Annotated in this window: 48 protein-coding genes and 3 pseudogenes (2 of these 51 running past the window's edge); 29 read left to right on the top strand and 22 right to left on the bottom strand. The window is 66.4% G+C overall.

What is annotated here, in order from left to right; translation table 11 throughout:
• The 3 genes from VARPA_RS07895 to VARPA_RS07905 form a co-directional block, all read left to right on the top strand.
• Positions 1–682, top strand: the 3' portion of a protein-coding gene (locus VARPA_RS07895; protein WP_013540030.1) for an HpcH/HpaI aldolase/citrate lyase family protein. The gene continues 401 nt to the left of window position 1, outside the view; the window shows 682 of its 1083 coding nt (coding positions 402–1083); its start codon lies beyond the left edge, outside the window; the stop codon is at positions 680–682.
• A gap of 38 nt (positions 683–720) precedes the next feature.
• Complete coding sequence (locus VARPA_RS07900) at positions 721–1281, top strand: hypothetical protein (RefSeq protein ID WP_013540031.1); 561 nt, start codon at positions 721–723, stop codon at positions 1279–1281.
• 75 nt (positions 1282–1356) lie between these two features.
• On the top strand, positions 1357–3939 hold the full coding sequence (locus tag VARPA_RS07905) for a bifunctional aconitate hydratase 2/2-methylisocitrate dehydratase (protein ID WP_013540032.1): 2583 nt from the start codon (positions 1357–1359) through the stop codon (positions 3937–3939).
• 69 nt (positions 3940–4008) lie between these two features.
• Here VARPA_RS07905 and VARPA_RS07910 read toward each other — a convergent pair whose 3' ends face one another.
• Together VARPA_RS07910 and VARPA_RS07915 are read right to left on the bottom strand one after the other, a co-directional pair.
• Positions 4009–4866 carry a hypothetical protein gene (locus VARPA_RS07910; RefSeq protein WP_013540033.1) on the bottom strand — a complete coding sequence of 286 codons (858 nt, stop codon included), beginning with the start codon at positions 4864–4866 and terminating at the stop codon, positions 4009–4011.
• A 15-nt stretch (positions 4867–4881) separates the two neighbouring features.
• Positions 4882–6018 carry a DUF2827 domain-containing protein gene (locus VARPA_RS07915; protein ID WP_013540034.1) on the bottom strand — a complete coding sequence of 379 codons (1137 nt, stop codon included), beginning with the start codon at positions 6016–6018 and terminating at the stop codon, positions 4882–4884.
• A 348-nt stretch (positions 6019–6366) separates the two neighbouring features.
• Between VARPA_RS07915 and VARPA_RS31940 the strand changes: the two are divergent.
• Positions 6367–8022: pseudogene (locus VARPA_RS31940) on the top strand (ESPR-type extended signal peptide-containing protein); the annotation flags it as partial.
• Positions 8023–8076: 54 nt separating this feature from the next.
• Positions 8077–16587: pseudogene (locus tag VARPA_RS31945) on the top strand (hypothetical protein); the annotation flags it as partial.
• On the opposite strand, the gene VARPA_RS31950 reads toward VARPA_RS31945, so the two are convergent.
• On the bottom strand, positions 16539–16772 hold the full coding sequence (locus tag VARPA_RS31950; protein WP_416367502.1) for a hypothetical protein: 234 nt from the start codon (positions 16770–16772) through the stop codon (positions 16539–16541). The pseudogene VARPA_RS31945 and the gene VARPA_RS31950 sit on opposite strands and share 49 nt — an antisense overlap.
• On the opposite strand from VARPA_RS31950, the pseudogene VARPA_RS31955 reads away from it, so the two are divergent.
• The 5 genes and pseudogenes from VARPA_RS31955 to VARPA_RS07965 form a co-directional block, all read left to right on the top strand.
• Positions 16657–17148: pseudogene (locus VARPA_RS31955) on the top strand (YadA-like family protein); the annotation flags it as partial. The gene VARPA_RS31950 and the pseudogene VARPA_RS31955 sit on opposite strands and share 116 nt — an antisense overlap.
• An 83-nt stretch (positions 17149–17231) precedes the next feature.
• Positions 17232–18380, top strand: coding sequence for a DUF2827 domain-containing protein (locus VARPA_RS07950; RefSeq protein WP_013540038.1), 1149 nt, complete (start codon positions 17232–17234; stop codon positions 18378–18380).
• Complete coding sequence (locus tag VARPA_RS07955; protein WP_013540039.1) at positions 18377–19540, top strand: DUF2827 domain-containing protein; 1164 nt, start codon at positions 18377–18379, stop codon at positions 19538–19540. The genes VARPA_RS07950 and VARPA_RS07955 overlap by 4 nt, the downstream gene beginning before the upstream one ends.
• 23 nt (positions 19541–19563) lie before the next feature.
• Positions 19564–20199: a hypothetical protein gene (locus VARPA_RS07960; RefSeq protein ID WP_013540040.1), complete on the top strand. Its 636-nt coding sequence runs from the start codon at positions 19564–19566 to the stop codon at positions 20197–20199.
• Positions 20200–20332: 133 nt separating this feature from the next.
• Entirely contained in the window at positions 20333–22621 is a 2289-nt protein-coding gene (locus VARPA_RS07965) for an acyl-CoA dehydrogenase (protein ID WP_013540041.1), read from the top strand.
• Here the strand turns inward: VARPA_RS07965 and VARPA_RS07970 are convergent.
• Positions 22524–23375 (bottom strand): helix-turn-helix domain-containing protein, encoded by an 852-nt coding sequence (locus VARPA_RS07970; protein WP_013540042.1) that lies wholly within the window; start codon positions 23373–23375, stop codon positions 22524–22526. The two genes, VARPA_RS07965 and VARPA_RS07970, sit on opposite strands and share 98 nt — an antisense overlap.
• Before the next feature lie 142 nt (positions 23376–23517).
• On the opposite strand from VARPA_RS07970, the gene VARPA_RS07975 reads away from it, so the two are divergent.
• The 7 genes from VARPA_RS07975 to VARPA_RS08005 all read left to right on the top strand — a co-directional run bounded on the left by VARPA_RS07975 (position 23518) and on the right by VARPA_RS08005 (position 31252).
• Positions 23518–23931, top strand: coding sequence for a hypothetical protein (locus VARPA_RS07975; RefSeq protein WP_013540043.1), 414 nt, complete (start codon positions 23518–23520; stop codon positions 23929–23931).
• A gap of 163 nt (positions 23932–24094) precedes the next feature.
• Complete coding sequence (locus tag VARPA_RS07980; RefSeq protein ID WP_013540044.1) at positions 24095–26962, top strand: aconitate hydratase; 2868 nt, start codon at positions 24095–24097, stop codon at positions 26960–26962.
• A 2-nt stretch (positions 26963–26964) separates the two neighbouring features.
• Positions 26965–27423, top strand: a complete 459-nt coding sequence (locus tag VARPA_RS07985; RefSeq protein ID WP_013540045.1) for a metallophosphoesterase family protein — start codon at positions 26965–26967, stop codon at positions 27421–27423.
• 126 nt (positions 27424–27549) lie between these two features.
• Complete coding sequence (locus tag VARPA_RS07990) at positions 27550–27858, top strand: FeoA family protein (protein ID WP_041942817.1); 309 nt, start codon at positions 27550–27552, stop codon at positions 27856–27858.
• The gene (feoB, locus tag VARPA_RS07995; RefSeq protein WP_013540047.1) at positions 27851–29746 is read left to right on the top strand and encodes a ferrous iron transporter B; all 1896 of its coding nucleotides are present in this window, start codon (positions 27851–27853) and stop codon (positions 29744–29746) included. The genes VARPA_RS07990 and feoB overlap by 8 nt, the downstream gene beginning before the upstream one ends.
• A 34-nt stretch (positions 29747–29780) precedes the next feature.
• Complete coding sequence (locus VARPA_RS08000) at positions 29781–30062, top strand: DUF6587 family protein (RefSeq protein ID WP_013540048.1); 282 nt, start codon at positions 29781–29783, stop codon at positions 30060–30062.
• A gap of 5 nt (positions 30063–30067) precedes the next feature.
• Positions 30068–31252 carry an FAD-dependent monooxygenase gene (locus tag VARPA_RS08005; protein WP_013540049.1) on the top strand — a complete coding sequence of 395 codons (1185 nt, stop codon included), beginning with the start codon at positions 30068–30070 and terminating at the stop codon, positions 31250–31252.
• A 16-nt stretch (positions 31253–31268) separates the two neighbouring features.
• Here the strand turns inward: VARPA_RS08005 and VARPA_RS08010 are convergent, their stop codons facing one another.
• The 9 genes from VARPA_RS08010 to VARPA_RS08050 all read right to left on the bottom strand — a co-directional run bounded on the left by VARPA_RS08010 (position 31269) and on the right by VARPA_RS08050 (position 40063).
• Positions 31269–32519, bottom strand: coding sequence for a hypothetical protein (locus VARPA_RS08010; RefSeq protein ID WP_013540050.1), 1251 nt, complete (start codon positions 32517–32519; stop codon positions 31269–31271).
• Positions 32520–32592: 73 nt separating this feature from the next.
• On the bottom strand, positions 32593–33981 hold the full coding sequence (locus tag VARPA_RS08015) for a reverse transcriptase family protein (protein ID WP_013540051.1): 1389 nt from the start codon (positions 33979–33981) through the stop codon (positions 32593–32595).
• Positions 33982–34202: 221 nt separating this feature from the next.
• Positions 34203–35051 carry a tryptophan 2,3-dioxygenase gene (kynA, locus tag VARPA_RS08020; RefSeq protein WP_013540052.1) on the bottom strand — a complete coding sequence of 283 codons (849 nt, stop codon included), beginning with the start codon at positions 35049–35051 and terminating at the stop codon, positions 34203–34205.
• 16 nt (positions 35052–35067) lie between these two features.
• On the bottom strand, positions 35068–35553 hold the full coding sequence (locus VARPA_RS08025; RefSeq protein WP_013540053.1) for a hypothetical protein: 486 nt from the start codon (positions 35551–35553) through the stop codon (positions 35068–35070).
• A gap of 13 nt (positions 35554–35566) precedes the next feature.
• Entirely contained in the window at positions 35567–36844 is a 1278-nt protein-coding gene (gene kynU, locus VARPA_RS08030) for a kynureninase (RefSeq protein ID WP_013540054.1), read from the bottom strand.
• Between the two features lie 11 nt (positions 36845–36855).
• Positions 36856–37509, bottom strand: coding sequence for an arylformamidase (kynB, locus tag VARPA_RS08035; protein ID WP_013540055.1), 654 nt, complete (start codon positions 37507–37509; stop codon positions 36856–36858).
• A 75-nt stretch (positions 37510–37584) separates the two neighbouring features.
• Positions 37585–37893 (bottom strand): YkgJ family cysteine cluster protein, encoded by a 309-nt coding sequence (locus tag VARPA_RS08040; protein WP_013540056.1) that lies wholly within the window; start codon positions 37891–37893, stop codon positions 37585–37587.
• Between the two features lie 29 nt (positions 37894–37922).
• On the bottom strand, positions 37923–38858 hold the full coding sequence (gene argF, locus VARPA_RS08045; RefSeq protein ID WP_013540057.1) for an ornithine carbamoyltransferase: 936 nt from the start codon (positions 38856–38858) through the stop codon (positions 37923–37925).
• Entirely contained in the window at positions 38855–40063 is a 1209-nt protein-coding gene (locus tag VARPA_RS08050) for an aspartate aminotransferase family protein (RefSeq protein WP_013540058.1), read from the bottom strand. Before VARPA_RS08050 ends, argF begins: the two co-directional genes overlap by 4 nt.
• Before the next feature lie 160 nt (positions 40064–40223).
• Between VARPA_RS08050 and VARPA_RS08055 the strand changes: the two genes are divergently transcribed.
• Positions 40224–40625 carry a DUF3579 domain-containing protein gene (locus tag VARPA_RS08055; RefSeq protein ID WP_013540059.1) on the top strand — a complete coding sequence of 134 codons (402 nt, stop codon included), beginning with the start codon at positions 40224–40226 and terminating at the stop codon, positions 40623–40625.
• A 105-nt stretch (positions 40626–40730) separates the two neighbouring features.
• Here the strand turns inward: VARPA_RS08055 and rpsT are convergent, their stop codons facing one another.
• Positions 40731–41045: a 30S ribosomal protein S20 gene (gene rpsT / locus VARPA_RS08060; protein ID WP_007831346.1), complete on the bottom strand. Its 315-nt coding sequence runs from the start codon at positions 41043–41045 to the stop codon at positions 40731–40733.
• Positions 41046–41163: 118 nt separating this feature from the next.
• Between rpsT and murJ the strand changes: the two genes are divergently transcribed.
• From murJ to VARPA_RS08085, 5 genes are all read left to right on the top strand, one after another.
• Positions 41164–42717, top strand: a complete 1554-nt coding sequence (gene murJ / locus VARPA_RS08065; RefSeq protein WP_041942818.1) for a murein biosynthesis integral membrane protein MurJ — start codon at positions 41164–41166, stop codon at positions 42715–42717.
• 74 nt (positions 42718–42791) lie between these two features.
• Positions 42792–43646, top strand: a complete 855-nt coding sequence (locus tag VARPA_RS08070; protein ID WP_013540061.1) for a SirB1 family protein — start codon at positions 42792–42794, stop codon at positions 43644–43646.
• On the top strand, positions 43643–44083 hold the full coding sequence (locus VARPA_RS08075) for a bleomycin resistance protein (protein WP_013540062.1): 441 nt from the start codon (positions 43643–43645) through the stop codon (positions 44081–44083). Before VARPA_RS08070 ends, VARPA_RS08075 begins: the two co-directional genes overlap by 4 nt.
• A gap of 129 nt (positions 44084–44212) precedes the next feature.
• Entirely contained in the window at positions 44213–44641 is a 429-nt protein-coding gene (locus VARPA_RS08080) for a YciI family protein (RefSeq protein WP_013540063.1), read from the top strand.
• Positions 44642–44667: 26 nt separating this feature from the next.
• Positions 44668–45084 carry a YciI family protein gene (locus VARPA_RS08085; protein ID WP_013540064.1) on the top strand — a complete coding sequence of 139 codons (417 nt, stop codon included), beginning with the start codon at positions 44668–44670 and terminating at the stop codon, positions 45082–45084.
• Positions 45085–45089: 5 nt separating this feature from the next.
• On the opposite strand, the gene VARPA_RS08090 is transcribed toward VARPA_RS08085, so the two are convergent.
• Positions 45090–46061 (bottom strand): formylglycine-generating enzyme family protein, encoded by a 972-nt coding sequence (locus tag VARPA_RS08090; RefSeq protein ID WP_013540065.1) that lies wholly within the window; start codon positions 46059–46061, stop codon positions 45090–45092.
• A 104-nt stretch (positions 46062–46165) separates the two neighbouring features.
• On the opposite strand from VARPA_RS08090, the gene VARPA_RS08095 reads away from it, so the two are divergent.
• Positions 46166–47392: an RNA polymerase sigma factor gene (locus tag VARPA_RS08095; RefSeq protein ID WP_234975045.1), complete on the top strand. Its 1227-nt coding sequence runs from the start codon at positions 46166–46168 to the stop codon at positions 47390–47392.
• Here the strand turns inward: VARPA_RS08095 and VARPA_RS08100 are convergent.
• From VARPA_RS08100 to purM, 5 genes are all read right to left on the bottom strand, one after another.
• Complete coding sequence (locus VARPA_RS08100) at positions 47389–48387, bottom strand: GlxA family transcriptional regulator (RefSeq protein ID WP_013540067.1); 999 nt, start codon at positions 48385–48387, stop codon at positions 47389–47391. The genes VARPA_RS08095 and VARPA_RS08100 overlap by 4 nt on opposite strands.
• On the bottom strand, positions 48354–48983 hold the full coding sequence (locus VARPA_RS08105) for a DJ-1/PfpI family protein (protein ID WP_013540068.1): 630 nt from the start codon (positions 48981–48983) through the stop codon (positions 48354–48356). Before VARPA_RS08105 ends, VARPA_RS08100 begins: the two co-directional genes overlap by 34 nt.
• Positions 48980–49546: a cysteine hydrolase family protein gene (locus VARPA_RS08110; protein WP_013540069.1), complete on the bottom strand. Its 567-nt coding sequence runs from the start codon at positions 49544–49546 to the stop codon at positions 48980–48982. The genes VARPA_RS08105 and VARPA_RS08110 overlap by 4 nt, the downstream gene beginning before the upstream one ends.
• A gap of 126 nt (positions 49547–49672) precedes the next feature.
• Complete coding sequence (locus tag VARPA_RS08115; protein WP_013540070.1) at positions 49673–50758, bottom strand: AI-2E family transporter; 1086 nt, start codon at positions 50756–50758, stop codon at positions 49673–49675.
• Between the two features lie 53 nt (positions 50759–50811).
• Positions 50812–51852: a phosphoribosylformylglycinamidine cyclo-ligase gene (purM, locus tag VARPA_RS08120; RefSeq protein WP_013540071.1), complete on the bottom strand. Its 1041-nt coding sequence runs from the start codon at positions 51850–51852 to the stop codon at positions 50812–50814.
• Positions 51853–51985: 133 nt separating this feature from the next.
• Here purM and hda point away from each other — a divergent pair, with 133 nt between their 5' ends.
• From hda to VARPA_RS08145, 5 genes are all read left to right on the top strand, one after another.
• Positions 51986–52672, top strand: a complete 687-nt coding sequence (hda, locus tag VARPA_RS08125; RefSeq protein ID WP_041942819.1) for a DnaA regulatory inactivator Hda — start codon at positions 51986–51988, stop codon at positions 52670–52672.
• An 18-nt stretch (positions 52673–52690) separates the two neighbouring features.
• On the top strand, positions 52691–54322 hold the full coding sequence (pcnB, locus tag VARPA_RS08130) for a polynucleotide adenylyltransferase PcnB (protein WP_013540073.1): 1632 nt from the start codon (positions 52691–52693) through the stop codon (positions 54320–54322).
• On the top strand, positions 54319–54978 hold the full coding sequence (folK, locus tag VARPA_RS08135) for a 2-amino-4-hydroxy-6-hydroxymethyldihydropteridine diphosphokinase (RefSeq protein ID WP_013540074.1): 660 nt from the start codon (positions 54319–54321) through the stop codon (positions 54976–54978). The genes pcnB and folK overlap by 4 nt, the downstream gene beginning before the upstream one ends.
• A 182-nt stretch (positions 54979–55160) precedes the next feature.
• Positions 55161–55805, top strand: a complete 645-nt coding sequence (locus VARPA_RS08140; RefSeq protein ID WP_012746613.1) for a DUF47 domain-containing protein — start codon at positions 55161–55163, stop codon at positions 55803–55805.
• A gap of 14 nt (positions 55806–55819) precedes the next feature.
• Positions 55820–56830: an inorganic phosphate transporter gene (locus VARPA_RS08145; RefSeq protein WP_013540075.1), complete on the top strand. Its 1011-nt coding sequence runs from the start codon at positions 55820–55822 to the stop codon at positions 56828–56830.
• 3 nt (positions 56831–56833) lie between these two features.
• Here VARPA_RS08145 and VARPA_RS08150 read toward each other — a convergent pair whose 3' ends face one another.
• Together VARPA_RS08150 and VARPA_RS08155 are read right to left on the bottom strand one after the other, a co-directional pair.
• Positions 56834–57280, bottom strand: coding sequence for a hypothetical protein (locus VARPA_RS08150; RefSeq protein ID WP_013540076.1), 447 nt, complete (start codon positions 57278–57280; stop codon positions 56834–56836).
• Positions 57277–57671 carry the 3' portion of a GNAT family N-acetyltransferase gene (locus VARPA_RS08155; protein WP_013540077.1) on the bottom strand. The gene runs 130 nt beyond the window's last position, so the window shows 395 of its 525 coding nt (coding positions 131–525); the start codon falls outside the window, past its right edge — the gene reads right to left on this strand; the stop codon is at positions 57277–57279. The genes VARPA_RS08150 and VARPA_RS08155 overlap by 4 nt, the downstream gene beginning before the upstream one ends.

Below are 57671 nucleotides of genomic sequence, written 5' to 3' on the forward strand. Positions count from 1 at the left end.
CATCGCCGGCCGCGCCGGCCAGCGCCTGAGCCATCTGATGGTGCCCAAGGTCGAATCGGTGGCCGATGTGTTGCAGGCCGTGGCCGCGCTCGAGGCGGCCGATGCCGACACGCTGCCGCTGCATGTGCTGATCGAATCCCCCCTGGCGGTGCACAACGCCTTTGAAATCGCCGCGCATCCGCGCGTGCAGTCGCTCAGCTTCGGCCTGATGGATTTCGTGTCGGCGCATGCCGGCGCCATTCCCGCTGACGGCATGGGCGCGGCCGGGCAGTTCACCCATCCGCTGGTGGTGCGCGCCAAGCTGGCGATCGCCTCCGCGGCGCACGCCTACGGCAAGGTGCCTTCGCACTGCGTGGTGACCGAATTCAACGACACCGACGCGATGCGCGTCGCGGCCCGCAAGGCGACCACCGAATTCGGCTACACGCGCATGTGGAGCATCCATCCGAACCAGATCCGGCCCATCCTCGAGGCCTTCGCGCCCGACGAGGCGCAGATCCAGGTTGCTACACAAATCATTGCAAAAGCCGCAGCCGCCGATTGGGCGCCGACACAAATTGATGGCACATTGCACGACCGCGCGAGCTACCGCCACTTCTGGCAGGTTCTGACGCGCGCCCACGCAACAGGGCGCGCGTTGCCCTCCGAGGCGAAAGCCTGGTTTGCATTCGCGGCCTCCTGAAACGAAACCTTCGAACCCAGCCTCAAGGAAACCCACACATGAAGAAAATTGCCCTGATCGCCGCACTGGCCCTGGCTCTGCCGTTCGGTGCCATGGCACAAAGCGCGGCGCCTGCCAAGCCGGCTGCAAAGTCCACCGAAGCAAAGAAGAAGGCCCCGCCCAAGCGCCAAGTGACCCGCAAGGCCGCCAAGGCGGTCGAGGAAGTCACGCCGATCGCCGACGAAACCAACGTTGTGCTGACCGACGCCGATCTGGAAGTCGCCAAGCGCGTGTCCACCGGCAAGGCCCAGTGCGAACTCGGCGCTGACGTGACGGTGACCGAAGACGAGAAGAAGCCCGGCTTCTTCAACGTGACCACCAAGGGCCTGAAGTACCGCATGCACCCGGTCGAAAGCCGCACCGGCGCCATCCGCCTCGAAGACCCGCGTGCCGGCGCCATGTGGCTCCAGCTGGGCAACAAGTCGATGCTGATGAACCAGAAGGCGGGCCTGCGCATCGCCGACGAGTGCCAGACGGCCGCCCAGGTCGCGTTTGCCGAAGAAATGAAGAAGAACCCGCCGAAGAGCCTTTTCGAAGGCGCCGACCCGGCCAAGAAGTAAGAGTCCCCACGGGATGCGGCGCGGCTCTTGCTTGCCGCGCTGCACACCCGCCAGTCAGTTTCCGGAGAAAAGAAGATGTTGCAAGCCTACGTTGACCATGTTGCCGAACGCGCCGCGCTCGGTATCCCGCCGCTGCCCCTGAGCGCGAAGCAGACCTCTGAAGCGATCGAGCTCCTCAAGAGCGCGAACGAAAAAGACGGCGCCTTCCTGCTGGACCTGCTGACCTATCGCGTGCCTGCCGGCGTGGACGATGCGGCCAAGGTCAAGGCGAGCTACCTCGCCGCCGTGGCGCATGGCACCGAGAAGAGCGCGTTTCTTTCGCGCGCCCGTGCCACCGAACTGCTCGGCACCATGCTCGGCGGCTACAACATCAGCCCGATGATCGATCTGCTGGACGATGCCGAAGTCGGCGCCGTGGCGGCCGAGGGCCTGAAGAAAACCCTGTTGATGTTCGACCAGTTCCACGACGTCAAGGAAAAGGCCGACAAGGGCAACGCCAACGCCAAGGGCGTGCTGCAGAGCTGGGCCGATGCCGAGTGGTTCACCAGCCGCCCCGAAGTGCCCGAGAGCATCACTGTCAGCATCTTCAAGGTGGCTGGCGAAATCAACACCGACGACCTGTCGCCTGCACCCGATGCGACGACGCGTCCCGACATTCCGATGCACGCCCTGGCGATGCACAAGAACGCCCGCCCCGGCATCGTCCCTGAAGAAGACGGCAAGCGCGGCCCGGTGAAGTTCATCGAAGACCTGCGCGCGCGCGGCCATCTCGTGGCTTATGCGGGCGACGTGGTCGGCACGGGTTCGTCGCGCAAGAGCGCCACCAACTCGGTGCTGTGGTTCACCGGCGAAGACATTCCCTTCGTGCCGAACAAGCGCTTCGGCGGCGTCTGCCTCGGCGGCAAGATCGCGCCGATCTTCTACAACACCATGGAAGACTCGGGCGCACTGCCCATCGAGCTCGACGTGGCGCAGATGAACATGGGCGACGTGGTCGAACTGCGTCCCTACGAAGGCAAGGCACTGAAGGACGGCAAGGTCATCGCCGAATTCCAGGTCAAGAGCGAGGTGCTGTTCGACGAAGTGCGCGCCGGCGGCCGCATTCCGCTGATCATCGGCCGCGGCCTCACCGCCAAGGCGCGCGAAGCGCTGGGCCTGCCGGTCTCCACGCTGTTCCGCCTGCCGACCAGCCCGGTTGACACCAAGAAGGGCTACTCGCTCGCGCAGAAGATGGTCGGCCGCGCCTGCGGCCTGCCCGAGGGCACCGGCGTTCGCCCGGGCACGTATTGCGAACCCAAGATGACCTCGGTCGGCTCGCAGGACACCACCGGCCCGATGACGCGCGACGAGCTCAAGGATCTGGCCTGCCTCGGCTTCTCGGCCGACCTCGTGATGCAGTCGTTCTGCCACACGGCGGCGTACCCGAAGAAGGTCGACGTCAAGATGCACCACGAACTCCCCGAGTTCATGGCCAACCGCGGCGGCGTCTCGCTGCGCCCGGGCGACGGCGTGATCCATTCCTGGCTCAACCGCCTGCTGACCCCCGACACCGTGGGCACGGGCGGCGACAGCCACACCCGTTTCCCCATCGGCATCAGCTTCCCCGCAGGCTCCGGCCTCGTGGCCTTCGCGGCTGCCACCGGCGTGATGCCGCTGGACATGCCCGAATCGGTGCTCGTGCGCTTCAAGGGCAAGATGCAGCCGGGCGTCACGCTGCGTGACCTGGTCAACGCGATTCCGCTGTACGCCATCAAGTCGGGTCTGCTGACCGTGGCCAAGCAAGGCAAGAAGAACATCTTCTCGGGCCGCATCCTGGAAATCGAAGGCCTGCCCGACCTGAAGGTGGAGCAAGCCTTCGAGCTGAGCGACGCCTCGGCCGAACGCTCGGCCGCCGGTTGCACGGTGCACCTGAACAAGGAACCGATCCAGGAGTACATCAACAGCAACATCACGCTGATGAAGTGGATGATTGCCGAAGGCTATGCCGACGCCCGCACACTGGCGCGCCGCATCGCCGCGCAGGAAGCCTGGCTTGCGGACCCGCAACTGCTCAAGGGCGATGCCGACGCCGACTACGCCGCCGTCATCGAGATCGACCTGGCCGAGATCCACGAACCCATCGTGGCCTGCCCGAACGATCCGGACGACGTGAAGACGCTCAGCGACGTGGCTGGTGCCGTGATCGACGAAGTGTTCATCGGTTCGTGCATGACCAACATCGGTCACTTCCGCGCCGCATCGAAGCTGCTCGAAGGCAAGCGCGACATCCCGGTCAAGCTGTGGATCGCGCCGCCGACCAAGATGGACGCGCAGCAGCTCACCGAAGAAGGCCACTACGGCGTGTTCGGCAATGCCGGCGCCCGCACCGAAATGCCGGGCTGCTCGCTGTGCATGGGCAACCAGGCACAGGTGCGCGAAGGCGCGACGGTGATGTCGACCAGCACCCGCAACTTCCCGAACCGCCTGGGCAAGAACACCAACGTGTACCTCGGCTCGGCCGAACTGGCCGCGATCTGCTCGCGCCTGGGCCGCATCCCGACGCGCGAGGAATACATGGCCGCAACCGGCGTGCTCGATGCATCGAGCAGCCAGATCTACCAATACCTGAACTTCGACAAGATCGACGACTACAAGGTGACGGAGACGGCGGCAGCCTGATCTTCATCCCGCAGGTCCATTGAAAAAGCCCCGTCTCGACGGGGCTTTTTCTTGGGTGCTGCGCCTGGCTCAGCCTGGCAGGTTCGGCTGCAGGTATTCCTGGCCCTTGAGCACCATCGCCGCGCCGGCAGGGCCACCCACCGCGTGCGGCAGCGACGTCAGCAGCGAACTGGCGAAATCACCGCGGTACATCTTGGCGCCCTGGTGGCTCAGGTTGGAGTTCGCGTCGATGTAGATCGACTCGCCCAATCCCGACCACAGGCGGCAGAAGCCGTAGTCTTCCGACAGGTAGCGGCGCGTCTCGGGGTCGACCATCACGTCGAAGAAGCGGTAGTGCAGGCCCTGGTCGGTCTCGCCGATGCTGTCGGGAACGTAGTTCAGGTCGGGATAGCTCGCGATGAGGCGCTCGAACACGGCGCGCTTGATCACCATGAAGCCGGTCGGCGCCTCGGTCATCTTCATGAAGCCGTCGGGCTGCACCTCGAGCTCGACCTGCGAAGTGAGCTCGGACGCCTTTGCGTTGACCGTGTAGCGGGTGAAGGTAGCTTCGAATTGCTGCTGTGTGGTGCCCGCCGGCACGCCCTCGGCGGGCCAGTTCTCGCGCTTGAGCGGATAGACGCCGGCCGCGATGTCGTAGCCCGACAGCAGCAGCCGGAACGCGGCTTGCGCCGAGAAACCGATGTCGGCGTCGATCCAGAACAGGTGCGTCCAGTTCGGATTGGCAAGGAACTGGGCCACGCAGTTGTTTCGCGCGCGCGTCACCAGGCTCTCGCCCTGGTGAAACAGCACCTGCATGCGCATGCCGGCGCGTTCGGACTCGATGGCGAAGTTCAGCAGCGAGGTCACATAGTTCTGGAAGAACTTGCCGTCATGGCTGGGTGATACGACCACCGGGAAAAACTGCCGAAGCTCGGAAGGGTCAAGCATGGAAAAGGTGTCCGTTCATCGGGCAGGACGCTGCATCAGGCCGAGCAGCAATTGGTTGTAGACCTCGGTGGCCGCTGCGTTGCCGGGAAGGTAACGGTCGATCAGTCCGCGCTGGCGCTCGCGGTAGGCGGTGGCCTCGGCATCGTGGGTGTCGATGGCTTCGAGCACCCGGGCACTGCCCGCGGCCACGTCGTTGCCTCGGTAGTAGTAACCGAGGTCGGCGCACAGGTGCGCGTTGTGCACCAGCGGGTAACCCTGCCAGCAGGTTTCCAGATAGAAGTAGTTGAGCGGGTTCTCCCATTGGTGGGACACCACGATGTCGGTGTTCTGCGCAAGGAACACCGGCGTTTCGTGCCGGCCCAGGAACACCGCCTTGTGCTGGCGAACCAGGTCGAGCTGGTTCATCAGCATGATGAACTCCATGTTCTCCTTGGCCATCCGTTCGGAATTGGTGACCTGCAGCAGGGCGATGGCGTCAGGCCGCGCGCGATAAGACAGCTCGGCAAGGAGGATCGGATAAAGGCAGAACTTCACAACATTGATGTTCGGCTCCATCACGCTGAGCCGCCGCGGCCCGCTGCGCGGCTGGTACACGCCGGCATCGGGCAGGGTGCGGCTGCGCTCGTCCAGGAACACCGGGCTCCAGACAAAAGGCACGGGACGCGCCTCGGTGCGGCGCAACACCTCGAAGAACGGCTGGCTGATGTTGGCGACCTGCGGAACCATCCAGATGTCGTCGTAGCGCTGGTTGACGTACAGGTTCTGGCCCCAGAGGGGCTTGTTGAACAGCATTGACTCCATGGCGTGCACGTACTCGAAGCCGCAGCAGTACGACACGAGGCGTGCGCCGCGCTGCTTCAGGTAGTCGGTCTGCGCGCCGTCGATTTGGCCGCCGAGCTCGATCAGCACATCGACGTTGTCCTTGGCTGCCTCGAAGGTCACGGTAGGCCAGCGCGTCTGGTCCCAGGGCAGGGCCGGGGTGATCGCGGTGGCGGTGGTGTTGACCAGCACGACCGAGGCGACGCTCGGGCAGTGCTTGAGCGCTTCGGCCAGGAACACGGCGTTCTGCTTGATGCCGTTGTTCCAGAGGGTTTCGGCTTCGTGGTGCAGGCCGATGGTGATGCCGATGCGCAGGCCGGTGCTGGGGGTCATTGTTTGTTGTGTAAGAGATGCTTGCTTGGCCTGTGCCAACCCGCCAGCGGCCGAAAAGGCGAGAAGAAGAAAGGCTGGCAATTTTAGGTTGCGCTGCGCCCACCGTCTCTTGGTTGCAACGGCCTGGGCCGGTGTTGGGCGCCAAACGTTAGTTTTTGTGAACTAAATCATCCCTCTGCATGTTTGGTCTTGCTGCATTGCATCAGGAATGTAAATGACTGCGTACATTCCGACATTCCTGTAAACGATGGCGCCTGTTGCGCCTGAGTGATCGACAAACGGTTGTCCATCCGCTGGCAACCGTTGCGCTTCGATCCGTATCGGCCATTTGCCACAAGCCCAAAGCACATGAATAAGTCATATAGAAGTATCTGGAACGAGTCGCTCGGTGCATGGGTGGCGGCATCGGAAGTGACGTCTGCACGAGGAAAGCGAAGCAGTTCGCGCCTTGCGATGTCCGCTGCAGTGCTGAGTGTGGCAATGGCATCTTTCGGCTGGATGCAGAGCGCGAACGCCTACATCGTCGGGCCGCCAAACGGCTCCTGCACCATCGGCTCCAACGCTGGTCCCGATGGAAAGATATATCCGGCGGCAGGCAACCCCGCTGACGGTTCTGGCGTGTACTCGACCGTGGTCGGCGGGTGCTCTGCCAATGGCGCGGGCTTTCTTGGTGTGACCCTTTTCGGTTCTTTCACGACTGCCACGGGAAAGGGCGCCAGCATGTACGGCATGGGGTCGACCGCCGGGCAATATGCCTCGGCTTTCGGTCTCAATGCCAACGCTTTCGGCATTGACAGTGTTGCGATGGGGCACAACTCCATCGCTGCGGGTAGCAACAACATCGCGATTGGAGCAACCGCCAACGCGGCTGCCATCAGCAGTGGGACTGCGATCGCAATCGGCGCCAATTCCCTGGCTTCGTCCAACACGACAAGCGGCGACTCGATGGCAATCGGCACCGGCGCAAAGGCTACGGCGCAGGATGCAATCGCGATCGGTGGGCAAGCCAACGCGAGCGGCACAAATTCCCTGGCCATCGGCGGCAACGAAGGTGGCGCGACCGGCACCAATTCCTCTGCCATCGGCGTGGGCGCCAACGCAACGAGCAACTACGCGACGGCAGTGGGCGCAGGAGCAACCGCAAGCGGTATTGGCTCGACGGCGATTGGTGCCAGCGGGACTGCTGCGGCAAGGGCACTCGGAGCTAATTCGGTTGCCATTGGAGCTGAATCCATCGTGACGGCCACAGCGCCGTCGGGTGTTGCCATTGGCCAGAATGCCAACGCCACCGCGGGTGCGGGAGCGATGGCGCTTGGGCAGAACAGCTTGGCCAGTGGCACCAGCGCGGCGGCTTTCGGGGTGAGCGCCAATGCGACCGGCAGCAATACGCTCGCCATCGGCACCAATGCCCGCGCGAGCGGGGGCGCGGCGATGGCCATTGGCCAGAATGCCAATGCCGCTGGCGTGAACGACGTTGCTTTCGGCGTCAGTTCGCTTGCCGTTGGTACCGATGGATCGTCACCTGCGATGGCTTTCGGCAATCTCGCCAAAGCCACCGGCGGTGCGTCCGTGGCATTCGGAACGATCTCGAATGCCGCGGGCACCAGGTCTCTTGCGTTCGGCTATGACGCGACGGCAAGCAAAGTAGATAGCGTCGCGATCGGCACAGCAACGACGTCGAGCGGGAACTCCAGTACCGCGGTGGGCAACTTTGCAAAGGCAAGCGCCGATGGCGCAGTAGCGGTGGGGGGCAACACCACCGCGAGCGCGTCGGCGGCGGCAAAAGACTCAATCGCGATCGGTGGACAGTCTTCGGTGGCCGCTACGGCCACCTCGGGCATCGCGGTCGGTCGCGGCGCGGTCGTCAACGGTATCTATGCGTTGGCAATTGGCGATGGTGCCAATGCATCCGGCAGCGGCAGCGGCATCACCGCCATCGGCAACGGGGCGAGGGCGAGTGTCGGGACCAGTACGGCAATCGGCGTCAACGCCAATGCCGCCAACACCGACGCCACGGCACTCGGCAACGGCGCGTTGGCATCGGGAACACAGGACACGGCCATTGGCGTCACCGCCAGAGCCACTGGCGGTTCTAGCTCCGCGTTCGGCAATGCTTCCAACGCCAGCGGCGGCAATTCGCTGGCACTGGGTGTCGGCAACGTCGCATCGAACTTCGCCGCGGTGGCTGTGGGCAACCAGAGCAAGGCATCGGGCTTGCGCAGCGTCGCATTGGGCGACCAGGCCAACGCCAGCAATACCAGCGCGATCGCCTTTGGCACCAACGCCAATGCGACCCAGATTGGGGCCATCGCGGTGGGGCAAGGGGCTCAAGGCACAGGCGTGAACGCCGTCGCCCTGGGCGCTGGAGCACTGGTGCGGACCGACAACTCGGTGGCGCTGGGTGCGGGCTCGACCACCGCCGCGACTTCGCCGACCGGCACCGGTTTCATGACCGGCACGGCAGCTCCGGCGTCGGAAGTCTCGGTGGGGGCGTCCGGCGCCACGCCGACGCGACGCATCACCAACCTGGCCGATGGCGCGGCACAGCAGGACGCGGTGACTGTGGCGCAGCTGAGCACCAGCAACACCAGCCTCTCGACCAGCATCACGAGTCTGTCGACCTCGACATCGAGCGGGTTGAGCACGGCCACGAGCAGCATCAACAGCCTGTCGACGTCTACCTCGAGTGGTCTCAGTAGCTTGTCGACTTCTGCGTCGTCTGGTCTGAGCACTGCAACCAGCAGCATCGGAAGCCTGTCGACGTCTACCTCCAGCGGGATCAGCAGCCTGTCGACTTCCACGTCGTCGGGCCTGAGCACTGCGACCAGTAATATCCGCAGCCTGTCGACCTCGACCTCTTCTGGTCTGAGCACCGCGACCAGCAGCATTGGCAGCTTGTCGACTTCGACCTCGAGCGGTCTGAGCACTGCGACGAGCAGCATCGGCAGCCTGTCGACCTCGACCTCTTCTGGTCTGAGTACCGCGACCAGCAGCATCGGTAGCCTGTCGACGTCCACCTCGAGCGGCATCAGCAGCCTCTCGACGTCTACTTCGAGTGGCCTGAGCACTGCTACGAGCAGCATCTCCAGCCTGTCGACTTCCACGTCGTCTGGCCTGAGCACGGCCACCAGCGGTATCGCTAGCCTGTCGACCTCGACGTCGTCTGGTCTGAGCACCGCGACCAGCAGTATCGGTAGCCTGTCGACGTCCACCTCGAGCGGCATCAGCAGCCTCTCGACGTCTACTTCGAGTGGCTTGAGCACGGCCACGAGCAGCATCTCCAGCCTGTCGACTTCCACGTCGTCTGGTCTGAGCACGGCAACCAGCGGTATCTCTAGCCTGTCGACCGCGACGTCGTCTGGCTTGAGCACTGCTACGAGCAGCATCGGTAGCCTGTCGACGTCCACCTCGAGCGGAATCAGCAGCCTCTCGACCTCCACCTCGTCCGGCCTGAGCACGGCCACCAGCAGCATCGGCAGCCTTTCGACCTCGACGTCTTCTGGCCTGAGCACTGCCACGAGCAGCATCGGTAGCCTGTCGACGTCCACCTCGAGTGGCATCAGCAGCCTGTCGACCTCCACCTCGTCCGGTCTGAGCACCGCTACGAGCAGCGTTGGTAGCTTGTCGACCTCGACCTCGAGCGGACTGAGTACGGCGACCAGCGGGATCTCGAGTCTGTCCACCGGCTTGAGTACGACCAACAGCAGCGTGAGCAGCCTCTCGACAGGGCTGAGCTCTTCCGTCAGCGGTATCGGCAGCCTGTCGACGGGGCTGAGCACGACCAACAGCAATCTGGGCGCCCTGAGCACCACCGTCAACACCATCAACGACAAGGGCACGAAGTATTTCCATGCCAACAGCACGGGGGCCGACAGCCAGGCACTCGGCGCCGACAGCGTGGCGATCGGGCAGGGGGCCATCTCGAATGGCACCGACAGCGTTGCCATCGGCAGGGGCGCTGTGACCAACATGCCCAACAGCGTAGCTCTGGGAGCAGGGTCCGCCGCCAATGTGGGCGCGCTGATCAATTACCTCGCTTTCGGTCTGGCCGGCAAGCAGAGTTCGGCAGGCGAAGTGAATGTGGGCAATCGCCAGGTCACAGGCGTGGCTCCGGGCAGTGCAGACCAGGACGCAGTCAACGTCTTGCAGTTGAAAACCGTCACCGCCTCATTGTCCAGCGGCCTGAGCACGGTCAGCAGCAACGTTGACAGCCTGTCGACGTCCACGTCGAGTGGTTTGAGCACAGCAACGAGCAGCCTCGGGAGCTTGTCGACGTCGACGTCGTCGGGCCTGAGCACTGCGACCAGCAGCATCGGCAGCCTGTCGACTTCGACGTCGTCTGGCCTGAGCACTGCGACCAGCAGCATCGGTAGCCTGTCGACATCGACATCGTCTGGTCTGAGCACTGCGACCAGCGGTATCTCCAGTCTGTCGACCTCGACCTCGAGTGGCTTGAGCACTGCGACGAGCAGCATTGACAGCTTGTCGACCTCGACATCGTCGGGCTTGAGCACGGCGACCAGTGGCATCAGCAGCTTGTCGACATCGACCTCGTCTGGTCTGAGCACTGCGACCAGCAGCATTGGCAGCCTGTCGACGTCGACCTCTTCGGGTCTGAGCACCGCGACGAGCAGCATCGACAGCTTGTCGACATCGACGTCGTCTGGCTTGAGCACTGCGACCAGCGGCATCAGCAGCTTGTCGACTTCGACCTCGTCTGGCTTGAGCACGGCGACGAGCAGCATCGGCAGCCTGTCGACTTCGACGTCGTCTGGTCTGAGCACTGCAACTAGCAGCATTGGCAGCCTGTCGACTTCGACCTCTTCGGGTCTGAGCACCGCGACGAGCAGCATCGACAGCTTGTCGACGTCGACCTCGTCGGGATTGAGCACGGCGACGAGCAGCATCAGTAGCCTGTCGACGTCTACTTCGAGCGGCTTGAGCACTGCTACCAGCAGCATTGACAGCCTGTCCACTTCGACCTCCAGCGGCCTGAGCACCGCGACGAGCAGCATTGACAGCCTTTCGACCTCGACCTCGAGTGGCTTGAGCACGGCGACCAGCGGCATCAGCAGCTTGTCAACCTCGACCTCGTCTGGCTTGAGCACTGCTACGAGCAGCATCGGCAGCCTTTCGACCTCGACATCTTCGGGTCTGAGCACCGCCACGAGCAGCATCGATAGCCTGTCGACTTCGACCTCGTCTGGTCTGAGCACTGCGACCAGCAGCATTGGCAGCCTGTCGACGTCGACCTCTTCGGGTCTGAGCACCGCGACGAGCAGCATCGACAGCTTGTCGACATCGACGTCGTCTGGCTTGAGCACTGCGACCAGCGGCATCAGCAGCTTGTCGACTTCGACCTCGTCTGGCTTGAGCACCGCTACCAGCAGCATCGGCAGCCTGTCGACGTCGACGTCATCTGGCCTGAGCACTGCGACCAGCGGTATCTCCAGCCTGTCGACTTCGACCTCTTCGGGTCTGAGCACGGCGACGAGCAGCATCGGTAGCCTGTCGACGTCTACTTCGAGCGGCTTGAGCACTGCTACCAGCAGCATTGATAGCCTGTCGACCTCGACTTCCAGTGGTCTGAGCACGGCGACCAGTGGTATCTCCAGTCTGTCGACTTCGACCTCGAGCGGGCTGAGCACGGCCACCAGCAGCATTGGCAGTCTGTCGACCTCGACGTCGAGTGGCCTGAGCACCGCTACCAGCAGCATCGGCAGCTTGTCGACTTCGACCTCGTCTGGTTTGAGCACTGCCACAAGCAGCATCGGTAGCTTGTCCACTTCGACCTCAAGCGGCCTGAGCACTGCTACGAGCAGTATCGACAGCCTGTCGACGTCTACTTCGAGTGGCTTGAGCACCGCTACAAGCAGCATCGGCAGCCTGTCGACTTCGACTTCGAGTGGTTTGAGCACTGCAACCAGCAGCATCGGTAGCTTGTCCACTTCGACCTCAAGCGGCCTGAGCACGGCTACGAGCAGTATCGACAGCCTGTCGACATCCACGTCGTCTGGTCTGAGCACTGCCACCAGCGGTATCAGCAGCCTGTCGACCTCGACATCGTCCGGTCTGAGCACTGCGACCAGCAGCATCGGCAGCCTGTCAACCTCCACGTCGTCGGGTTTGAGCACTGCAACCAGTGGCATCTCTAGCCTGTCCACCGGCCTGAGCACGACCAATAGCACTGTTGGCAGCTTGTCGACTTCGACCTCAAGCGGTCTGAGCACTGCAACGAGCAGCATCGATAGTCTGTCGACTTCCACGTCTAGTGGCCTGAGCACGGCGACCAGTGGTATCTCCAGCCTTTCGACCTCGACGTCGTCTGGGCTGAGTACTGCAACCAGCAGCATCGGCAGCCTGTCGACTTCGACTTCGAGTGGGTTGAGCACTGCGACGAGCAGCATCGGCAGCTTGTCAACTTCGACCTCGAGCGGTTTGAGCACCGCAACGAGCAGCATCGATAGCCTGTCTACTTCGACGTCGTCTGGTCTGAGCACTGCGACCAGCGGCATCTCGAGTCTGTCGACGGGCCTGAGCACGACCAACAGCACTGTCGGCAGCTTGTCGACGTCCACATCGTCGGGTCTGAGCACTGCTACCAGCAGCATCGGCAGCCTGTCGACTTCGACTTCCTCCGGTCTGAGCACTGCAACGAGCAGCATTGACAGCTTGTCGACCTCGACATCGTCGGGCTTGAGCACTGCGACCAGTGGTATCTCCAGTCTGTCGACTTCGACCTCGAGCGGCCTGAGCACGGCGACCAGCGGCATCTCCAGCCTGTCCTCCGGCCTGAGTACGACCAACAGCACCGTCGGCAGCTTGTCGACGTCCACGTCGTCGGGTCTAAGCACCGCGACCAGCAGCATCGGCAGCTTGTCGACTTCTACTTCGAGTGGCTTGAGCACGGCGACCAGCAGCATCTCCAGCCTGTCGACTTCCGCGTCGTCAGGTCTGAGCACTGCGACGAGCAGCATCGACAGCCTGTCAACCTCGACGTCGTCGGGTCTGAGCACTGCAACCAGCGGCATCTCCAGCCTGTCCACTGGCCTGAGCACGACCAACAGCACCGTTGGCAGCCTGTCGACTTCGACCTCCTCAGGTCTGAGCACCGCGACCAGCAGCATCAGCAGCTTGTCGACTTCTACTTCGAGCGGCTTGAGCACTGCTACGAGCAGCATCGGCAGCCTGTCGACTTCGACCTCCTCGGGTCTGAGCACCGCAACGAGCAGCATCGGCAGCCTGTCGACTTCGACCTCCTCGGGTCTGAGCACCGCAACGAGCAGCATTGACAGCTTGTCGACCTCGACGTCGTCTGGTCTGAGCACGGCGACCAGCAGCATCGGCAGCTTGTCGACTTCGACCTCGTCTGGTTTGAGCACTGCCACAAGCAGCATCGACAGCCTGTCGACCTCGACGTCTTCTGGTCTGAGCACTGCGACCAGCGGCATCTCGAGCTTGTCTACCGGCCTGAGCACGACGAACAGCACTGTCGGCAGCTTGTCGACGTCCACATCGTCGGGTCTGAGCACCGCGACCAGCAGCATCGGCAGCTTGTCGACCTCCACGTCCAGCGGCCTGAGCACTGCTACCAGCGGTATCTCCAGCCTGTCGACCTCGACGTCGTCTGGCCTGAGTACTGCAACCAGCGGCATCAGCAGCTTGTCGACCTCCACGTCGTCTGGTCTGAGTACGGCCACCAGCAGCATCAGCAGCCTGTCGACTTCCACGTCGTCAGGTCTGAGCACCGCGACCAGCAGCATCGGTAGCCTGTCGACCTCCACATCGTCCGGCCTGAGCACGGCCACCAGCGGTATCTCGAGCCTGTCGACGTCTACTTCGAGTGGCTTGAGCACCGCTACCAGCAGCATCAGCAGCCTGTCGACTTCCACGTCGTCCGGTCTGAGCACCGCCACAAGCAGCATCGATAGCTTGTCGACCTCGACATCGTCGGGATTGAGCACGGCGACCAGTGGTATCTCAAGCCTGTCTACCGGCCTGAGCACGACCAACAGCACGGTTGGCAGCTTGTCGACTTCGACATCGTCTGGCCTGAGTACTGCAACCAGCAGCATCGGCAGCTTGTCGACGTCTACTTCGAGCGGGTTGAGCACTGCGACGAGCAGCATCGGTAGCCTGTCGACCTCGATGTCGTCTGGTTTGAGCACTGCAACCAGCGGCATCTCCAGCCTGTCCACCGGCCTGAGCACGACCAACAGCACTGTCGGCAGCTTGTCGACGTCCACATCGTCGGGTCTGAGTACGGCGACCAGCAGCATCGACAGCCTGTCGAGCTCGACATCGTCGGGCCTGAGCACTGCCACCAGCGGTATATCGAGCCTGTCGACGTCTACTTCGAGTGGCTTGAGCACCGCTACCAGCAGCATCGGCAGCCTGTCGACTTCGACGTCGTCGGGTCTGAGCACTGCGACCAGCGGCATCTCGAGCCTGTCCACCGGCCTGAGCACGACCAACAGCACCGTTGGCAGCCTGTCGACTTCGACCTCCTCGGGTCTGAGCACTGCCACGAGCAGCATCGATAGTCTGTCGACCTCGACATCGTCGGGCTTGAGCACGGCGACCAGTGGTATCTCGAGCCTGTCTACCGGCCTGAGCACGACCAACAGCACGGTCAACAGCTTGTCGACGTCGGCATCGTCCGGTCTGAGCACTGCCACCAGCAGCATCGATAGCCTGTCGACCTCCACGTCGTCAGGTTTGAGCACTGCGACCAGCGGCATCTCCAGCCTGTCCACCGGCTTGAGCACGACCAACAGCACCGTTGGCAGCCTGTCGACTTCCGCGTCCTCGGGTTTGAGCACCGCGACCAGCAGCATCGGCAGCCTGTCGACCTCCACGTCGTCGGGTCTGAGCACGGCGACCAGCGGTATCTCGAGCCTGTCGACGGGCCTGAGCACAACGAACAGTACGGTCAACAGCTTGTCGACCTCGACGTCGTCTGGTTTGAGTACCGCAACCAGCGGCATCTCCAGCCTGTCCACAGGCCTGAGCACGACCAACAGCACCGTTGGAAGCCTGTCGACTTCCACATCGTCGGGTTTGAGCACCGCGACCAGCAGCATCGGCAGCTTGTCGACTTCTACTTCGAGCGGCTTGAGCACTGCTACGAGCAGCATCGGAAGCTTGTCGACGTCTACTTCGAGTGGCTTGAGCACGGCCACAAGCAGCATCGATAGCCTGTCGACCTCCACGTCGTCTGGTTTGAGCACCGCGACCAGCAGCGTTAGCAGTCTTTCGACCTCGACCTCGAGCGGCCTGAGCACTGCAACCAGCGGCATCACGAGCCTCTCCACAGGCCTGAGCACGACCGACAGCACCGTGAGCAGCCTCTCGACCTCCACTTCGAGCGGCCTGAGCACAGCGACGAGCAGCATCGGCAGCCTGTCCACCGGCATGAGCACGGCGTTCAGCGGCATCGGCAGCCTGTCCATCGGCCTGAGCACTGCGGTCAGCGGCATTGGCAGCCTTTCCACGGGCCTGAGCACCGCCACCAGCGGCATCTCGAGCCTGTCGAGCGGCCTGAGCACGGCGACCAGCGGCGTCAACAGTCTGTCGACTTCGACTTCGTCGGGCCTGAGCACTGCCACCAGCAGCATCAACAGCCTCTCGACCTCGACTTCGAGCGGCCTGAGCACTGCCACGAGCAGCATCAACAGCCTGTCGACCTCGACCTCGTCCGGCCTGAGCACGGTCACCAGCAGCGTCGACAGCCTCTCGACCTCCACGTCGAGCGGCCTGAGCACTGCGACCAGCAGCATCAGCAGCCTGTCGACCGGTCTGAGCACCGTGACCAGCAGCGTCGGCAGCCTGTCGACGGGCCTGAGCACGACGAACAGCAACGTCAACAGCCTGTCGACGTCTACGTCGAGCGGCCTGAGCACTGCCACCAGCGGCATCTCGAGCCTGTCGACCGGCCTGAGCACGACGAACAGCAACCTGACCAGCCTGTCCACCAGCGTGGGCGGCACCACCAGTGGCCTGGCCAGCCTGTCGACCTCGACTTCTTCGGGCCTGAGTACTGCAACGAGCAGCATCAGCAGCCTGAGCACGACGGTCAACACGATCAACGACAAGGGCACGAAGTACTTCCACGCCCAGTCGACCGCTGCTGACGCGGTGGCCAGCGGCCAGGAAGCCGTGGCGATCGGCCCGCAGTCGCTGGCCAGCGGCGCCAACTCCTTCGCCGCGGGCAATGGTGCAAAGGCGACGGCAGACGGTGCCGTGGCGATTGGCTTCGGCGCGCAGGCGACGGGGGCCAACGCGATTGCCATCGGCTCCGGCGCGCTGGCGACCGGCTCGCAGGCGATCGGTGTCGATTCCCGCGCAGGTGGCGGAGGCGTGGCGTTGGGCGACAAGGCCGACGCCGGCGGTACGGTGCTGAGCAAGGCGCAGAACGTCTCCCAGGGCACAGCCATCGGCTTCAACTCGCTGGTCACACAGAGCGGTGGCGTGGCGTTGGGCGCGGGGTCCAAGGCGACGACCGCGGCGGGCATGGTCGGCTATGTCCCCGGCAGTGCGAATGCGCAGCAGGAAGCAGCCATCAAGGCCACGACCAGCACGCAAGCCGCGGTGTCCGTGGGCGACGCAGCCAACGGCCAGTTCCGCCAGATCACCGGTGTGGCGGCAGGCTCGGCCGACAGCGACGCGACCAACGTCGCCCAGCTGAAGGCCGCATCGACCGCAGCCAAGGCCAGCAGCGTGCAGTACGCGACCAACCCGGACGGGTCGGTCAACTACAACCAGATCACGTTGGGTGGCGGCCAGGCGCCGGGCGGCACGCGCATCTCGAACGTGGCGCCGGGCATCTTGCCGGGCGATGCGGTCAACGTGCAGCAGCTGAACCAGGTGCAGGGCCAGGTCGGCGAGGTGGCGCGCATCGCCTACTCGGGCTCGGCGATGGCCTTCGCGATGTCGGGCACCTACCTGCCGACGCTCTACCCGGGTGAGAAGACCGTGGGCGTGGGCTTCGGCAACTACAAGGGCTACAGCGCCGTGGCACTGACCTTCAAGGCCCTGTCGGACGACGGCAAGATGTCCTGGGGCGCGGGCCTGTCGACCACCGGCAAGGAGTGGGGCGTGAACGCCGGCATCGGTTGGAAGTGGAAATAAGCCACTGAACCAGCGTTGCCGCAGCAACGTGGCTCCCGCACCGAGGGTGTGGGAGCCATTTTTTTTGGTACACACTCACCCCCATGCGCATTGGTATTTCAGTCCTCACCCACGCGGGGCAGAACATCTGGGAAAACGGAATGGGACAGAACGTCCTGTTTCTTGCCCGGCTGCTGCAACGCATCGACTTCGTCGAGTCCGTCACGCTGGTCGATGCGGGTGACCAGCAGGCCATGCCGCCGCAGGTCGACCTGTCCGCCATGGGCCTGGCCTTCGGACGCGCCCGCGAGCTGACCGACGCGCTGGACGTGGTCATCGAGATGGCCGGCGCGCTCGACGTGCAATGGCTCTCCTACTTCCGCGCTTGTGGCGGGCGTGCCGTCTTCCATTGCGTGGGGCAGCCCTTCGTGGCGCTGGCCGAGCCGATCGTGTTCAGCGACAAGGGCCACTTCAGCAAGCCCGACCGCTGCGACGAGGTCTGGCTGCTGCCCAAGGACGGCGTCTTCGCACCGATGATGCGCACCCTGCACCGCTGCCCGGTGCATGAGGTGCCGTACCTCTGGTCGCCGCAGTTCCTGGACCAGCGCGTGGCCGAGGTCGAGGCGTCGGGCTATCGCTTCGGCTACACGCCGCGCACCGCCGAACAACCCGGATTCCGCGTGGCGATCTTCGAGCCCAACATCTCGGTGGTGAAGTCCAGCAGCGTGCCCATGCTGATCTGCGACGGCGCCTACCGCATCGACCCGAACGCCGTCACTTCGATGCAGGTGCTCAACACCCTGCACCTGAAGGACCACGCGACGATGCTCTACATGGCGAACTCGCTGGACATCGTGCGCCAGCACAAGGCCATCTTCCATGGGCGGCATGACTTCGCGGGGTTCATGGTGCAGTTTGCCGACGCGGTGGTGTCGCACCAGTGGCAGAACGATCAGAACTACAGCTATCTCGACGCGCTGTACGGCAACTACCCGCTGGTGCACAACTCGCCCTGGCTGCGCGATGCCGGTTATTACTACCCCGATTTCGACATCGCCGCCGGCACCGACCAGTTGCTGCAGGCGGTGCGCGGGCACGATGCGCAACTGGACGACTACCGCGCCCGCAGCCAGCGCGTGTTCGATGCGATCGATCCGCTCCATCAGGCGAACATCGATGGCTACGCGCAGCGGCTGCTGCACCTCGTGGGCGGCGACCCCGCATTCCGTGCCGATGGCGTGAGGGCCGCATGAGCGAACAACAGCAGCAACAGCACGGCGCCATGCCCGCGAAGCTCCGCGTCGGCGTTTCCATCTTCATCCGCAAGGGCGAGCAGAGCCTCTGGGAGAACGGCGTCTACCAGAACTGCCTGTTCCTCGTGATGCTGCTGATGCGCTCGCCGCGCGTGGGCAGCACCGTGCTGGTGGCCGGCGGCGGCGACGGCGGCCCGGCGGACGCCACCAACTTCCTGGCCGATTCGCCCGTGCCGATCATCGACATGGCCACCGCCGCGCAGGAGCTCGATCTCATGATCGAGATGAGCGCGCAACTGGCGCGCGAGTGGTCGGTGGCGTTCAAGGAGCGCGGCGGCAAGATCGTCTCGATGCGCGTGGGCAACGACTACGTGATCGACATCGAACGCATGATCTTCAACAAGCCGCACGGCATGCTGGTCTCGGGCGCGCCCTACGACGAGGTCTGGACGCTGCCGGAGTACGAGGTATCGTGCAAGCCGTACTTCGCGAGCACCTTCCGCGCGCCGGTGCGGCTGATGCCCCACCTCTGGAGCCCGATGGTTCTGGAAAAAGCCATGGCGCGTGCCGAAGGCAACGACAAGGACAAGGGCTTCGACTACGTGCCCGGCCGCAAGCACTGGCGCGTGGCCATCTTCGAGCCCAACATCTGCATGGTGAAGACCAGCTTCATCCCCATGCTCGGCTGCGAGGCGGCGCACCGCGCGCAGCCGCGGCTGCTCGAGCGGGTGTGGGTCTACAACAGCTTCCACCTGAAAGAGAAGCCGCTGTTCGTTGGCTTCGCGCAGAGCCTGAACATCGTGCAACACGGGCTGGCCACCTTCGAAGGGCGTTTCCCGCTGTACCAGGTGCTGCCCGGCAACGTCGATGCCGTCTTCGCGCACCACTGGGAGAACGCGCAGAACTATCTCTACTACGAGGCGCTCTACGGCGGCTATCCGCTGATTCACAACTCGCACCTCATCGGCGACTGCGGCTACCGCTACCACGACTTCGACTGCGAGGAGGGCGGCCGCGCGCTGCAGGAGGCCTTTGCCACGCACGACGCCAACCTGCCGGCCTACCGTGAGCGCGCACGCCAGCTCGTCGCCAGGCTCGACCCCGAAGGCGAGGAAAACGTGCGCATCTACACCGCCGCCATCGAGAGCCTTTACACGTGAGCACGCGTGAGAGGAGAACCCGGATGAAGACTGCTGCAACACAACGATCCGCGCGGCTGCTGTCCATTGCGACAACCGTGGCCGCGTGGGCCATCGCCGGCACCGCGCTCGCACAAGGCGTGCTGGTGCCCCAGGCACCGGCCGCAGCGCCACAAGACACGCTGACCCGCGCCGCCGCCAGCGTGGGCATCAAGCGCTGCCTGCCCGCGATCACGCGGCTCGCGACGCTCACCGTGCAGGGCAGCCGCGGCCACGACGTGCTGCTCGACTGGGACCGCAAGCGCCCCGACGACGGCCCGATGTTCTCGCTGGTCGGCATCCAGTACCCGAACGCCGGCGTGGCGGCCTCGATCACCGCGATTCCCGGCGACGGCGGCAGCTGCACCGTGTCGGCCGAGCGCATCTCGGTCGCTCCCTTCACCTGCCAGAGCGTCGCCGAGCAGGAGCTCAAGGACTACCAGATGACGCGCCTGCTGCCCATCTACGCGGTCTACACCGATCCCAAGGAGCCGACCTCGTCGGTATCGCTGATCGATTCGCCGCCGGGCTGCCTCGTGATCCGCCGCTATGTCGAATACGGCTGGCGCGATCCGTCGGCCGCCGCCGCTGCGCCTGCACCTGCGGCAGCTCCGGCCGGACAGGCTCCCAAGCGCCGCTAGCCGGACCCATCGCGGGCGGGCTGGGGCGCGTCCGCATCCGACACGCAGGGACGCCCTTGACCGGCCCGGCGCGGGCGCGTTGAAGTTCAGCATGAAGGCCGATCCGCGCATCCGTCGCGGCGAAGGAGACCCCATGCCTCTGGCTTCATTGATCGGCCGATGGGCGATGCAGCCCTTCTCGAAGGCGCTGCCGCCGCTGGGCGACACCGAGCGTGCGGCGCTCGAGGCCGGCACCGTCGGCTTCGAAGGCCAGCTCTTCGCAGGGCGCCCGGACTTCGATGTGCTCTCGGCCATGGGGCCCAACCAACTCACTGAACGCGAGCAGGCCTTCCTGCACAACGAGGTGCGCACGCTGTGCCATATGCTCGACGACCACGCCATCGACCAGGCGCACGACCTGCCGCCCGAGGTGTGGCGGTTCCTCCGCGAGAAACGCTTCTTCGGAATGATCATTCCCGAGGAATTCGGCGGCCTCGGCTTCGGCCACTACGCCCACGCCACGGTGGTGGCGCGCATCGCCACCGTCAACGTGGCCACGGCCGTCACGGTGATGGTGCCCAACTCGCTCGGGCCGGCCGAGCTGCTGCTGCGCTACGGCACCGATGCGCAGAAGGAGCACTACCTGCCGCGCCTGGCCGATGGCCGCGAGCTGCCGTGCTTCGGGCTGACCTCGCCCTATGCCGGCTCCGATGCAGCATCGATTCCGGATCGAGGCGTGATCGTCGAGCGCGAGTTCAACGGCAAGCCGACGCGCGGCTTCCTGGTCGACTTCGACAAGCGCTACATCACCCTCGCGCCCGTCGCCACCGTGGTGGGCCTGGCCTTCCATGCGGTGGACGAGAGCCGGCCCGAGGGCCAGCGAGACCTAGGCATCACCTGCGCGCTGATTCCCGTGCCGCACGAGGGCATGGAGATCGGCCGGCGCCATCGCCCGATGGACAGCGCCTTCATGAACGGCCCGATCCACGGCCACCAGGTCTTCGTGCCGATGGACTGGATCATCGGCGGCGAAAAACAGGTCGGCCAGGGCTGGCGCATGCTGATGGAGTGCCTGGCCGCGGGACGCGCGATTTCGTTGCCGGCACTCGGTTCTTCGATGCAGCAGACGGCGCTGTACGTGAGCAACGGCTACGGGCAGATCCGCGAGCAGTTCGGCCTGCCCGTCGGCAAGTTCCATGCGATTGCCGGACTGGTCGCGCAGATGTCGGCGGAGCTTTATGCGAGCGATGCGGCGCGGCGCTTCACCGCCGCCGCGCTCGACAAGGGCGAGCGGCCCAGCGTGGCGAGCGCGATCCTCAAGGTGCAGCTCACCGAGGCGGGGCGCCGCGCGGTCAACCATGGCATGGACATCCTCGGCGGCAAGGGCATCATCTCGGGCCCGTCGAACCTGCTGGGTGTCGCGTACCGGCAAGCGCCGATCGCGATCACGGTGGAGGGCGCGAACATCCTCACGCGCGCACTCATCGTGTTCGGGCAGGGCGCGGTGCGCTGCCATCCGCATGTGCTCGACGAAATGGCGGCCGTGCAGGCGAAGGACGAAACCGCGCTCGGCAAGGCGCTCATCGCGCACGGCAAGCATGTGGCGGTCAATCTGTGGCACAGCCTCTTCGGTGCGCCGGTGCTCGGCGAACCGCCGCAGGAGCTGGCGCGCGAGGCGCGGCTCATCGCGCGCATGAGCGCCAAGTACGCGCTCACCGCCGATCTCGCGATGGGCATGCTCGGCGGCAAGCTCAAGCGCATGGAGTTGCTGTCGGCGCGGCTGGGTGATGTGCTCGCGCACCTGTACCTGGCGAGCGCCTGCGTCTGGCGTTATCGCGTCGATGCGGCGCCGGAACTGCTGCCGTTCGCGCAGGCCGCGATCCGGCTGCAGCTCGACGAGGCCGGCAAGATCCTGCGCGATCTGTATGCCAATTTGCCGAAGGCCGGCCGGCGCGTGATCGGCGCGCTGGTGCTGCGCCGCACCGCGCACCTGGCACCGCTGCGCGATGTGCAGCTCATCGAACTCGCGGACCTGCTGCGCACGAATCCGCGCATCGTCGAGCGCCTGGCGCCCGACCTCAGCGAACCGGCAGCCGGGGGCCTGCGCGACCTGATGCATGCGATGGAACTGGGCGCGCAGCTCGGCGACACGACGGCCGCGCTCAACAAGGTGCTGCGCCGCACGAATTCGCTGGAAGAGGCGGCTCGTTCGGCGCCCGATCCCGAGCTGGCACTGGCCTACCTGAAGGCGGCCGACAAGGTCATTCAGGTGGACGATTTCGAAGGCCCGCCGCGCAACGCGGACGGCCGGGCCGATCTCGAGCGGCCTGCCGGCTCGTCGTCAGTCAACCCGCCTGCTGAGCCGCCGCCAGCGCCGTCAGCGCCGCAGCCGTCTGCTCGTCCGCCGGAAAGAACGACTCCACCGCGAGTTCCTGCAGCGTGACATCGACCGGCGTGCCGAAGATCGTGATGGTGCTGATGAAGCTCAGCACGCCGCTCGGCATGACCACCTGGAAGGGCACGGCCACGGCCGAAAGCGCGGTGTCGATGACGGGCGCGTCGTGGCTCACGGTGGGCGCGGGGTAGGCCGCCAGTTCGTCGTGCAGCGCCTGCAGTACCGCGTCGCCGGTGGCTGCGATCTGCTGCAGCAGCCGCTCGAGCAGGTGGGTGCGCCATTGCGCAAGGTTGGCGATACGCGGCGCCACGCCTTCGGGATGCAGGCTCAGGCGCAGCACGTTGATGGGCGGCTTCAGCAACTCGGGCGCGGCACCTTCCATCAGCAGCGGCACCAGCGCGTTGTGCGCCACCAGGTTCCAGTGTCGGTCCACGGCCAGCGCGGGAAAGGGCTCGTGCCCCTTCAACACCAGGTCGACCGCGCGCCGCGCCGCGGCCATCGCCGGATCGTCCAGCGAACGCTGCCGGTACATCGGCGCGAAGCCCGCGGCCACCAGCAGCGCATTGCGCTCGCGCAGCGGCACTTCCAGCCGTGCGGCCAGGCGCAGCACCATCTCGCGGCTGGGCGCGGCGCGGCCGGTTTCCACATAGCTCAGGTGGCGGGTCGAGACCTCGGCTTCCTGCGCCAGGTCGAGCTGGCTCAGGCGCCGGTGGGTGCGCCAGTGCCGCAGGTGCGCGCCGAACGGATCGCGCGCGCCGGGCTGGCCGGCCTTGGACGAATGGGTGCTGCGGGTGGTGTTCATGGCCCGCATTCTGGCGCGGTGCCGGCGCGGCGCCATGACCTCCCAGGTCATCGACGCGATGCATGCCCGGCGGAATCATTGGCTCCAACGCGGCAGGACTGGCTTGCGGCGTACCACCCCAGTGACCCCCAAGGAGATTCACATGTCCGTCTTCGCTTCCCCCCGTTTCCTGCCCAACGTGATGTGGGCCGACGCCGCCTCCTGCGCCGCGACCGGTGCGCTGCAGGTGGTATTCACCGACGCATTGGCGGCGCTCACCGGGCTGCCCGCCGCACTGCTGATGGGCACCGGCGTGTTCCTGCTGGCGTATGCGGCGCTCGCCGCCTTCATGGCCAGCCGCGCCACGCCGCCGCGCACGCTGATCGGCCTCGTGATCTTCGGCAACTTCGGCTGGGCGGTGGCCTGCATCGCATTGCTGGTGAGCGGCGTGTTCGCGGTCACTGCGCTGGGCATGGCCTGGGTGCTGGCGCAGGCCCTGTGCGTGGTCGTGCTGGCCGAACTGCAGTGGACGGGCCTTCGCCGCACCCGCAGCCGCGCCGGAATGGCGCTGGCCTGAACGAGAGGCGACGCGAGAGGTGCCGGCAACGCCCGTCTACCCGGCATTTCTCGCTATGAGGAACATAGCGCGGAGAGAGCGTGAGAGGGAAGACCGACTACAGCTACTGACATCGATCCCTGATATCTTTGAGGAGCTTCCACGAAACAACAGGAGTTCCTCTATGGCCAAAGCACCGGCTCACGCCTTTGCGTCCACCCTCAAGACCTTCAAGACCGCATCGGGCAAGTCCGGCAAATACTGGTCCCTGAAGGAGCTGGCCAAGCAATACCCCACGATCGAGCGGCTGCCCGTGTCGATCCGCATCGTGCTCGAATCGGTGCTGCGCAATTGCGATGGCCAGAAGGTTTCGCCCAAGCACGTCGAAGAGCTGGCCCATTGGGCGCCCAACGCAGAGCGCACCGACGAGATTCCCTTTGTCGTCACCCGCGTCGTGCTGCAGGACTTCACCGGCGTGCCCCTTTTGGCCGACCTGGCCGCCATGCGCAGCGTGGCCGCCAAGCTGAACAAGTCGCCCAAGACCATCGAGCCGCTGGTGCCTGTCGACCTCGTGGTCGACCACTCGGTGATGGTCGACTACTACGGCACCCCCAAGGCGCTCGACCTCAACATGAAGCTGGAATTCCAGCGCAACAACGAGCGCTACCAGTTCATGAAGTGGGGCATGCAGGCCTTCGACACCTTCCGTGTCGTGCCGCCGGGCTTCGGCATCGTGCACCAGGTCAACCTCGAATACTTCGCGCGCGGTGTCTACAAGAGCCCGCATGACAACGCGGACGTGCCCGCCTACTACCCCGACTCGCTGGTCGGCACCGACAGCCACACCACCATGATCAACGGCATCGGCGTGGTCGGCTGGGGCGTGGGCGGCATCGAGGCCGAGGCCGCGATGCTGGGCCAGCCGGTCTACATGCTCACGCCCGATGTGGTGGGCTTCGAACTCACCGGCAAGCTGCGCGAAGGCGTCACGGCGACCGACCTGGTGCTGTACGTCACCGCGATCCTTCGCGCCGAAAAGGTGGTCGGCAAGTTCGTCGAATTCTTCGGCCCCGGCGCTGCATCGATCGCCGTGCCCGACCGCGCGACCATCGGGAACATGGCGCCCGAATACGGCGCGACGATGGGCTTCTTCCCGGTCGACGAAATGACCGTGGCTTACTTCGAAGGCACCGGCCGCACCAAGGAAGAGGTCGAGCGCTTCGAGGCCTACTACAAGGCGCAGGGCCTGTTCGGCATGCCCGCGCCGGGCGACATCGACTACACCAAGATCGTCAAGCTCGACCTGGGCACCGTGTCGCCGAGCCTCGCGGGCCCCAAGCGCCCGCAGGACCGCATCGACCTCGGTCACCTGTCCACCAAGTTCTCCGAGCTCTACAGCAAGCCCAACGACGCGAACGGCTTCAACCAGCCGCCCGAGAAGCTCAAGCAGCGCTATCCGCTCGCCATTGCCGGCCAGGGCGGCGACGAAGAGGCCGCCGCACCGCCGGCCGGCTCGCCGCGCGAACTGGTCGAGATGGTCGCCAACCGCTCGACCAAGGCCGCCGCGCACACCAGCGCCACGGCGCCGCCCGCGCCCAAGGGCCAGGTCACCATCGGCAACGGCGACGTGCTGATCGCGGCCATCACCTCGTGCACCAACACCTCGAACCCGAGCGTGATGCTCGCGGCGGGCCTCCTGGCGAAGAAGGCGGTGGAGGCTGGGCTCACGGTCAAGCCGCACATCAAGACCTCGCTGGCCCCGGGCTCGCGCATCGTCACCGAATACCTGGAGAAGGCGGGCCTCTTGCCGTACCTGGAGAAGCTGGGCTTCTACCTCGCGGGCTACGGCTGCACCACCTGCATCGGCAATGCCGGTGACCTCACGCCCGAGATCAACGAAGCCATCACCAAGAACGACCTCATCGGTGCGGCCGTGCTGTCGGGCAACCGCAATTTCGAGGCGCGCATCCATCCGAACCTGAAGGCCAACTTCCTGGCCTCGCCGCCGCTGGTGGTGGCCTTCGCGATCGCGGGCAACGTGATGACCGACCTCATGACCGAGCCCGTGGGCAAGGGCAAGAACGGCAAGGACGTGTACCTGGGCGACATCTGGCCTAGCCCGAAGGAAATCGACGAGAACCTGCGCTTTGCGATGAACGCCAAGTCGTTCCGCGCGAACTACGACAAGGTGAAGACCGACCCGGGCAAGTTCTGGAGCAGCATCAAGGGCACCGAGGGCCAGGTGTACGACTGGCCCAAGTCGACCTACATCGCCGAGCCGCCGTTCTTCGAGGGCTTCAAGATGAAGCCGCATGCCGCCGATGCGGGCTTCAAGGGCGCACGGATCATGGCGCTCTTCGGCGACTCGATCACCACCGACCATATCTCGCCGGCCGGCTCCATCAAGGAAAGCTCGCCCGCGGGCATCTGGCTCAAGGCGCACGGCGTGCCCAAGGCCGACTTCAACAGCTATGGCTCGCGCCGCGGCAACCACGACGTGATGATGCGCGGCACCTTCGCCAACGTGCGCATCAAGAACCTGATGATTCCGCCGGACGCCAACGGCACGCAGGAAGAGGGCGGCGTCACGCTGTTCCAGCCGGGCAACCAGAAGATGTTCATCTACGACGCCGCCATGAAGTACATGGAAGAGGGCACCCCCACGGTGGTGTTCGGCGGCGAGGAATACGGCACCGGCTCCTCGCGCGACTGGGCCGCCAAGGGCACGCAGCTCCTGGGCATCAAGGCCGTGGTGGCGCGCAGCTTCGAGCGCATCCACCGCGCCAACCTCGTCGGCATGGGCGTGCTGCCGCTGCAGTTCCGCGGCGCCGATTCGTGGCAGACGCTGGGTCTCACGGGCGACGAGAAGATCGACGTGGTGATCGGCGGCGAACTCAAGCCGCAGATGGACGTGAAGCTGGTCGTGCACCGCCCAGACGGCAACCACCAGGAGGTGACGGTGCGCCTTCGCATCGACACGCCGATCGAGGTCGACTACTACAAGCACGGCGGCATCCTGCCGTTCGTGCTGCGGCAGTTGCTGGCCGCCTGAGCTTGATCCGCGTCGGGCTCATCTCCGACACCCACGGCCTGCTGCGTCCGGAGGCCGTGGCTGCCCTGCAGGGCAGCGATTTCATCGTGCACGGCGGGGACATCGGCAACGCCGGCATCCTCGAAGCGCTGGCCGCCATCGCGCCGCTGACGGTCGTGCGCGGCAACAACGACCGGGAGCCGTGGGCCGACGGCATTGGCGAGTCGGAATTCCTGAAGGTGGGCGGCGTGGTGATCTACGCCATCCACGACCTCTCGCAGATCGACATCGATCCCGCCGGCGCCGGCGTCCGCGTGGTGGTCTCCGGCCACTCCCACAAGCCGAAGATCGAGGAGCGCGACGGCGTGCTCTACGTCAACCCGGGCAGCGCCGGCCCGCGGCGATTCAAATTGCCGATCGCGGTCGCCGAGCTCATCGTCGATGGCAATGCGGTGTCGGCGCGCATCGTCGAGCTCGTCTGAATTCCTCCTGCAGAAAAGCCCCGATCTTCGTGGTCATAGGGCTTTAGTCAGGTGTCTGCAATTGAGAATTGATAGCATCTAGGTTTTGCTTACAGGTGCGCCCGGTCTCCAGGGCGCCGCCCCACCGTGCGAACAAACGATTTCGGCACCGCGCCGGCCAACACCATGGCCGTCGCCCTGCGCCTCGACCAGCTTCCGAACAACCAGTGGGCCACCGTGCTCGACGTGGCGCGCCCCGAGGGCGTGGACGACCGCGAGCTCGTGCTGCGCCTGACCGAAATCGGCTTCGTGCCGGGCGAGGCCGTCCGCATCGTCGCGAGCGGCATTCCGGGCCGGGAGCCGCTGGCGGTGCGCCTGGGCCACACCACCTTCGCGCTGCGCCGCCACGAGGCCGCGCTCATCCACGTCACGCCGGGAGCCGCCAACCATGGCTGAAGCCGTCATCCAGGGACCCGGCGGCTTCGCCCCCACCGCCCAGCCGGGGCGCATCGCGCTGCTCGGCAATCCCAACTGCGGCAAGACCGCGCTCTTCAACCTCTTGACCGGCAGCCGCCAGAAGGTCGCCAACTACGCCGGCGTGACCGTCGAGCGCAAGGAAGGAACGCTGCGCACGCCCTCGGGCCGCCGCGTCTTCGTGCTCGACCTGCCGGGCGCCTACAGCCTGAACGCCCTCAGCGCCGACGAAGCCGTCACCCGCGACATCGTCACAGGCAAGAGCAACGAAGCGCTGCCCGACCTGCTGGTGTGCGTGACCGACGCCACCAACCTGCGCCTGAACCTGCGCCTCGTGCTCGAGGCGAAAAAGCTCGGCCTGCCGATGGTGGTCGCGCTCAACATGACCGACATGGCCAAGAAGCAGGGCATCGCGGTAGACACCGCCGTGCTCTCGCGCGAACTCGGCGTGCCGGTGATCGAAACTGTCGGTGTTCACACCGGCGGCGCGAAGAATTTGCTCGAAGCGCTCGACGCACCGGTCGCCGCCGCCGCACCGCAGCCCTGGCAGGCGCCCGGTCTGGACGACGTGCTCGCCACGCAGCGCGAGGTGCGCCGCATCCTCGGCCTCGCGGTGAAGGAGCCGGTCGGCAGCCTCGCCACCAGCGACCGCATCGACCGGGTGGTGATGCACCCGGTCTGGGGCATGGTGGTGCTGGCCGTCACGATGTTCCTGATGTTCCAGGCCGTGTTCAGCTGGGCCAACGTGCCGATGGACGCCATCAAGGCCGGCACCGAGGCGCTCGGCAACCTGCTTAAAACAGCCATTCCCGAAGGCATGCTGCAGAGCCTGCTGGTCGATGGCGTGATCGCGGGCGTGGGCGGCGTGATCGTGTTCCTGCCACAGATCCTGATCCTGTTCCTTTTCATCCTCGCGCTCGAAGACTCGGGCTACCTGCCGCGCGCGGCCTTCCTGCTCGACCGCGTGATGGGCACCGTGGGTCTGTCGGGCCGCTCGTTCATTCCGCTGCTCTCCAGCTTCGCCTGCGCCATTCCGGGCGTGATGGCGACCCGCACCATCAGCAACTGGCGCGACCGCATCACGACGATCATGATCGCGCCGCTCATGACCTGTTCGGCGCGGCTGCCGGTGTATGCGCTGCTGATCGCGGCGTTCATTCCGGCGCGCACCGTGGGCGGTGTCTTCAACCTGCAGGGCGTGGTGCTCTTCGCTCTGTATGTGTTCGGCATCGTCTCGGCGATGGCCGTGGCCTGGGTGATGAAGCGCTTTCGCGACAACACGCAGCATTCGCCGCTGCTGATGGAACTGCCGGCCTACCGCTGGCCGAACCTGCGCAACTTGGCGCTCGGCCTCTACGAGCGGGCGTGGATCTTCATCCAGCGCGTGGGCACGATCATCCTCACGCTCACGATCCTGCTGTGGTTCCTGTCGACCTTCCCGTCGCCACCCGAAGGCGCGACCGGACCGGCCATCCAGTACAGCCTGGCCGGCATGATCGGCCGCGGGCTCGAATACATCTTTGCGCCCATCGGCTTCAACTGGCAGATCTCGATCGCGCTGGTGCCGGGCATGGCGGCGCGCGAAGTGGCGGTGGGCGCGCTGGGCACGGTGTACGCGCTCTCGGCCACCGGCGACGACGTGGCGGGCGCGCTCGAACCGCTGATCGCCGGCAGCTGGTCGCTGGCGACGGCGCTGTCGCTGCTGGTCTGGTACGTGTTCGCGCCGCAATGCATCTCGACGCTGGCCGCCGTGAAGCGCGAGACGGCCTCGTGGAAGTACGTGTGGATCATGGCGGGCTATCTGTTCGCGCTCGCCTACGCGGCGTGCTTCATCACCTACCACGTTGCAGTGGCACTGGGCGCGGGTTAAAACCGCTCCTGACGCTGAAAGGTTTGAAGAAGAAATGACGCAACAACTGATCGTCGGATTGATCGTCGCAGCGGCTGCGTTCTACGCGGTCTGGCGCTGGATGCCCGCAGGCTGGCGGCGCAGCGCGGCCCACAAGCTCGCGGCCGGCACGCAGCGCGCCGGTCTGGTCGACCAGGAGCGTGCCAACCAGCTGGCCGCCTCGCTCGCCAAGACCTCGGGTTGCGGCTCGTGCGACACCTGCGGCAGCTGCGCGCCCAGGAAACCCGGCAACACCAAGGCCACGGAAGCCGACACGGCCCTCTCGAACAGCCGCTGAGATCGATGCCCACGCACATCCTCGTCGCCGGGGGCGGCATCGGGGGGCTGACCACGGCGCTGGCGCTTTCGCGGGGCCGGCACCGCGCCGATGTCTTCGAGCAGGCGGCGGTCTTCGGCGAGATCGGGGCCGGCGTGCAGCTCGGACCCAACGTCACGCGGCGCCTTCAACAACTGGACCTGGCCACCGGCCTCGCGAAGATCGCGGCGCGCCCCGATGCACTGGTGGTCCGCAGCGCCGGCAGCGATGCCGTGCTGGCCCGCCTGCCGCTGGGCGATGCGATGCAGCAGCGCTACGGCGCTCCCTACTTCTGCGCACACCGTGCCGACCTGCATGCACTGCTGCTCGAAGCGGTGCGCACGCGCGGCACCGGCACGCTGGTGACGGCCGCGCAGATCAAGCAGGTCGAGACCAGCGACGACCTCGTGTGCGTCTCGAGCGCCGATGCCCGCGCCTGGGAGGGCGAGGCGCTTGTGGGCGCCGATGGTCTCTGGAGCATGGTGCGGCGTCAACTCGATACGCCCGCGGCTGCGGAGCCACCTCGCGTCACCGGCCACACCGCATGGCGCGCGCTGGCCTTGCAGTCCGACTTGCCCGCGGCATTGCGGCGCCAGCAGATCGATGTGTGGCTGGGCCCGCATCTCCACGCCGTGGCGTACCCGGTGCGCGGTGGCGACTGGCTCAACGTGGTGGTCATCGCCGAATCCGCACCGGCCGGCGATGCACGCGACTGGGACCAGTCCAGCAGCATCGCGGCCCTGCAGCAGGCCACGGGCCGCAGCGGCGGCGGCCTGCAGGCGTTGCTCGAAGCGATGCCCGGCTGGCGCGCCTGGTCGCTCAGCGACCGCGCGCCGTTGACCTCCGCCGCCGACATGGCGCACGAGCGCGTCGCGCTAGTGGGCGATGCGGCGCATCCGATGGTGCCGTACCTCGCACAGGGCGCTGGCATGGCGATCGAGGATGCGGTCGCGCTGGCCGAAGCATTGGGCGATGGCAGCGCGGCCGAGGTGCCCGCAGCCTTCGCGCGCTACGCCGAGGCGCGCTGGCAGCGCAATGCGCAGGTGCAGGCCCGCGCGCGGCGCAACGGCGAGGTCTTTCATGCAACGGGCGCGATGCGCCTGGGGCGCGACCTCGCGATGCGCACGCTCGGCGCGCGCTTGCTCGACCAGCCCTGGCTGTACGGCGGTTGAATGAACCCCCGGGCCTTCAGAGCCTGAAGGTCTGCAGGTGTTCGATGCGTTCCGCCAGTCCTTCCGGCCCGAGGTAGTGCCCCAGCGAGCCATCGCGCACTTTCACCAATGTCGTTTCCAGTTCCGTCAGCATCGCATCGCGTTCCGCGACAAAGGCCGGCGGCACGTCGATGCCGGCTTCGGTGCAGGCATCGGCGATCAGGTGCGCGCTCGCGGGCGCACCGCATGCCACGCACTTGACGATAGCCGCCACGCTCGGCTCGGCGCCATTGGCCAGCAGCGCGCTCGTGAGTTCGGGCGCGATCTGGCCATCGACGTTGCGCAAGGCGTCGGCCGCCACCGGCGCGCCCGCACGCACCAAGGCCGCGGCCGCTGCGAAGGCACTCTGGCTCAACGCCACGTCAGTCGCGAGGGCGCTGCCTTGCTGCGGCCCGTCGAAGCTCACGCCCGAAGCCGCCAGATCGACCACCAGCGGCGCATCGTCGGTCGCGATCGCGTGGTGCAGCGCCGCGCGTGCGAGCGCTGAGTGACGGCGCAGCGTGCCGTCCGCGAGCGGCGTGCGCCAGTCGACCACGGCGCGGCAGTAGAAGGTGACCAGCTTGTCCATCAGGTCGAGGTCCAGCCCGTGGTCCTGATGGCGGTCGTCCAGGTACTGCAGCAGGGTCTGGCCCGAGAAGTAATCGCTCGTGGGGGCCAGCGGGTCTTCGTCGAGGTGCAATGCGGCGAAGGCGCCTTGCAGGTCCGGTGCGATGGTGCTCAACGTGTCTTCGTGCAAGGCGTGCGTCCAGGCCGGCGGCAGGCCCTGCTTCCATGCGATGACCCGGCCGTACGCCTCGCCGGGCTCGACCACGGCGTAGATGCGGTCGAGGTACTCGAAGCCGCCGAACGGCAGGTGCGTGAGCTTGCCGTTCCAGGGCGCGCCGTTCTCGGCAGCGGCGTCTTTGGCCAGCGCCTGCTCGTGCTCGATCCAGCCCTGCAGGTCGTGGTAGCCGTCGCTGCCGTCCCAGAAGAGTTCCGACCAGCTCACGCTCTCGATGTTGCCGTTCATCGGCAGCGCAAGGTCGTAGTCGAGGCGCCCGCCCGCCGTCTCTTGCCACAACGCGACCAGTGCCTCGGGAATCGGTCCTGCGCAGAGGGCCTGCACGGCGGCGATCTGCTGTGCCGGCATCGGCGGCTGCGCATCGAAGATCACGCGGTCCGCGAACATCACGACGCCGTGTGCCCGCAAGGTGGAGATCTCGTCGGGTGAGAACCGGATGTTGTGCATGGCAGTGGCCTCCGTCGTTGTTGCCAAAAATGTAGCGCTTTGCGCGGGTGTGGCAACCGGTACATGCGAGCGTTCAGCCTGTTGATTGCGAAACGACTGGCCATTCGATGCGTTCGAAGAGGCGCATCAGCCTCGCCTTGCGCGCCGGATTGAACTGGCCGATCCACGCGATGTGGCCCAGGAGGTGGCCGCGGAAATCGGCGACCTTCGCGCGGTTCTGGCTCGCGGGGCCGTGCAGCACGCACTGATGCAGCACTGCTTTCAAACGGTCGAAGTCGGCGCGCGGCGTATTCGCTTTCTCGTTCACGACCACGCCTGTCACGCGCTGTTGGTGATGCCGCGGCATGCAACGCACCTTGCGCGGATGAAGCGCGAAACCCTCGTCGGCCGAGATGCCATCGACCCAGGCACGCAGCGCGCTGAACCGTCCGCGCAGCGACGCGGGCCCCGAGAACACGAGGTCGTCCGCATAGCGCGTGTAGGTCGCGCCGAAGATCCACGCCAGCCCTTCGAGCCGCAGGTCGAGGCGAAAGGCGCACAGGTTCGCGAGCGCGGGCGAGCAGGGCGACCCCTGCGGCAGATGCGGCTCGGCCAGGCGCTTGGCGCCCATCCAGTCGAGCCCGCCGTCGTCGCGAAGGCGCTCGATCACCGCTGCCGACGTGCGGTGCGTGCACAGCGCGGTGAGAGCGCGCGCCACGCCCTCGGGATAGCCCAGCGTGCGCCACAGCGCATGCACACGCGAGGCGCGAATGCTGGGAAAGAAGTCGCGCAGGTCGAAGCCGATCACCACCTCCTTGCCAACGTGCGCGGCCGCATGGCTCGCGACCGAGCGTTCCTGCACGAAGCCGTGGGCGGCCTCATGCACGGGCACCCGCTGCAGCAGGTCGTCGAGGATGCGACGCTGCGCACGTTTGAGGTCGGCCTTGGGAATCTCGAGCAACCGCAGACCGCCGAGGCGCTTGGGCTGCAACTGGTAGCGGTAGTGCGATGCGAGGCGAGGGCTCGATGCGTCGGGTGTACGGAAGGCCTGCGATGCGGCGGTGAGCCATGCGAGGCGGTCGGGTTCGAGTTCGAGCCATTGCGCAAGATCGGCCAGCGTGGGCAGCCGAGGCAAGGCGAAGTGATCGAGGCCCATCGGGCGCGGGAGCATGTCGGCGGGACGCAGGATGAGCCTGCGGATGCGGGGCGGCTCGTCCTGTTCGAAGGCGAGTTCCAGCGCTGGCGTCTCGAGGATCGCCTGCGTCAGTCCGGGAAGATCGGTGCGCTCCCAAGTCGCGAGCGATCGCTTGCCGAGTTCTTCGGCCAGCAGTTTCAGCCACGGCAGGTTGACGCCAAGTGCCGCCTCGGCCCGCGCACGCAACGCATCCGGCGTGGTGCCGCCGGGCTGCCTCGCGTCGGCCAGCAGGGCATGCGCGAGGCCGCGTGCAATCCATTCCCTGTAGCTCGGTTCGCGCGTCGTCATGAAGGCGGTGAAGTGGAACGAAGGTGGCAACCGGCCCTTCAACCAGCCGGTGATGCGCCAGCTGCGCTGCGCGACAGCGCAGTCCCGCTCACGCGCCGAAATGTGTACCCATCCATCCACCGCGGGGGTGCCCCGCAGCACAAGGAAAGCGACGAATCGCTTGCCTTGTCGAGTCTTGAAGGTCCGGTGCCGCGGCGATTGTTGCACGCGGCCTGCGACGCTCAGAGGTCGGTGCGCAGCTTCCAGATCTCGGGGAACAGCACCACGTCGAGCATCTTGCGCAGGTAGCTCACGCCGCCCGTGCCGCCGGTGCCGCGCTTGAAGCCGATCACGCGTTCGACCGTCGTCACATGGCGAAAGCGCCAGAGGCGGAAGGCGTCTTCGAGGTCGGTGAGTTTTTCGCCGAGCTGGTACAGGTCCCAGTGGTCGTGCGGGTTGCGGTAGACCACGAGCCATGCCGCCTCGACGCCGTCGCTCGATTCGTAAGGCTGCGTCCAGTCGCGCTCCAGCCGGTCGGCTGGCACCGGCAGGCCGTGGCGCGCGAGAAGGCGCAGGGACTCGTCGTAGAGCGACGGCGAGCGGTAGGCCGCTTCGACCTGCGCGAGCAGATCGGCGCGGTGCGCGTGCGGCTTGAGCATCGCGGCGTTCTTGTTGCCGAGCGCGAACTCGATGCAGCGGTACTGCGCGCTCTGGAAGCCGCTGGAGTTCGCGAGGTAGGGGCGCATCGCCGTGTACTCGGGCGGCGTCATGGTCGAGAGCACGGTCCATGCGCTCACGAGCTGCTCCATGATGCGGCTCACGCGCGCGAGCATCTTGAAGGCGTCGGCCAGCTTCTCGTCGGCGATGCAGGTGGTGGCGGCGCGCAGTTCGTGCAGCATCAGCTTCATCCAGAGCTCGCTGGTCTGGTGCTGCACGATGAACAGCATTTCGTCGTGCGCGGGCGAAAGCGGATGCTGGGCGTTGAGGATCTCGTCCAGGTGCAGGTAGTCGCCGTAGCTCATCGACTTGCTGAAGTCCAGCTGCGCCTTCTCTTCGTGGACGATGTTCTCGGGGGATTTGTCTGTGCTCATGATGTGTGCCGGCCGGTCATCGCCAGACCACGGCGGTGTAGGAAGACAGGCCCATGCCGGATTCTTTCTTCGGATAGACGAAGCGCACGACCTCGTTCTTGCGCTTGAACTCCTGGTAGGTCTCGCCGCCCGGGATGCGGCCCTTGTCGGCCGGTGCGTAGCCCGCGGCGCGAGCTTCCTTCACGAGCACGTCGAAGACAGCCTTGTCGGTCGTCGAGAACTGGATGCTGTTTTCGCCGGCGCGGTTTTCCACATAGGTGGACTTCATGACGTTGGTGGTGTGGTCGCCCGCGAACTTGTCGTACTCGATCATGCTGACCCACTCGGTCGTGGTCTTGTCCCGGTAAGAGAACCCCTGGCGCTTGATCTCCTGCCGGAAGGCGTCGGGAGACATGGCGACGAAGGCCTTGAGCTGGGGCAGGGTGAAGTTCGGCTGCTGCGCGAAGGCCGGGGCAGCCAGCATCAGGAGCGACGCGAAGAACGCGATCAATCGATGTTTCATGGAAAGGCGTTGCTCAGGTCACTGCGTTCTTGCGGTTGAATTCTTCGCGCTTCCACTCGCCGGATTCGAGCACCTGCACGAGGTGTTCGACCGAGTTCCACACGTCCTCGAAGCCGATGTACAGCGGCGTGAAGCCGAAGCGCAGGATGTCGGGCATCTGCGAATCGCCGGCGCGGTAGTCGCCGATGACGCCGCGCGCGATCAGCGCCTGCACGATGGCGTAGGCGCCTTCTTCGCGGCTGAGGCAGACCTGCGAGCCGCGCTGTGCGTGGTCGCGCGGGGTGATGAGCGAGAGACCTTGTCCGGCGCAGCGCTCCTCGACCAGCGCGATGAAGAGGTCGGTGAGCGCGAGCGACTTGGTGCGCAGCGCAGCCATCGCGCCCTGGTCCTTGTTGAAGGCTTCGGCGGCAAGCACGGTGTCCAGGCCGCATTCCAGACCCGCCAGCGCAATGATGGGTTGCGTGCCGCAGAGATAGCGGCCGACGCCCGGCGCGGGACGGTAGTGCGGCGTGAATTCGAATGGCGCCGCATGCCCCCACCAACCCGACAGCGGCTGCTCGAACTGGCCCGCGTGCTTCGTATTGACCCAGGCGAAAGCCGGTGCGCCGGGGCCGCCGTTCAGGTACTTGTAGCCGCAGCCGATCGCGTAGTCGGCGTTGCTGTCGTTGAGTGCGACCGGCACGGCGCCCGCGCTGTGCGCGAGGTCCCACACCGTGAGCGCGCCGGCTGCGTGCGCGGCGGCCGTGATGGCCTTCATATCGTGCATTTCGCCGGTGCGGTAGTTAACGTGCGTGAGCATCAACACGGCCACTTCGTCTGTCAGCACCGCAGGTAGTTCGCTCGCGTCGATCAGCTTGAGCGTGAAGCCGCGCTCGCGGCACAGCGACTCGGCGATGTAGAGGTCGGTCGGGAAGTTGCTGCGCTCGCTCACCACCAGCCTGCGGCCGCTTTCCTTCTGCTGCGAGAGCGCGGCGAACAGCACCTTGTAGAGATTGACCGAGGTGCTGTCGGTGCACACCACTTCGCCGGGCGCTGCGCCGATGAGTCGGGCCACCTTGTCGCCCAGGCGCTGCGGCAGGTCGAACCAACTGGCGGTGTTCCACGAGCGGATGAGGCCTTCGCCCCATTCCTTGGTCACGACTTCGGCGATGCGGGCTGGCGCGGACTTGGGCAGCACGCCGAGCGAGTTGCCGTCGAGGTACAGCACGCCCTCGGGAAGGATGAATTGGTCGCGCAGGGCGCGCAGCGGGTCTTGCGCGTCGAGCGCGCGGCAGTCTGCAAGGGTCGTCATGGTGAAAGGTTTCAGCGGGGAAGATCGCGCAGCACGGCGCGAACGGGAGAAGCATCGGCGCTCACCAGCTTGAGCGGCAGCGCGATGAGTTCGTAGTCGCCCTCGGGCACGGCGTCGAGCACGAGGTTTTCGAGCACGCGCAGGTCCAGGCGGCGAATGCGTTGGTGGCTCTCCAGCGTCTTGCTGTCGGCCGGGTCGATGCTGGCGGTGTCGATGCCGATGAGCTTCACGCCCATCGCCGCGAGGCGCTCGACGGTGGCGGGCGCATAGGCCGCCAGTTGCGGGTCCCAGTGGCCAACCGGCATGGTGGCGTAGGTGCGCACCAGCACGCGGGGCGGCAGGTCGCTCGTGACCGCATGCGCGATGTGCTCCCACTCGATCAGCGGCCCCTTGGCGATCGCATGGATCACCCGGCACGGGCCGAGGAAGGGCGCGAGGTCGACGTGGCCGATGGTCTGGCCCTCGGGGTCGTAGTGCAGAGGCGCATCGGCATGCGCGCCGATGTGGGGCGAGAGCTTGATCTCGCTGACGTTGACCGGGCACTCCGGTGAAATGGTCGCGGCCCAGCGCTGCTGGTAGGGCGTGTCGCCGGGGAACACCGGCGCGCCTTCATGCACCGGAGGGGAGATGTCCCAGACGCGGGGTTGGGGTTGCAGAGAACGCATGGCGCGAAGTTAGCGCCGGGCGAGGGGTCGTGGTGTCGGTTATTTCCAACACACCTCGTGACCAGATGCTGTGACTCAGGCGTCCAGCGCGGGGAGGCCGTGCCGGGCGCGCGCCCGTTCGCAGGCGTCGCTGCCGGACTGCAACTCGTGGCACGGGTTGGGGCGCCATTCGTAGATGCCGCAGGCGACGGTCTGGCCGATCTTTCCGGTGAGCGCCGCGCAGCGCATCGGCGTGTGGTCGGTGCCGCGCATTCGGCAGAGCGCGTCGTTCACCTCGACTGCAAGGCCGGACGGCACGCGGCCACCGTTCTCGTCGAGCTCATGCACGCTGAAATCGACGCGGTAGCTGGCGCAGCAGGCGCCGCATTGCTGGCAAGGAGACACGCGGCCGCGCCTTCTTTCTCAGGTGCTCGTCAGAGCCTGCCGAGCAGCAGGAACTCCATCAAAGCCTTTTGTGCGTGGAGGCGGTTCTCGGCCTCGTCCCACACGACTGACTGCGGGCCGTCGATGACCTCGGCCTGCACTTCCTCCCCACGGTGCGCGGGCAGGCAGTGCATGAAGAGGGCGCCGGGCTGGGCGATGCGCATCATGTCCTCGTCGACGCACCAATCGGCGAAGGCCTTGCGGCGCGCCTCGTTCTCGGCCTCGTAGCCCATGCTGGTCCAGACGTCGGTGGTGACGAGGTCGGCGCCGCGGCAGGCTTCCATCGGGTCCTTGAAGACCTTGTAGCTGTCGCCCGAGCGGATGCCGGCGATCGACTGGTCCACCTCGTAGCCGCTGGGCGTGCTCACGTGCACCGTGAAGCCCAGGATCTCGGCCGCCTGCAGCCAGGTGTTGGCCATGTTGTTGCCGTCGCCCACCCAGGCCACGGTCTTGCCCTGGATCGATCCGCGGTGCTCGATGTACGTGAAGATGTCCGCCAGGATCTGGCAGGGGTGGAACTCGTTCGTGAGGCCGTTGATGACCGGCACGCGCGAGTGCGCGGCGAAGGCATCGATCTTGGTCTGCTCATAGGTGCGGATCATCACGAGGTCGACCATGCGGCTGATGACCTTGGCGCTGTCCTCGATGGGCTCGGCGCGGCCCAGCTGGCTGTCGCCGGTGGTCAGGTGCACCACGCTGCCGCCCAGCTGGTACATGCCGGCCTCGAAGCTCACGCGGGTGCGCGTGCTGGCCTTCTCGAAGATCATGGCCAGCGTGCGGTCGACCAGCGGCTGGTGCTTTTCATACGTCTTGAACTTCTTCTTGATGATCGCCATGCGATCGAAGAGGTAGACGTACTCGTCGGCCGTGAGGTCGGCGAACTGCAGGTAGTGGCGGATGGTGGGCTGTGTCGTGGCGGTCGTCATTGCGCGGCAGGCTCCGACAGGAAGTTTTTGACGATCGGCGCGAGGATCGCGACGATTTCGTCGGCCTCGGCAATGCTCAGGATGAGCGGCGGCACGAGGCGGATCACCTTGTCGGCGGTCACGCTCAGCAGCAGGCCGGCGTCGCAGGCGCGGTTCAGGATCACGCCGCAGGGACGGTCGAGTTCGATGCCGAGCATCAGGCCCTGGCCGCGGATTTCCTTCACGCCGGGCAGGCCGCCGATTTCGCGTTCCAGTGCTGCTTTCAGGTGCGCGCCGACGGTGGCGGCGTTCTCGAGCAGCTTGTGCTCTTCCATGATGCGGATGGTTTCCACGCCGGCACGCATCGCGAGCGGGTTGCCGCCGAAGGTGGTGCCGTGGTTGCCCGGTCCGAAGATGTTGGCGGCCTTCGGGCCGGCCACCACGGCGCCGATCGGCACTCCCGAGCCCAGGCCCTTGGCCAGAGGCATCACGTCGGGCTTGATGCCCGCCCACTGGTGCGCGAACCACTTGCCGGTGCGGCCCATGCCGCACTGCACTTCATCGATCATCATGAGCCAGTCGCGCTCGTCGCAGAGTTGGCGCACTTGCTTCAGGTAGTCCACGCGCATCGGGTTGATGCCGCCTTCGCCCTGGATGGTCTCGAAGAACACGGCCACCACGTTGGGGTTGCCTTCGGTGGCCTTCTTGAGCGCCTCGATGTCGTTCAGCGGCACGCGGATGAAGCCCTCGACCAGCGGGCCGAAGCCGGCCTGCACCTTGGGGTTGCCGGTGGCCGACAGGGTGGCGATGCTGCGGCCGTGGAAGGCGGCTTCGTAGACGACGATTTCGGGACGCTCGATGCCCTTGTCGTGGCCGTACTTGCGCGCCAGCTTGAGGGCCGCTTCGTTGGCTTCGAGACCGGTGCAGCAGAAGAAGGCGTTGGTCAGGCCCGAGAGCTCGGTCAGCTTGGTGGCGAGCTGCTCCTGGCCGGGCACGTGGTAATAGTTGGAGCTGTGGATCAGCTTGGTCAGCTGGTCCTGCAGCGCGGGCACCAGCTCGGGGTGGTTGTGGCCCAGCGTGTTGACGGCGATGCCGCCCAGGCCGTCCAGGTAGGCCTTGCCCGCGGTGTCCCAGACTCGGCAGCCCTGGCCATGCGACAGTGCGATCGGCAGGCGACCGTAGGTGTTCATGACGTGGGGCGAGGTGGGTTGGGCGGTAGCGCTCATTGGGTTCTCCAGATAGGGAACGCGGATTCTAGGCGTGCGTTTTGACGGCTTCGTTGAGGATTCCGCATTACAGCAATGCCCGCTCTTCAGGATGCAAAAAGTGCCCCGGATAGAATCCGTTGCTGCACCGCAGCACCTGTTTCGGTCGCCTCAATCAACGATGATTTCCCCCACCGCCAAAGAAATCTTCATCCAGGGCATCACCCGTGATGGCCGGACCTTCCGCCCCAGCGACTGGGCCGAGCGGCTGGCGGGCGTCATGAGCTCCTTCCGGCCCGGCGGCGCCTTTCCGGGCAGTTATCTGAGCTATTCGCCGTGGTGCGTGCCGACGAGCATCAACGGGATCAAGTGCGTGATCGTGAACCGCGACCTGCGCGATGCCGAGCCCATGGCCTGGGATTTCTGCGTGAACTTCGCAAAAGACAACGACCTGCAGGTCTCCGAGGTGTGTCCGGCGGCGCCCGCACCGGCCGCGCCGAAGGCCGCGCAGACCCCGGTGGCGACCGTGGTGCGGTCGGAGCCCACCGCGCCGGTGATTCCCGTCGAGCAGCCCAAAACCTGACGCCCATGAAAAAACCGCCCGAAGGCGGTTTTTTACACTTTGCTGCAGCGCACCCCGATCAAACGGCGGACCGGAGAATTCCGATCCGGGCTTGCCTGACAGGTGTCAGGCGGCGGCCTTTTCAGGCGCGAGGGCGAGGGCCTTGACCTTGGCCGACAGGCGGCTCTTGTCGCGGGCTGCCTTGTTCTTGTGGAAGATGCCCTTGTCGGCGACGGTGTCGACGATGCTCTGGGCCTTCGCGAACAGTTCGCTTGCCTTGGTCTTGTCGCCAGCCAGAACAGCCTTTTCGACGTTCTTGACCGCGGTACGGTATTTGGAGCGCAGCGAGGTGTTCGCAGCGTTGAGCTTGGTGTCCTGGCGGACGCGCTTACGGCCGGAGGCGAGGCGCGGGTTCTTTTTCTTGGGCTTGGCGGATGCCATGATTTAGTTCCTTAGGTGTCTGAGGATGATGCAGCAAAGCCCGCGATTATAAGCTGGCCGGCCCTCCCCAGCCAATTTGGCCGATTTGGTGGCCCTTGGGCACCCCTACACTCGCCCGGTGTCCCTGCTCAAATCCGCCTCCACCGTTTCCCTGCTGACCCTCGCCTCGCGCATCACGGGCCTCGTGCGCGACGTGCTTTTCGCCTCGGTGTTCGGCGTCAGCGCGCTCACCGATGCTTTCAACGTCGCCTTTCGCATCCCCAACCTGTTCCGGCGGGTCTTCGGCGAAGGCGCCTTCAGCCAGGCCTTCGTGCCAGTGCTGGCCGGGCGCAAGACGGAATCCGGCGAGGAGGGCGCCAAGGAGCTGATCGACCACGTCGCCACGCTGCTGACCTGGACCCTGCTGGTGGTCTGCGTGGCCGGCGTGGTCGGCGCGCCGCTCTTGGTCTGGGCCATGGCCAGCGGCTTGAAGGGATTCGACGCGGCCATCGTCATGACGCGCTGGATGTTCCCCTACATCGGCTTCATGTCGCTGGTGGCGCTGGCGGGCGGCATCCTCAATACATGGCGCAAGTTTGCGGTGCCGGCGGCCTCGCCGGTGCTGCTGAACCTGGCGCTGATCTTTTCCATCGTGGTCGGCGCACCGCTGTTCCGGCGCTATGGCATCGAGCCGATCTACGCCCAGTGCGTGGGCGTGCTGGTCGGCGGCGTGCTGCAGCTGGCCCTGCAGATTCCCGCGTTGCGCGCGCTCAACCTGATGCCGCGCGTCGGCGCGAGCTTCAAGGCGCTGCGCGCCGCCTGGACCGACCCGACCACCCGCAAGGTGATGAAGCTGATGCTCCCCGCGTTGCTCGGCGTGAGCGTCGCGCAGATCTCGCTGCTCATCAACACGCAGATCGCCTCGCACCTCGCGACCGGCAGCGTGACTTGGGTGGTCAACGCCGACCGCTTGATGGAGTTCCCCACAGCAATGCTCGGCGTCGCGCTCGGCGTGGTGCTGATGCCGCAGCTGTCCAGCGCCCGCGCTGCCAAGGACGACGCGCGCTATTCCGCGCTCCTCGACTGGGGCCTTCGCCTCGTGGTGCTGCTCTCTGCCCCGTGTGCCATCGCGCTTTTGCTCTTCGCGCAGCCGCTGGTCGCTGTGCTCTTCCACAACGGCGCTTTCGGCGACGAGGACGTGAAACGCACCACCCTGGCGCTGATGGGCTACGGCGTGGGCCTGGTCGGCATCGTGGCCATCAAGATCCTCGCGCCCGGCTACTACGCAAAGCAGGACACGCGCACACCGATGCTGATCGCCGTGGGCGTGCTGGTATTCACTCAGGTGCTCAATTTCTTCCTGGTGCCGGTGCTGCAGCATGCGGCACTGACGCTCACGATCGCCATCGGCGCGCTGGTCAATGCAACCTGGCTGCTGGTGGGCCTCGTGCGCCGCGGCAGCTACAAGCCCGAACCCGGCTGGGGCAAGTTCACGCTGCAGGTTTTGGCCGGTACGCTGGTGCTGGCGGCTTTCCTGGTGTGGGGCGCACGCTATTTCGACTGGATCGGCCTGCGCGCGCAGCCCCTGCATCGCATCGGCCTCCTGGCCGGGCTCGTCGCGGGCGCCGCGCTGATCTATTTCGCCATCCTGGCGGCCGTTGGGGTGCGGCTGCGCAGTTTCATGCGCCGTTAGGCCGCCTGGCGATACCTGTGCAATACGCATGTGTCCCGCCTTGACGCTCCCCGGATGCTCCTCTACAAAGACACATGACGTTCACATTTCAGGTCCCAACCGCTCTGGAATATTTCGAATCGCTCGTCCGCAGCGATGACCATTTCCCGCTGCTCGAGGCGGCCGCCAGCCTGGCGCAAGACGAATACCCCGAACTCGATGTCCAGCAGGTCCTCGGCGACGTCGACCAACTCCTCGCCCGCCTGAAGCGCCGCCTCCCGGCCGACGCCGCACCGCTCGCCCGGCTGCGCGCGCTGAACCAGTTCTTCTTCAACGACCTGAACTTCGGCGGCAACGTCAACGACTACTACGACCCGGACAACAGCTACCTGAACGCCGTGCTGCGCACCCGCCGCGGCATTCCGATTTCGCTGGCGGTGCTGTGGATGGAACTGGCGCAGGGCCTGGGCCTGCAGGCACGCGGCATCGGATTTCCGGGCCACTTCATGCTCAAGGTCACGCTGCCCAAGGGGCAGGTGGTGATCGATCCGTTCACCGGCAAGTCGCTCTCGCGCGAAGAGCTTGGCGAGCGGCTGGAGCCCTACAAGCGCAGCAACGGGCTGGTCGGCGACTTCGACGTGCCGCTGGGCCTCTACCTGCAACCGGCCAGTTCGCGCGAGATCATTGGCCGCATGCTGCGCAACCTGAAGGAAGTGCACCGCGCGCAGGAAGACTGGCAGCGCGCCATCGCCGTGCAGGATCGCCTGATCGCGCTCTTGCCCAGCGCCTGGGGCGAGTACCGCGACCGCGGCATCGCGCACGCGGAGCAGGGCAACACCGCGCTGGCGGTGCACGACCTGGAGGTCTACCTGACCCACGCGGAGGACGCCCTGGACATCGACGCCATCGCCGAGCGCGTGGCCGCCTTGCGACGAACGGCCAACGGATGACCGCTAAGGCCGGCGTGAGCGGCGTGGGCGGCACGGCGCCCGACCTGGGCACCCTGCACGAATTCCATGGCGTGCAGCCGGTTTTGCCCGTATCGGATGTGTCCCGCGCCGCACGCTGGTTTCGCGACGTGCTGGGCTTCGAACTCGACTTCATCGCCGGCGAGCCGCCCAGCTATGCGCGGGTGAAAAAGGGCGACCGCAGCTACGGCGATCCCGTCTACCTGCGCCTCTGGCAGTGCAACACCCGCGGAACTCCGCCCTGGCGCGGCGAAATCGTCATCCACGTGGGCAAGGACATCGACGGCCTGCACGACGCCTATGTGAAGCGCGGCGTGACGGTCATCGAGCCGCCTGTCTCCCAACCCTGGGGCCTGCGCGAATTCGCGATCCGCGAACCCGATGGACATGTGCTGCGCTTCTGCGGCTACTTGCCCTGAATTTCTGAAACGCAAAATTACATCTGGACCGATGCGAGCGTGTCGATCCGGCTTCCGTTCGTCCGACGTGAGTACAGGAGCAGGCGATTTCAGCGGCTCCCGATTTCATCAACTTTCAGGAGAAACGACATGCGATTCATGATTCTGGTCAAGGCGAACAAGGATTCCGAAGCGGGCGTGATGCCCAGCACCGAAATCCTCACCGAGATGGGCAAGTTCAACGAAGAGCTGGTCAAGGCCGGCGTGCTGCTGGCGGGCGAGGGCCTGCATCCCAGTTCCAAGGGCGCGCGCGTGCGCTGCGAAGGCTCGAAGCGCACCGTGATCGACGGGCCCTTCGCTGAAACCAAGGAACTGCTGGCCGGCTTCTGGCTGCTGCAGGTCAAGTCGAAGGAAGAAGCCATCGAGTGGATCAAGCGCAGCCCCTTCCAGGAGGGCGAGATCGAGATCCGCCAGGTGTTCGAAGCCACCGACTTCGGCGATTCGATGACGCCCGAACTGCTGGCGCAGGAAGACCGCCTGCGGGCCGAATCCGCCAAGCGCACCGGCGCTGCAGGCTGAACACTCGAATCCCAAGGAGACACACCATGCGATTCATGATGCTGATGATTCCCCACGGCTACGAGACGGCCGCCCCCGGCACGATGCCCGAGGACCGCGAGGCGATGGCCGCGATGATGGCCTACAACGAATCCCTGCAGAAAGCCGGCGTGCTGATCAGCTGCGACGGCCTGCATCCACCCTCGATGGGCGCGCGCGTGAGCTTTCCGGGGCGCAAGCCGAAGGTGGTCGACGGCCCCTTCGCCGAGGTCAAGGAAGTGCTGGGCGGCTACTGGGTCATCGAAGTCGCTTCGCGCGCCGAGGCCATCGAATGGGCCACGCGCTGCCCGGGCGGGGAGAACGAGGTCATCGAGGTGCGGCAGATCCAGGAACTGGAGGATTATTCGCCCGACCTACAGGCCGTGGCCGAGAGCTTCCCGTCGATGCAGACGGTGAAGAAATAGCCGTCTTACTGTTCGCGAACCAGCCGGGTGCCCACGAGCGTGTAGCGCGTGTCCGGTGCGTTCCAGTTGCGGTACGCGGCGCGCGCGTAGAACGGCCAGGTGTGCCAGGAGCCCCCGCGGCGCACCCGCACCGTGCCCTCGGCTGGGCCCTGCGGGTCGTCGACCGGGGAGCGCGCGTAGTATTCCTCGCCATGCCAATCGGCCACCCACTCCCAGGCATTGCCGTGCATGTCGTAGAGGCCCCAGGCGTTCGGCGCGAAGCTGCCGACCGGCGCGGTGAATGCGAAGCCGTCGTCGCCTTTCAGCGCCATCGGCGCCCAGCGCGGCCAGTACCTGGCGGTGCGCGCATCGAACACGTTGGCCGTGCGCAGCAGCGATTGCGGATCGTCGCCCGCGCTGTAGCGCGTGCGGGTGCCGGCGCGGCAGGCGTATTCCCACTCGGCCTCGGTCGGCAGCCGGTAGCGCTTGCCTTCGGACTTGCTCAGCCAAGCGGCAAGCGCCTGCGCGTCGTTCCAGGTCACGTTGACGACGGGGTGCTCGTCGCTTTGTGCAAAGCCCGGGTTGCGCCAGGAGTAGCGCACGTCCCGCCCTTCGAAGGCATCGCCGCGCCGGGTCGTGGCCGGGTCGTAGTCGGCGCGCCAGCCGTAGCCGCCGGTGCCATCGGCGACCGACTCCGGCACGTAACCCGAGGCTTCGACAAAACGGCGGAACTGGCCGACCGTCACCTCGTGCTGACCCATCCAGAACGAGCGCGTGATGCGCACGCGATGCACCGGCCCCTCGTCGCCCAGCTTGGTGAAACGCTCCTTCGGCAGCTCGGGGTAGGCGGCGGCCAGCGCTTCGGGCGTCTCGTCGCTGCCCATCATGAATTCGCCGGCCGGCAACTTGACGAAGGCCATGCCGAGGCTGTTGCGTTCGACCTCGGCAGCCTGGACGCTGCCCAGGATGAGGCACAGGATCAGAAGACACTGTTTCATGGCCGCATGCTAGCGCGCGCAACGAGCGCAAAAGAGGGGGCTGTAGCGTGAGCGACAGCAGGGACCAAGCGGCCATCCACCGCGCCATCGACGCCGTCTGGCGCATGGAATCGGCCAAGATCATCGCCACCGTCGCGCGCATGGTGCGCGACGTGGGCCTGGCCGAAGAACTGGCGCAGGACGCCTTGGTCGCCGCGCTGGAGCAATGGCCCGGGGCCGGCGTGCCCGACAACCCCGCCGCCTGGCTCACGCAGGTGGCCAAGCACCGCGCTCTCGACCGCTTGCGCCACGGCCAGCTGGCCGAACGCAAGGCGCCCAAGATCGGCCGCGAACTCGACGCGCAGCACGAGATGGCGCAGGCCGATTTCGCCGAAGCGGTCGATGCGGCCATCGACGACGACATCGGCGACGATTTGCTGCGCCTCGTCTTCACCGCCTGCCACCCGGTGCTTTCGACCGAGGCGCGCGTGGCGCTCACATTGCGGCTGATGGGCGGCCTCACGACCGACGAGATCGCCCGCGCCTTCCTGGTGCAGGAGGCCACTGTGGCGCAGCGCATCGTGCGCGCCAAGCGCACCCTGCTCGAGGCGCGCGTGCCTTTCGAGGTGCCGCGCCGCCACGAGCTCGAAGCGCGTCTGGCTTCGGTGCTCGAGGTGCTCTACCTGATCTTCAACGAGGGCTACTCGGCCACCGCCGGCGACGACTGGATGCGTCCCGCGCTCTGCGATGAGGCGATGCGCCTGGGCCGCATCGTGGCCGGGCTGGTACCCGACGCGTCGGAGGTGCACGGCCTCGTGGCGCTGATGGAAATCCAGGCCTCCCGCACGGCTGCGCGCGTCGGCGCCTCGGGCGAACCGGTGCTGCTGCTCGAACAGAACCGCGCGCGCTGGGACCAGATGCTGATCCGCCGCGGCCTCGCGGGACTCGCGCGGGCGGAGGCGTTAGGCGCACTGGGCCCCTACGCCTTGCAGGCCGCCATCGCCGCCTGCCACGGCCGCGCGCGCACCGCCGAGGAGACCGACTGGCCGCGCATCGCCGCGCTCTACGACGCGCTGGCCGAACTTGCACCGTCACCCATCGTCGAACTCAATCGCGCGGTCGCGCTGTCGATGGCCTTCGGGCCGGCGGCGGGGCTCGAGGTGGTCGATGCGCTCATGGACGAGCCGGCGCTCAAGGGCTACCACCTGCTGCCGACGGTGCGCGGCGATCTGCTCTTCAAGCTCGGCCGCCGCGACGAGGCGCGCAAGGAATTCGACCGCGCCGCCTCGCTCACGCGCAACACCCGCGAACAGGCGTTGCTGCGGGCGCGTGCGCGGGCCTGCACGGCCTAAGTCTTCAGTGCGGTGTTCGCTTCCGACGGCGAGCCGGGCAATCCGAACTGGTGCCACGCCCGCCGCAGTTGCGTGTCGGAGCCGAAGCCCGACAGCTCCGCCGCACGCGTGACGCTCGCGCCCGACGACAGCGCCAGTTGCGCCGCCGCGAGCCGCAGCCGCCGCAAATAGGCCAGCGGCGCCACGCCCGCATGCTCCACGAAGAGCCGCGTGAGGTGCCGCGCCGAGGTGTGGGCTACCTGGGCCATGCGCGGCACGCTCCATTCGGCCTGCGGCTGTTCGCTCACGGCGTCCTGCACGCGGTGCAGTGCGGCGTGCAGGTGGTTGCGGTAGGCCAGAAAGGGCGAGAGCTCCGGGTCGTGCGGGCCGCGCCGCAGCGCCACCACCATCGTCTGCGCCACTTGCGCCGCGAGCGCTTCGCCGCAGGTCTCGGCGATGCGATGCAGCACGAGGTCGATGCCGGTCGTGACGCCCGCGCTGCTGTAGAGCGGCGGATCGATCACGAACACGCGGTTGCTCACCACGTCGCAGCGCGGCTCCACCGCGCGCAACTCGTCCAGGTGATGGTGGTGTGTGGTGGCGCGCCGCCCCGCGAGCGCGCCGGCATGCGCCGCCAGCACCGCTCCCGCGCAGACCGTGACCAGCTCGACGCGGCCGCGCTCGAAACGCTGGCCGCGCAGCCAGTGCAGCAGGTCCTGTGTCTCGGGGTTGTCGATGGCGATGGTCTGGCCGGTCAGGCCGACGAGCACGACCCAGGCGGGGCCGTCCCATTGCGCGGGCAGCGGCGAGAGCCCGGCGAGCGCGACGCCGACCGAGGCCATGGACGTCGGCCGCGGGCTGGCGAACTCGATCGCGAAACGCTCGGGCCGGCCCGACGCCACGAGCCGCTGGTTCGCGATCCGCAGCGCCTCGGCCGGCCCGGCCCAGTCGAGCACGAGGCTGCCGGGGAGCAGCACGAAAACTACGCGGATGGGTGGCTGCTGTTGTGCGTCCATGCGTAGTCCATCTGGCGCGCGGTGCGTTCGGCCAACGCGCGGCCTGCGAGGCGCTCGACCAGGTGCAGGCTCATGTCGATGCCTGCGCTGATCCCGGCCGAACTGACGATGCGGCCGGTGTCGACCCAGCGCTCGTCGTCGCGCACGTCGAGTTTCGGGAATTGCGCGCGCAGGTCGGCGATGTCTTCCCAGTGCGTGGTGACGGCCTCCTGCGTGACCACGCCGCTCCTGGCGAGCAGGAAGACGCCGGTGCAGACCGAGGCGACGATCTGCGCGCCGGCCGCGCAATCGGCGATCCAGCGCAGGGTTTCGGGGCTCGCCATCGGCGCATCGACCACGCCGCCGGGAACGATCAGCACGTCGGCGGCCGGGTTGCTTGCGACGGTGTGGTCGGCGAGCAGTTGCAGGCCGGCTCGCGCCTGTACGGGCCGGCCGGGCGACGTGAGCGCGACCGACGCGACTTCGAACGGCGCCGCCGTGCCCGGCTGCAGGCGCTGGCTGACGCGGCTGGCGGTGGTGAACACCTCGAAGGGGCCGGCGAAATCCAACGCCTCGACGCCGTCGTAGGCCAGGATCAGCACGCGCAACGCGGTCATGCCACTGAACCAGCGCGTTCCAGCGCCTGCGGCACGCTGCAGATCGTCGCGAAACGGCCGGCCAGCACGGCGGCGGTGCGCGACTTGATGTCGGCCGCCAGCAGCGGTTGGCCGTCGGGCTGCACCATGTCGAAGGTCAGCGTGGCGTCGGTCACGTAGTCGACCTCCCAGCCCAGGTCCGAGGCGTGGCGGGTGGTGGTTTCGCAGCACTGCTCGGTGCGAATGCCGCTCACGATCAGCCGGCGGATGCCGTTCTCGGTGAGCCAGACATCGAGCCCGCTGTTGACCAGCGCGCTGTGGCGGTGCTTGGTGAAGGTGGCGGCAGCCTGGAACGGCACGAGCCCGTCGATTGGGTGGACATGGCCGGATTCCACGGCAAATGGATTGCTCGCATCGCTGGGCTCATCGACATGGAAGATGCGCACGATCGGCAGGCCGGCCGCCGCGGCGCCTTCGATCAGCGCGTTCTGGGCGGCGAAGTAGGGCGCCGCGACGCTTTCGTCCCAGTAGGCGCGCTGGCGGAACGATTCCTGGGCGTCGATCACAATCAGACAGGTTTTCATGGCGGTGGCTGGCGCGGAAGCGGAGTGGATGATGCCGCCAATTCTTATGCGCCGCCAGGGGTTCGGTCCGCGCCGAAGCGGACCAGAACCGATCAGATCAGGACATCAAGAATGTCCTGCGGAGCCTCAGACCAGCGATGCGGCCTGCAGCTCTTTCTTCAGGTACGCGTAGTACAGCGGCGCTGCCACCAGCCCGGCCGGCCCGAACACCGCCTCGGCCACGAACATCACCGCGAGCAGCTCCCACACGCTCATCTGCGTGCGGGCGCCGACCACCTTGGCGTTGATCACGTACTCGGCCTTGTGAATCACGATCAGGAAGATCAGGCAGGCCGCCGCCGTGACCGGCGAAACCGACAGGCCCACCAGCGTGATCACCGAATTGCAGACCAGATTGCCCACGATCGGCACCAGCCCCGCCAGGAAGGTGAGGGTGATGAGCGCCGGCGTGTAGGGCAGGTGGGCGCCCCACAGCGGCATCAGGAACAGCAGGAAGATGGCGGTCAGCAGCGTGTTGAAGGCGGCGATCCAGAACTGGGCCGCCACGATCTGGGCAAAGGCCTCGCCGAAAGTCTCCACGCGCTGGTGCAGTTGCTCGGCCAGGGGCTTGCGCCGCAGGGGCGCTGCCGCCACGGCGGCCAGGCTGCCGACGATCAGCCCCACGTAGGAAAAGAGCAGCCCGTGCAGCCAGGCACGTCCGGCCATCGCGAGCGAGCCGGCCTGCGCGCGCAGGTAGTTGGCGATCACGCGCTGGATCTCGGCCGCGCCTTCGGGCAGGTAGGTCGCGATGTCGGGCGGCAGCTTGGAGCGCAGCTCGAGCACCGTGCGGGCGGTGTAGTCGAGCAGTTCACGGTACTGGTCAGGCGCATCGACGATGTACTCGCGCGCCTGCGACAGCCCCAGCGTGACCAGCGCGGCCGGGGCCAGCAGCACCACGATCACCGCCAGTACGCCGGCCCAGCCTGCGGCGCTGGAGCGCATGGCCGGAATGCGCAGCAGGCCCTTTTCGAGCAGGCGGGCGAACCAGCGCGTGAGCAGGAAGCCGATGCACACGCAGATGAGGCCGGGCAGCAGGTGCTCCCACATCACCAACATCAGCGCGCCCAGCATCAGCAGATAGCTGGCGAGCATCACGCCGCGCGAGGCCGTGGTCCGGACGATGGGCGCCGCGGGTGCGGCGGCGGTGAAGGTGGGTTGCGGCTTTTTGGCCATCCGGGGTTCGGGTGCGCTGCTCGGGTGCTTGGGGAAGGTGGAGTCGTCGGCGATCAGCCCACGACCACCGCGGCGCCTGCGCCGCGCTCGGCGATGACGCCGATCTCATGCACCTTTTCGCCCGATGCGCGCAGCGTGGCGGCGCAGGCGGCGGCTTCGGCCGCATCGATGACCACGACCATGCCGATGCCGTTGTTGAAGGTGCGGTTCATCTCGATGTCGTCGATGCCGGCGACCTTCTGCAGCCAGGCGAAAAGCTCGGTCTGCGGCCAGCTGCCCTTCTTGAGATGAGCGGCGGTGCCCTCGGGCAGCACGCGCGGAATGTTCTCGAGCAGGCCGCCGCCGGTGATGTGGGCGAGTGCCTTGATCGGGTGCTTGGCCAGCGCTTCGAGCACCGGCTTCACGTAGAGGTGGGTGGGCTCCATCACGGCTTCGCGGAAGGGCTTGCCGTCCAGCGTGGCGGGCAGGTCGGTGCCCGCGCGCTCGATCACCTTGCGTACCAGGCTGAAGCCGTTGGAATGCACGCCGGCCGAGGCCAGGCCGAGCACCACGTCGCCGGGTTTGACGTTCTGGCCGGTAAGGATCTTCGATTTTTCGACCGCACCGACTGCGAAGCCCGCCAGGTCGTACTCGCCAGCGGGGTACATGCCGGGCATTTCGGCGGTTTCGCCGCCGATGAGCGCGCAGCCCGAGAGCTCGCAGCCGCGCGCGATGCCGCCGATGACCGCTGCCGCGGTGTCGATCTCGAGCTTGCCGCAGGCGAAGTAGTCGAGGAAGAAGAGCGGCTCGGCGCCCTGCACCAGCACGTCGTTGACGCTCATGGCCACGAGGTCGATGCCGACGGTGTCGTGCATGTTCCACTCGAAAGCCAGCTTGAGCTTGGTGCCCACGCCGTCGGTGCCGCTCACCAGCACCGGCTCCTTGTAGCGCTTGGGCACCTCGAACAGGGCGCCGAAACCGCCGATGCCGGCCAGCACGCCTTCGCGCATGGTCTTCTTGGCCAGGGGCTTGATGCGGTCAATCAGCGCGTCGCCGGCATCGATATCGACACCGGCATCCTTGTAGCTGAGCGGGGTGGGCGTAGGGGAGGTCATGGGTGTGCGAAAGCGAACAAGAGAGCCCACAAGAGGCGGGGTGGTAGAGGCGCCGGCAACCGGAGCGGCCCGGCCGATAGAATTCCTGTTGATTTTAAGGGCCCCAGCGGCCCCCTCCATGAACCTTCCCGGGATGAAACAGCTCGCGCTCGATATCGGCATTGCGACGGGCCCCAGCTTCGACGCCTTTTTTGCCGGCCCCAACGAGGCGGCGCTGCGCCACCTGCAAGTGTGGGTGGGCAGCGCCGGCAGCCCCGCGCTGCACTCGCCGGTGCCCACCTATCTTTGGGGCGAAGGCGGCAGTGGCAAGACCCATCTGCTCGAATCGGTGCGTGTCGCACTGCGCGAGCAGGGCGCGAGCGTGGGCTGGCTGCACGCCGGCCTGCTCGAGCCGCCCGAGTTCGACGAGCGCTGGGGCGCCGTGCTGCTCGACGACGTGCACCTCTACACCGCCGTGCAGCAGCACGCGGCCTTCAACTGGTTCGTCAACGCCCAGACCCTGCAGCGCGGCGTGGTCGCCGCCGGCGCGCTGCCGCCGGCCGACCTGCCGCTGCGCGAAGACCTGCGCACCCGCCTGGGGTGGGGCCATGTGTTCCACCTGCAGGTGCTCAGCGAAACCGAACGCCGCGCGGTGTTGCGCCAGGCGGCGGATGCGCGCGGCGTGATGCTGTCCGACGACGTGCTCGATTTCATGCTGCACCGCTTCAGCCGCGACCTCGGCAGCCTGATGGAACTGCTCACGCAGCTCGACGGCTACGCGCTCCAGACACAACGCGCGATCACCATCCCGTTGATCCGATCCATGCTCGAAAACGAATAAGAAGAGCTTTCACAACCAATGATCAAGACATTCATCGACAAGCTGCTGGGCAAATCCGCCGGCGGCACGCAGGGCAAGAGCCGCTTCGGCAAGCGCCAGGAGGTGCCGGCAGAGGTTCACAAAATCGATCCGGCCCTGGTCGACGAACGCGCGAAGAACGTGGTCACCACGCTCCAGCAGGCGGGCTACGAGGCGTACGTGGTGGGCGGCGCGGTGCGTGACCTGCTGCTGGGCCTGCGTCCGAAAGACTTCGACGTGGCCACCAATGCCACGCCCGAGCAGGTGAAATCGCTGTTTCGCCGCGCCTTCATCATCGGGCGGCGCTTTCGCATCGTGCACGTGGTGTATGGCCGGGGGCGCGAGCACGAGGTGATCGAGGTCTCGACCTTCCGCGCCTACATGGACAGCGCCGCCGCCGAGCAGGTGGCCGGCAACGAGCGCACCAGCAAGGGCGAGCTCGCGAGCATGAAGCATGCGGTGGACGCAAGCGGCCGGGTGCTGCGCGACAACGTCTGGGGTCCGCAGGAAGAAGACGCGGCGCGCCGCGACTTCACCGTCAACGCCATGTACTACGACCCGGCCAACCAGGTGGTGGTCGACTATCACAACGGCATCAAGGACGCCCAGAAGCTCACGCTGCGCATGATCGGCGACCCGGTAACCCGCTACCGCGAAGACCCGGTGCGCATCATTCGCGCCATTCGCTTCTCGGCCAAGCTCGCGGCGCTGGGCTTCAAGATGGAGGCGAAGACCGCCGCGCCGCTGATCGAGTCGAGCAAGCTCCTGGCCGACGTGCCGCAAAGCCGCATGTTCGACGAGATGCTCAAGCTCTTGCAGACCGGCCATGCCATCGCGACGATCGAGCAACTGCGAAAGCTGGGGCTCGCCACCGGCATTTATCCGCTGCTGGACGTGGTGGTCGAGCGCGCCGACCAGCCGTTCGTGAAGGCGGCCCTGCAGGACACCGACCGCCGCGTGGGCGAAGGCAAGCCTGTGGCGCCCAGTTTCCTCTTGGCCTGCGTGCTGTGGGCCGACGTGCGTGACGGCTGGGCCCAGCGCCAGGAAGGCCGGCACGGCCAGCGCCCGCAGCCGCCGTTCCCGGCGCTGCAGGACGCGATCGACGACGTGTTCAATTCGCGCATCGGCGACGTGTCGGGCCGCGGCAAGCTGGCTGCGGACATGCGCGAGATCTGGATGATGCAGCCGCGCTTCGACAAGCGCACCGGCTCCACGCCCTACAGCCTGGTCGAGCAGGCGCGCTTTCGCGCTGCTTTCGACTTCATGCGGCTGCGCGCCGACGTGGGCGAGGTCGGGGAGGCGATTGCCGAGTGGTGGCAGGAATTCAGCACGGCCGACGACGTGCGCCGCCAGGACCTGCTGGAGCAGGTGCGCGACGAGCAGAAGACCCGCCAGCGCGTGCGAGTGCGCGAAACCCCGCCGCCGTCGAAGCCACGCAGCGAGCCGGCCGGCCGGCAGCGCCAGGGTGAAGCCCTGGTCCAGGATTCGGAACAGGACGAAGAAGTCGAAGTCGAGGCTGGCGCCGTGCCGCCCGATGGCGAGGCACCCGCGGTGCGCAAGCGCCGGCGTCGCCGCAAACCCCGGACCGGTGGCGGTGGTGGTGAGGGCGGCGGGAGCGCCGACGGCGCATGAGCGCGTCCGACCAGCCGAAGGACGGCAAGAAGAACCCCAAGGCCAGTGACAAGGCCAAGGCCGCTCCGTCGCGCGCGGGTGGTGCGAAGCCCCCGTCGGCAGGTGCCAGGAAAGGCCCGCCCGGCGGTCCCCCCGCACGCCGTGCGCCTGCCCGTGCCCCCACGAGCCGCCCCCGCGGCCCGCGCGAGGACTACCCGACCGTGCAGGCCTTCGTCGCCATCGGCGCCAACCTGGGCGATGCCGAGGCTTCGGTGAAGGCTGCCATGGCCGCCATCGGCGCGCTGCAGCGCACCACGGTGACCGCCCGCTCGTCGCTCTACCGCAGCGAACCGGTGGATGCCGAAGGCCCGGATTTCGTCAACGCCGTGGTGGCCGTGCGAACCGGCCTGGATGCCGAGCAATTCCTCGTGGCATTGCAGCGCCTGGAGACGCAGGCCGGCCGCGAAAGGCCGTTTCCCAACGCGCCGCGCACGCTCGACCTGGACCTCCTGATGCATGGCAATTCGGTGATGGACACGCCTACGCTGACCCTGCCGCATCCCCGCATGCGCGAACGCGCCTTCGTTCTGAAGCCGCTCGCGGAGATCGCCCCGGACAAGGTGCCGCGCGCGGCGCTGGCCCGCGTCACGGGCCAGGTGGTCAAGCGCATCGTCTGAGAAACCGCACGGCAAGCGCCCCGCTTTGCCTTGCGATGGTTCGGCAATCGGCACCCTGATTTCGGGCAATCCGGCGACCGGGAAAGCCGGCGCGCCGGGACAAGGTCGTCGCTCCCGTTAAACTTCGCCGGTTTTTCATGAAGGTGTCATCCAGTTGTGGTTGGCACACCCCAGGAGTTTCCATGTTCGGCAAGCTGCTGCCCCGCGAGGGCAATTTCTTCGAGATGTTCAACCAGCACGCCGAGCGCATCGTGGAGGCGGCGAGGGCTTTCGAGCAACTCGTCGCCAACTACAGCGACGTGCACCTGCGGGAGCAGTACAACCGCGACGTCGACAACGCCGAGCGCGCGGCCGACCGTGTGACGCACGACGTCAACCGGCTGATCCACAAGACCTTCATCACGCCCATCGACCGCGAGCAGATCCACAAGCTCATCAACACGATGGACGACGTGGCCGACCTGATCCAGGACTCGGCCGAGACGATGGCGCTGTACGACGTGCGCCACATGACCGACGAGATCGTGCGCCTGACCGCCCTGAGCGTGAAGTGCTGCGACCGCCTGAAGGACGCCGTCAAGTTCCTCGGCAAGATCGCCGACCCGGCCGTGGCCGAGGCGACGCTCAAGACCTGCGAGGAAATCGATCGCCTCGAATCGGACGCCGACCGCGTGATGCGCAGCGCCATGAGCAAGCTGTTCCGCGAGGAGCCCGATGTGCGCGAGGTGATCAAGCTGAAGGCGATCTACGAGCTGCTCGAGACGATCACCGACAAGTGCGAGGACGTGGCCAACGTTATCGAGGGCATCGTCCTCGAGAATTCCTGAGCGGGTAGCGATCGATGGCAACGGTTCAGGTCGCCCTCTGGGTGGTGATAGTTCTGGTCGCGCTGGCGATCCTGTTCGACTTCATGAACGGGTTCCACGACGCCGCCAATTCGATCGCGACGGTGGTTTCCACGGGCGTGCTCAAGCCGGGGCAGGCCGTGGTGTTCGCGGCGTTCTTCAACCTGATTGCGATCTTCATCTTCCATTTGAGCGTGGCGGCCACGGTGGGCAAGGGCATCGCCCAGCCCGGCGTGGTCGATGTGCACGTGGTGTTCGGTGCGCTCATCGGTGCCATCAGCTGGAACCTCGTGACCTGGTACTACGGCATCCCGAGCAGCTCGTCGCACGCGTTGATCGGCGGCATCGTGGGCGCCGTGATCGCCAAGACCGGCACGACCGGCCTCGTGGCCTCGGGCATCTGGAAGACGGTGGCGTTCATCTTCGTGTCGCCGCTGCTGGGCTTCCTGCTGGGCTCGGCAATGATGGTCGTGGTGGCATGGGGCTTCCGGCGCGCCACGCCGTCGCGGGTGGACCGCTGGTTCCGGCGGCTGCAGTTGGTTTCGGCCGGCGCCTACAGCCTGGGCCACGGCGGCAACGATGCACAGAAGACCATCGGCATCATCTGGATGCTGCTGATCGCCACCGGCTACGCCTCGGCCGGCGACGCGGCACCGCCGAGCTGGGTCATCATCAGTTGCTACGCCGCGATCGCGCTGGGCACCATGTTCGGCGGCTGGCGCATCGTGAAGACGATGGGCCAGAAGATCACCAAGCTGAAGCCCGTGGGCGGCTTCTGCGCAGAAACCGGCGGCGCGCTGACGCTGTTCCTGGCAACGGCGCTGGGCATTCCGGTGTCGACCACCCACACCATCACCGGCGCCATCGTCGGCGTGGGCTCTACGCAGCGTGCGAGCGCAGTGCGTTGGGGCGTGGCAGGGAACATCGTGTGGGCGTGGATCTTCACGATCCCGGCGTCGGCCTTCGTGGCCGCGATAGCCTACTGGCTCAGCATGCAGCTCTTCTGACGGCTACTGCGAGATCTTTCGGCCTTCTTCGATCTGGTGTTCGAAGTAGCGCTGGAAGCTGAACACGATGCTGGCCATCAGGATCGTGCTGCCGAAGAAGAGCGACAGCACCACGGCGCCGATCGTGAACCAGTTGGTCTGGCCCGGCGCGGCGTCTTCCGGTGCGCTGGTGTTGAAGCGGGCATTCCACTTTTCGGGCGCCATCAGGCCGTAGACGATCGCCGTCAGCGCGCAGCCCGCGATGGTGAAGCCCAGCAGCGGAATCAGCGCCCAGCTTAGACCGTCGTCCACACCGTACATGCGCACACGCTCGATACCGTAGATGCCCAGCGCCGTCGGAATGGGCAGCAGCCAGCCCAGCAGGTCGCCCATGCCGCGCAGGTAGAAGCGGTGCAGGCCCAGGGGGCCGCCGAGGAAAGAGAGCCAGGCCGCGGTAGTTTTGTTTTTCATTCGGGTTTTGTCGTGCTGCCTTCGCCGAGCACCTTTTCCATCAGGACCACGTCGCGCCATTCGCCGAACTTCCAGCCGCAGTCTTTCAGCACACCCACGTGGGTGAAGCCTTGGCTTCGGTGGACGCCGACAGAACCGGCGTTGGCCGAGTCGCCGATCACTGCTATGAGCTTGCGTACGCCAACGGCTTCGGCGGCCTGCGAGAGCGCCGCCAGCAGCTTGGCGCCCAGACCCTTGCCGCGTGCTGACTGCGCCATGTAGATCGAGTCTTCGGCCGAAAAACGGTAGGCCGGGCGCGGCTTGAACCAGTTGCAGTAGGCAAAGCCGAGCACTTCGCCGTCTTCTTCGGCGACCAGGTAGGGCAGATTTTTGCTCAGCACGTCAGCGCGGC

Source organism: Variovorax paradoxus EPS, assembly GCF_000184745.1.
Classification (GTDB): domain Bacteria; phylum Pseudomonadota; class Gammaproteobacteria; order Burkholderiales; family Burkholderiaceae_C; genus Variovorax; species Variovorax paradoxus_C.

Bases quoted from the DNA above. Each gene is read 5' to 3' on its own strand.
- VARPA_RS07900 (WP_013540031.1), top strand. From the start codon at position 721: ATGAAGAAAATTGCCCTGATCGCCGCACTGGCCCTGGCTCTGCCGTTC.
- VARPA_RS07905 (WP_013540032.1), top strand. From the start codon at position 1,357: ATGTTGCAAGCCTACGTTGACCATGTTGCCGAACGCGCCGCGCTCGGT.
- VARPA_RS07910 (WP_013540033.1), bottom strand. From the start codon at position 4,866: ATGCTTGACCCTTCCGAGCTTCGGCAGTTTTTCCCGGTGGTCGTATCA.
- VARPA_RS07915 (WP_013540034.1), bottom strand. From the start codon at position 6,018: ATGACCCCCAGCACCGGCCTGCGCATCGGCATCACCATCGGCCTGCAC.
- VARPA_RS07950 (WP_013540038.1), top strand. From the start codon at position 17,232: ATGCGCATTGGTATTTCAGTCCTCACCCACGCGGGGCAGAACATCTGG.
- VARPA_RS07955 (WP_013540039.1), top strand. From the start codon at position 18,377: ATGAGCGAACAACAGCAGCAACAGCACGGCGCCATGCCCGCGAAGCTC.
- VARPA_RS07960 (WP_013540040.1), top strand. From the start codon at position 19,564: ATGAAGACTGCTGCAACACAACGATCCGCGCGGCTGCTGTCCATTGCG.
- VARPA_RS07965 (WP_013540041.1), top strand. From the start codon at position 20,333: ATGCCTCTGGCTTCATTGATCGGCCGATGGGCGATGCAGCCCTTCTCG.
- VARPA_RS07970 (WP_013540042.1), bottom strand. From the start codon at position 23,375: ATGAACACCACCCGCAGCACCCATTCGTCCAAGGCCGGCCAGCCCGGC.
- VARPA_RS07975 (WP_013540043.1), top strand. From the start codon at position 23,518: ATGTCCGTCTTCGCTTCCCCCCGTTTCCTGCCCAACGTGATGTGGGCC.
- VARPA_RS07980 (WP_013540044.1), top strand. From the start codon at position 24,095: ATGGCCAAAGCACCGGCTCACGCCTTTGCGTCCACCCTCAAGACCTTC.
- feoB (WP_013540047.1), top strand. From the start codon at position 27,851: ATGGCTGAAGCCGTCATCCAGGGACCCGGCGGCTTCGCCCCCACCGCC.
- VARPA_RS08000 (WP_013540048.1), top strand. From the start codon at position 29,781: ATGACGCAACAACTGATCGTCGGATTGATCGTCGCAGCGGCTGCGTTC.
- VARPA_RS08005 (WP_013540049.1), top strand. From the start codon at position 30,068: ATGCCCACGCACATCCTCGTCGCCGGGGGCGGCATCGGGGGGCTGACC.
- VARPA_RS08010 (WP_013540050.1), bottom strand. From the start codon at position 32,519: ATGCACAACATCCGGTTCTCACCCGACGAGATCTCCACCTTGCGGGCA.
- VARPA_RS08015 (WP_013540051.1), bottom strand. From the start codon at position 33,981: ATGACGACGCGCGAACCGAGCTACAGGGAATGGATTGCACGCGGCCTC.
- kynA (WP_013540052.1), bottom strand. From the start codon at position 35,051: ATGAGCACAGACAAATCCCCCGAGAACATCGTCCACGAAGAGAAGGCG.
- VARPA_RS08025 (WP_013540053.1), bottom strand. From the start codon at position 35,553: ATGAAACATCGATTGATCGCGTTCTTCGCGTCGCTCCTGATGCTGGCT.
- kynU (WP_013540054.1), bottom strand. From the start codon at position 36,844: ATGACGACCCTTGCAGACTGCCGCGCGCTCGACGCGCAAGACCCGCTG.
- kynB (WP_013540055.1), bottom strand. From the start codon at position 37,509: ATGCGTTCTCTGCAACCCCAACCCCGCGTCTGGGACATCTCCCCTCCG.
- argF (WP_013540057.1), bottom strand. From the start codon at position 38,858: ATGACGACCGCCACGACACAGCCCACCATCCGCCACTACCTGCAGTTC.
- VARPA_RS08050 (WP_013540058.1), bottom strand. From the start codon at position 40,063: ATGAGCGCTACCGCCCAACCCACCTCGCCCCACGTCATGAACACCTAC.
- VARPA_RS08055 (WP_013540059.1), top strand. From the start codon at position 40,224: ATGATTTCCCCCACCGCCAAAGAAATCTTCATCCAGGGCATCACCCGT.
- rpsT (WP_007831346.1), bottom strand. From the start codon at position 41,045: ATGGCATCCGCCAAGCCCAAGAAAAAGAACCCGCGCCTCGCCTCCGGC.
- VARPA_RS08070 (WP_013540061.1), top strand. From the start codon at position 42,792: ATGACGTTCACATTTCAGGTCCCAACCGCTCTGGAATATTTCGAATCG.
- VARPA_RS08075 (WP_013540062.1), top strand. From the start codon at position 43,643: ATGACCGCTAAGGCCGGCGTGAGCGGCGTGGGCGGCACGGCGCCCGAC.
- VARPA_RS08080 (WP_013540063.1), top strand. From the start codon at position 44,213: ATGCGATTCATGATTCTGGTCAAGGCGAACAAGGATTCCGAAGCGGGC.
- VARPA_RS08085 (WP_013540064.1), top strand. From the start codon at position 44,668: ATGCGATTCATGATGCTGATGATTCCCCACGGCTACGAGACGGCCGCC.
- VARPA_RS08090 (WP_013540065.1), bottom strand. From the start codon at position 46,061: ATGAAACAGTGTCTTCTGATCCTGTGCCTCATCCTGGGCAGCGTCCAG.
- VARPA_RS08095 (WP_234975045.1), top strand. From the start codon at position 46,166: ATGGAATCGGCCAAGATCATCGCCACCGTCGCGCGCATGGTGCGCGAC.
- VARPA_RS08100 (WP_013540067.1), bottom strand. From the start codon at position 48,387: ATGGACGCACAACAGCAGCCACCCATCCGCGTAGTTTTCGTGCTGCTC.
- VARPA_RS08105 (WP_013540068.1), bottom strand. From the start codon at position 48,983: ATGACCGCGTTGCGCGTGCTGATCCTGGCCTACGACGGCGTCGAGGCG.
- VARPA_RS08110 (WP_013540069.1), bottom strand. From the start codon at position 49,546: ATGAAAACCTGTCTGATTGTGATCGACGCCCAGGAATCGTTCCGCCAG.
- VARPA_RS08115 (WP_013540070.1), bottom strand. From the start codon at position 50,758: ATGGCCAAAAAGCCGCAACCCACCTTCACCGCCGCCGCACCCGCGGCG.
- purM (WP_013540071.1), bottom strand. From the start codon at position 51,852: ATGACCTCCCCTACGCCCACCCCGCTCAGCTACAAGGATGCCGGTGTC.
- hda (WP_041942819.1), top strand. From the start codon at position 51,986: ATGAAACAGCTCGCGCTCGATATCGGCATTGCGACGGGCCCCAGCTTC.
- pcnB (WP_013540073.1), top strand. From the start codon at position 52,691: ATGATCAAGACATTCATCGACAAGCTGCTGGGCAAATCCGCCGGCGGC.
- folK (WP_013540074.1), top strand. From the start codon at position 54,319: ATGAGCGCGTCCGACCAGCCGAAGGACGGCAAGAAGAACCCCAAGGCC.
- VARPA_RS08140 (WP_012746613.1), top strand. From the start codon at position 55,161: ATGTTCGGCAAGCTGCTGCCCCGCGAGGGCAATTTCTTCGAGATGTTC.
- VARPA_RS08145 (WP_013540075.1), top strand. From the start codon at position 55,820: ATGGCAACGGTTCAGGTCGCCCTCTGGGTGGTGATAGTTCTGGTCGCG.
- VARPA_RS08150 (WP_013540076.1), bottom strand. From the start codon at position 57,280: ATGAAAAACAAAACTACCGCGGCCTGGCTCTCTTTCCTCGGCGGCCCC.